General features: G+C 66.7%; 52 protein-coding genes and 3 tRNA genes (2 of these 55 running past the window's edge). 20 read left to right on the plus strand and 35 right to left on the minus strand.

All coding sequences use genetic code 11. The annotated features are described in order from the left end of the window. The 3 genes from DJ029_RS17645 to DJ029_RS17655 all read right to left on the minus strand — a co-directional run. On the minus strand, positions 1 to 463 hold the 5' portion of the coding sequence (locus DJ029_RS17645; RefSeq protein ID WP_157966429.1) for a hypothetical protein. Its footprint begins 353 nt before the window's first position; the window shows 463 of its 816 coding nt (coding positions 1-463); its start codon is at positions 461 to 463; the stop codon falls past the left edge of the window. A gap of 88 nt (positions 464 to 551) precedes the next feature. Next, a tRNA-Asn gene (locus DJ029_RS17650) sits at positions 552 to 626 on the minus strand. 85 nt (positions 627 to 711) lie between these two features. Beyond that, positions 712 to 1,599, minus strand: a complete 888-nt coding sequence (locus tag DJ029_RS17655) for an MBL fold metallo-hydrolase (protein WP_112323819.1) — start codon at positions 1,597 to 1,599, stop codon at positions 712 to 714. 50 nt (positions 1,600 to 1,649) lie between these two features. Between DJ029_RS17655 and DJ029_RS17660 the strand changes: the two genes are divergently transcribed. After that, complete coding sequence (locus tag DJ029_RS17660) at positions 1,650 to 2,981, plus strand: ATP-binding protein (RefSeq protein ID WP_112323820.1); 1,332 nt, start codon at positions 1,650 to 1,652, stop codon at positions 2,979 to 2,981. On the opposite strand, the gene DJ029_RS17665 is transcribed toward DJ029_RS17660, so the two are convergent. The 10 genes from DJ029_RS17665 to DJ029_RS17710 all read right to left on the minus strand — a co-directional run bounded on the left by DJ029_RS17665 (position 2,965) and on the right by DJ029_RS17710 (position 13,907). Next, on the minus strand, positions 2,965 to 4,005 hold the full coding sequence (locus DJ029_RS17665) for a phosphotransferase family protein (RefSeq protein WP_112323821.1): 1,041 nt from the start codon (positions 4,003 to 4,005) through the stop codon (positions 2,965 to 2,967). The genes DJ029_RS17660 and DJ029_RS17665 overlap by 17 nt on opposite strands. A gap of 6 nt (positions 4,006 to 4,011) precedes the next feature. Continuing rightward, on the minus strand, positions 4,012 to 5,235 hold the full coding sequence (locus tag DJ029_RS17670; RefSeq protein ID WP_112323884.1) for an acyl-CoA dehydrogenase family protein: 1,224 nt from the start codon (positions 5,233 to 5,235) through the stop codon (positions 4,012 to 4,014). Then, on the minus strand, positions 5,235 to 7,859 hold the full coding sequence (locus tag DJ029_RS17675; RefSeq protein ID WP_112323822.1) for a TRAP transporter permease: 2,625 nt from the start codon (positions 7,857 to 7,859) through the stop codon (positions 5,235 to 5,237). The genes DJ029_RS17670 and DJ029_RS17675 overlap by 1 nt, the downstream gene beginning before the upstream one ends. A 24-nt stretch (positions 7,860 to 7,883) precedes the next feature. After that, a complete protein-coding gene (locus DJ029_RS17680) occupies positions 7,884 to 8,648 on the minus strand; it encodes a CE1 family esterase (protein WP_232823128.1) in 765 nt (254 codons plus the stop codon). A gap of 163 nt (positions 8,649 to 8,811) precedes the next feature. Continuing rightward, positions 8,812 to 9,786 carry a TAXI family TRAP transporter solute-binding subunit gene (locus DJ029_RS17685; RefSeq protein ID WP_112323824.1) on the minus strand — a complete coding sequence of 325 codons (975 nt, stop codon included), beginning with the start codon at positions 9,784 to 9,786 and terminating at the stop codon, positions 8,812 to 8,814. 121 nt (positions 9,787 to 9,907) lie between these two features. Continuing rightward, complete coding sequence (locus DJ029_RS17690; RefSeq protein WP_112323825.1) at positions 9,908 to 10,312, minus strand: (R)-mandelonitrile lyase; 405 nt, start codon at positions 10,310 to 10,312, stop codon at positions 9,908 to 9,910. Beyond that, positions 10,263 to 12,251 carry an acyltransferase family protein gene (locus DJ029_RS17695; RefSeq protein ID WP_112323826.1) on the minus strand — a complete coding sequence of 663 codons (1,989 nt, stop codon included), beginning with the start codon at positions 12,249 to 12,251 and terminating at the stop codon, positions 10,263 to 10,265. Before DJ029_RS17695 ends, DJ029_RS17690 begins: the two co-directional genes overlap by 50 nt. Positions 12,252 to 12,358: 107 nt before the next feature. Beyond that, a complete protein-coding gene (gene rpsI / locus DJ029_RS17700; protein ID WP_112323827.1) occupies positions 12,359 to 12,859 on the minus strand; it encodes a 30S ribosomal protein S9 in 501 nt (166 codons plus the stop codon). Between the two features lie 2 nt (positions 12,860 to 12,861). Next, the gene (gene rplM, locus DJ029_RS17705; protein ID WP_112323828.1) at positions 12,862 to 13,326 is read right to left on the minus strand and encodes a 50S ribosomal protein L13; all 465 of its coding nucleotides are present in this window, start codon (positions 13,324 to 13,326) and stop codon (positions 12,862 to 12,864) included. Between the two features lie 161 nt (positions 13,327 to 13,487). Beyond that, a complete protein-coding gene (locus DJ029_RS17710) occupies positions 13,488 to 13,907 on the minus strand; it encodes a PaaI family thioesterase (RefSeq protein WP_112323829.1) in 420 nt (139 codons plus the stop codon). Between the two features lie 62 nt (positions 13,908 to 13,969). On the opposite strand from DJ029_RS17710, the gene DJ029_RS17715 reads away from it, so the two are divergent. After that, positions 13,970 to 14,761 carry an enoyl-CoA hydratase gene (locus DJ029_RS17715; RefSeq protein ID WP_112323830.1) on the plus strand — a complete coding sequence of 264 codons (792 nt, stop codon included), beginning with the start codon at positions 13,970 to 13,972 and terminating at the stop codon, positions 14,759 to 14,761. Positions 14,762 to 14,773: 12 nt separating this feature from the next. Here the strand turns inward: DJ029_RS17715 and ctaA are convergent, their stop codons facing one another. Both ctaA and DJ029_RS17725 read right to left on the minus strand, forming a co-directional pair. Further along, complete coding sequence (gene ctaA, locus DJ029_RS17720) at positions 14,774 to 15,910, minus strand: heme A synthase (protein WP_112323831.1); 1,137 nt, start codon at positions 15,908 to 15,910, stop codon at positions 14,774 to 14,776. 112 nt (positions 15,911 to 16,022) lie between these two features. Beyond that, positions 16,023 to 16,835 (minus strand): RNA methyltransferase, encoded by an 813-nt coding sequence (locus DJ029_RS17725; protein WP_112323832.1) that lies wholly within the window; start codon positions 16,833 to 16,835, stop codon positions 16,023 to 16,025. A gap of 80 nt (positions 16,836 to 16,915) precedes the next feature. Here DJ029_RS17725 and DJ029_RS17730 point away from each other — a divergent pair, with 80 nt between their 5' ends. Together DJ029_RS17730 and DJ029_RS17735 are read left to right on the plus strand one after the other, a co-directional pair. After that, positions 16,916 to 17,257: a TfoX/Sxy family protein gene (locus DJ029_RS17730; protein WP_112323833.1), complete on the plus strand. Its 342-nt coding sequence runs from the start codon at positions 16,916 to 16,918 to the stop codon at positions 17,255 to 17,257. Positions 17,258 to 17,348: 91 nt separating this feature from the next. Continuing rightward, positions 17,349 to 18,563, plus strand: coding sequence for an NADP-dependent isocitrate dehydrogenase (locus tag DJ029_RS17735; RefSeq protein WP_112323834.1), 1,215 nt, complete (start codon positions 17,349 to 17,351; stop codon positions 18,561 to 18,563). A gap of 104 nt (positions 18,564 to 18,667) precedes the next feature. On the opposite strand, the gene DJ029_RS17740 is transcribed toward DJ029_RS17735, so the two are convergent. Further along, on the minus strand, positions 18,668 to 18,874 hold the full coding sequence (locus DJ029_RS17740; protein WP_112323835.1) for a DUF6356 family protein: 207 nt from the start codon (positions 18,872 to 18,874) through the stop codon (positions 18,668 to 18,670). Positions 18,875 to 18,986: 112 nt separating this feature from the next. On the opposite strand from DJ029_RS17740, the gene DJ029_RS17745 reads away from it, so the two are divergent. After that, the gene (locus DJ029_RS17745; RefSeq protein ID WP_112323836.1) at positions 18,987 to 19,445 is read left to right on the plus strand and encodes an Lrp/AsnC family transcriptional regulator; all 459 of its coding nucleotides are present in this window, start codon (positions 18,987 to 18,989) and stop codon (positions 19,443 to 19,445) included. 74 nt (positions 19,446 to 19,519) lie between these two features. After that, positions 19,520 to 20,308 carry a hypothetical protein gene (locus tag DJ029_RS17750; protein WP_112323837.1) on the plus strand — a complete coding sequence of 263 codons (789 nt, stop codon included), beginning with the start codon at positions 19,520 to 19,522 and terminating at the stop codon, positions 20,306 to 20,308. Here DJ029_RS17750 and DJ029_RS17755 read toward each other — a convergent pair whose 3' ends face one another. The 4 genes from DJ029_RS17755 to recA form a co-directional block, all read right to left on the minus strand. Next, positions 20,309 to 20,596: a DUF1330 domain-containing protein gene (locus DJ029_RS17755; protein ID WP_112323838.1), complete on the minus strand. Its 288-nt coding sequence runs from the start codon at positions 20,594 to 20,596 to the stop codon at positions 20,309 to 20,311. Positions 20,597 to 20,648: 52 nt separating this feature from the next. Next, entirely contained in the window at positions 20,649 to 20,933 is a 285-nt protein-coding gene (locus DJ029_RS17760; RefSeq protein WP_112323839.1) for a DUF1330 domain-containing protein, read from the minus strand. Positions 20,934 to 20,936: 3 nt separating this feature from the next. Next, on the minus strand, positions 20,937 to 23,597 hold the full coding sequence (alaS, locus tag DJ029_RS17765; RefSeq protein WP_112323840.1) for an alanine--tRNA ligase: 2,661 nt from the start codon (positions 23,595 to 23,597) through the stop codon (positions 20,937 to 20,939). Positions 23,598 to 23,775: 178 nt separating this feature from the next. Beyond that, entirely contained in the window at positions 23,776 to 24,846 is a 1,071-nt protein-coding gene (gene recA, locus DJ029_RS17770) for a recombinase RecA (protein WP_112323841.1), read from the minus strand. A 171-nt stretch (positions 24,847 to 25,017) separates the two neighbouring features. On the opposite strand from recA, the gene DJ029_RS17775 reads away from it, so the two are divergent. After that, entirely contained in the window at positions 25,018 to 25,629 is a 612-nt protein-coding gene (locus DJ029_RS17775; RefSeq protein ID WP_112323842.1) for a hypothetical protein, read from the plus strand. A gap of 67 nt (positions 25,630 to 25,696) precedes the next feature. Here the strand turns inward: DJ029_RS17775 and DJ029_RS17780 are convergent, their stop codons facing one another. From DJ029_RS17780 to metF, 6 genes are all read right to left on the minus strand, one after another. Then, positions 25,697 to 27,760 (minus strand): hybrid sensor histidine kinase/response regulator, encoded by a 2,064-nt coding sequence (locus DJ029_RS17780; RefSeq protein WP_112323843.1) that lies wholly within the window; start codon positions 27,758 to 27,760, stop codon positions 25,697 to 25,699. An 88-nt stretch (positions 27,761 to 27,848) separates the two neighbouring features. Next, positions 27,849 to 29,039 (minus strand): RsmB/NOP family class I SAM-dependent RNA methyltransferase, encoded by a 1,191-nt coding sequence (locus DJ029_RS17785; RefSeq protein ID WP_112323844.1) that lies wholly within the window; start codon positions 29,037 to 29,039, stop codon positions 27,849 to 27,851. Between the two features lie 72 nt (positions 29,040 to 29,111). Beyond that, positions 29,112 to 30,557 carry an IMP dehydrogenase gene (guaB, locus tag DJ029_RS17790; RefSeq protein WP_112323845.1) on the minus strand — a complete coding sequence of 482 codons (1,446 nt, stop codon included), beginning with the start codon at positions 30,555 to 30,557 and terminating at the stop codon, positions 29,112 to 29,114. A gap of 213 nt (positions 30,558 to 30,770) precedes the next feature. Continuing rightward, positions 30,771 to 31,493 carry an RlmE family RNA methyltransferase gene (locus tag DJ029_RS17795; protein ID WP_112323846.1) on the minus strand — a complete coding sequence of 241 codons (723 nt, stop codon included), beginning with the start codon at positions 31,491 to 31,493 and terminating at the stop codon, positions 30,771 to 30,773. After that, positions 31,483 to 32,628 carry a Ppx/GppA phosphatase family protein gene (locus tag DJ029_RS17800; RefSeq protein ID WP_112323847.1) on the minus strand — a complete coding sequence of 382 codons (1,146 nt, stop codon included), beginning with the start codon at positions 32,626 to 32,628 and terminating at the stop codon, positions 31,483 to 31,485. Before DJ029_RS17800 ends, DJ029_RS17795 begins: the two co-directional genes overlap by 11 nt. A gap of 95 nt (positions 32,629 to 32,723) precedes the next feature. Then, positions 32,724 to 33,623 carry a methylenetetrahydrofolate reductase [NAD(P)H] gene (metF, locus tag DJ029_RS17805; protein ID WP_112323848.1) on the minus strand — a complete coding sequence of 300 codons (900 nt, stop codon included), beginning with the start codon at positions 33,621 to 33,623 and terminating at the stop codon, positions 32,724 to 32,726. A 206-nt stretch (positions 33,624 to 33,829) separates the two neighbouring features. Between metF and DJ029_RS17810 the strand changes: the two genes are divergently transcribed. Genes DJ029_RS17810 through DJ029_RS17820 form a run of 3 tightly spaced genes read left to right on the plus strand, consistent with a single transcriptional unit; the run spans position 33,830 to position 36,188 of the window. Continuing rightward, entirely contained in the window at positions 33,830 to 34,135 is a 306-nt protein-coding gene (locus DJ029_RS17810) for a virulence factor (RefSeq protein WP_112323849.1), read from the plus strand. A gap of 17 nt (positions 34,136 to 34,152) precedes the next feature. Continuing rightward, positions 34,153 to 35,091 carry a methylenetetrahydrofolate reductase gene (locus DJ029_RS17815; protein WP_112323850.1) on the plus strand — a complete coding sequence of 313 codons (939 nt, stop codon included), beginning with the start codon at positions 34,153 to 34,155 and terminating at the stop codon, positions 35,089 to 35,091. 32 nt (positions 35,092 to 35,123) lie between these two features. Beyond that, positions 35,124 to 36,188, plus strand: a complete 1,065-nt coding sequence (locus DJ029_RS17820; RefSeq protein ID WP_112323851.1) for a methyltetrahydrofolate cobalamin methyltransferase — start codon at positions 35,124 to 35,126, stop codon at positions 36,186 to 36,188. Positions 36,189 to 36,284: 96 nt separating this feature from the next. Here the strand turns inward: DJ029_RS17820 and DJ029_RS17825 are convergent, their stop codons facing one another. After that, positions 36,285 to 36,587, minus strand: coding sequence for a DnaJ family domain-containing protein (locus tag DJ029_RS17825; protein ID WP_157966431.1), 303 nt, complete (start codon positions 36,585 to 36,587; stop codon positions 36,285 to 36,287). Positions 36,588 to 36,705: 118 nt separating this feature from the next. Continuing rightward, positions 36,706 to 37,581: a sulfurtransferase gene (locus DJ029_RS17830; protein ID WP_112323853.1), complete on the minus strand. Its 876-nt coding sequence runs from the start codon at positions 37,579 to 37,581 to the stop codon at positions 36,706 to 36,708. A 174-nt stretch (positions 37,582 to 37,755) separates the two neighbouring features. Here DJ029_RS17830 and DJ029_RS17835 point away from each other — a divergent pair, with 174 nt between their 5' ends. Next, entirely contained in the window at positions 37,756 to 39,801 is a 2,046-nt protein-coding gene (locus DJ029_RS17835; RefSeq protein ID WP_112323854.1) for an ASKHA domain-containing protein, read from the plus strand. 168 nt (positions 39,802 to 39,969) lie between these two features. Here the strand turns inward: DJ029_RS17835 and DJ029_RS17840 are convergent, their stop codons facing one another. From DJ029_RS17840 to pdxR, 4 genes are all read right to left on the minus strand, one after another. Continuing rightward, positions 39,970 to 41,499, minus strand: a complete 1,530-nt coding sequence (locus tag DJ029_RS17840) for a glycosyltransferase family 2 protein (protein WP_112323855.1) — start codon at positions 41,497 to 41,499, stop codon at positions 39,970 to 39,972. Between the two features lie 169 nt (positions 41,500 to 41,668). Further along, positions 41,669 to 42,631: a phosphate acetyltransferase gene (gene pta, locus DJ029_RS17845; RefSeq protein ID WP_232823129.1), complete on the minus strand. Its 963-nt coding sequence runs from the start codon at positions 42,629 to 42,631 to the stop codon at positions 41,669 to 41,671. A 53-nt stretch (positions 42,632 to 42,684) separates the two neighbouring features. Continuing rightward, the gene (xsc, locus tag DJ029_RS17850; RefSeq protein ID WP_112323856.1) at positions 42,685 to 44,466 is read right to left on the minus strand and encodes a sulfoacetaldehyde acetyltransferase; all 1,782 of its coding nucleotides are present in this window, start codon (positions 44,464 to 44,466) and stop codon (positions 42,685 to 42,687) included. Between the two features lie 182 nt (positions 44,467 to 44,648). Beyond that, positions 44,649 to 46,133, minus strand: coding sequence for a MocR-like pyridoxine biosynthesis transcription factor PdxR (gene pdxR / locus DJ029_RS17855; protein WP_112323857.1), 1,485 nt, complete (start codon positions 46,131 to 46,133; stop codon positions 44,649 to 44,651). Positions 46,134 to 46,241: 108 nt separating this feature from the next. Here pdxR and aptA point away from each other — a divergent pair, with 108 nt between their 5' ends. The 3 genes from aptA (at position 46,242) to DJ029_RS17870 (ending at position 48,410) form a co-directional block, all read left to right on the plus strand. After that, on the plus strand, positions 46,242 to 47,579 hold the full coding sequence (aptA, locus tag DJ029_RS17860; RefSeq protein ID WP_112323858.1) for an omega-aminotransferase AptA: 1,338 nt from the start codon (positions 46,242 to 46,244) through the stop codon (positions 47,577 to 47,579). Between the two features lie 69 nt (positions 47,580 to 47,648). Continuing rightward, a tRNA-Gly gene (locus DJ029_RS17865) sits at positions 47,649 to 47,723 on the plus strand. A gap of 342 nt (positions 47,724 to 48,065) precedes the next feature. Beyond that, positions 48,066 to 48,410: an ArsR/SmtB family transcription factor gene (locus DJ029_RS17870; protein ID WP_112323859.1), complete on the plus strand. Its 345-nt coding sequence runs from the start codon at positions 48,066 to 48,068 to the stop codon at positions 48,408 to 48,410. A gap of 151 nt (positions 48,411 to 48,561) precedes the next feature. Here DJ029_RS17870 and DJ029_RS17875 read toward each other — a convergent pair whose 3' ends face one another. Together DJ029_RS17875 and DJ029_RS17880 are read right to left on the minus strand one after the other, a co-directional pair. Next, entirely contained in the window at positions 48,562 to 49,116 is a 555-nt protein-coding gene (locus DJ029_RS17875; protein ID WP_198671186.1) for a peroxiredoxin, read from the minus strand. 334 nt (positions 49,117 to 49,450) lie between these two features. Beyond that, a tRNA-Ile gene (locus DJ029_RS17880) sits at positions 49,451 to 49,527 on the minus strand. A 112-nt stretch (positions 49,528 to 49,639) separates the two neighbouring features. Between DJ029_RS17880 and purM the strand changes: the two genes are divergently transcribed. The 3 genes from purM to DJ029_RS17895 are packed head-to-tail and all read left to right on the plus strand — an operon-like array spanning position 49,640 to position 51,602. Beyond that, positions 49,640 to 50,674, plus strand: a complete 1,035-nt coding sequence (gene purM, locus DJ029_RS17885; RefSeq protein WP_112323886.1) for a phosphoribosylformylglycinamidine cyclo-ligase — start codon at positions 49,640 to 49,642, stop codon at positions 50,672 to 50,674. Continuing rightward, positions 50,671 to 51,261 (plus strand): phosphoribosylglycinamide formyltransferase, encoded by a 591-nt coding sequence (purN, locus tag DJ029_RS17890; protein WP_112323861.1) that lies wholly within the window; start codon positions 50,671 to 50,673, stop codon positions 51,259 to 51,261. Before purM ends, purN begins: the two co-directional genes overlap by 4 nt. After that, positions 51,258 to 51,602 carry a TfoX/Sxy family DNA transformation protein gene (locus tag DJ029_RS17895; protein WP_112323862.1) on the plus strand — a complete coding sequence of 115 codons (345 nt, stop codon included), beginning with the start codon at positions 51,258 to 51,260 and terminating at the stop codon, positions 51,600 to 51,602. The genes purN and DJ029_RS17895 overlap by 4 nt, the downstream gene beginning before the upstream one ends. Positions 51,603 to 51,611: 9 nt before the next feature. Here DJ029_RS17895 and ndk read toward each other — a convergent pair whose 3' ends face one another. Next, the gene (ndk, locus tag DJ029_RS17900) at positions 51,612 to 52,034 is read right to left on the minus strand and encodes a nucleoside-diphosphate kinase (RefSeq protein WP_112323863.1); all 423 of its coding nucleotides are present in this window, start codon (positions 52,032 to 52,034) and stop codon (positions 51,612 to 51,614) included. Positions 52,035 to 52,151: 117 nt separating this feature from the next. On the opposite strand from ndk, the gene DJ029_RS17905 reads away from it, so the two are divergent. The 3 genes in view from DJ029_RS17905 to DJ029_RS17915 are tightly spaced (each overlapping or abutting the next) and all read left to right on the plus strand, a layout consistent with a single transcriptional unit that may run on beyond the window. Further along, a complete protein-coding gene (locus tag DJ029_RS17905; protein ID WP_112323864.1) occupies positions 52,152 to 54,032 on the plus strand; it encodes an ABC-F family ATP-binding cassette domain-containing protein in 1,881 nt (626 codons plus the stop codon). Beyond that, complete coding sequence (locus DJ029_RS17910; RefSeq protein WP_112323865.1) at positions 54,029 to 54,670, plus strand: MarC family protein; 642 nt, start codon at positions 54,029 to 54,031, stop codon at positions 54,668 to 54,670. Before DJ029_RS17905 ends, DJ029_RS17910 begins: the two co-directional genes overlap by 4 nt. Continuing rightward, a protein-coding gene (locus DJ029_RS17915) for a retropepsin-like aspartic protease family protein (RefSeq protein ID WP_112323866.1) crosses the window boundary here: on the plus strand, positions 54,667 to 54,814 show its start. It continues 437 nt past the right edge of the window; the window shows 148 of its 585 coding nt (coding positions 1-148); the start codon lies at positions 54,667 to 54,669; its stop codon lies off the right edge, out of view. Before DJ029_RS17910 ends, DJ029_RS17915 begins: the two co-directional genes overlap by 4 nt.

Genomic DNA, 54,814 nt, shown 5'->3' on the forward strand with positions numbered 1-54,814 from the left:
CCGTCGCGCAGACCGGCATCTCGCACAGGAAGTCCACCGCTTCGGGCCGATCGCCGCAGCGCGCGGTATGAACCCGGGTCAGCAGCGCGTTCGGGTCTACCCCTTCCTCGATCCGCGGGGTCATGCCCGCGGCGGCAAGGGCGATGATCGCCCCCATCGAGGTTTCAAGCCGGGCCGCCTGCCGCGCGATCGCGCGACCGGTGCAACTGATACGCCGGGTGTCGGCCCCGTCGCCGTCGGCCAGCCAACCCGCGCGGGCGCGCAGGATGCCGGTGCTGTGCATCAGGTCGGGCAGTGCATCCATCACCAGCGCCCCCGGATCGGCCAGATCCCCGAGGTGCGGGGTGAACAGCGTCGGGGGAACCACCTGGCGCGCGGGCATATCCGCCGCGCGCCGGTCGATCCAGGCAACGGTCCGCGCGGAGCGGGGCTCAAGGCTGTGAATGTCTGGGTTCTGGTCCATGATGCCCAAGGTCTATCGCCCCAGGCGTTAACAGGTGGTTAGCCTGTCGCAAGCAAGTTCGGTGAGGGTTAACACCGTCTTTTACGAGTGGCTCCGGCGGTTGGATTCGAACCAACGACCTGCGGATTAACAGTCCGATGCTCTACCACTGAGCTACGCCGGAACAGCCGTCTCGTCTTGCTGAGAGGGCGTATAGCAAAGCGATTCTGGAGCGTAAAGCACAATATCGCATCCCGCCCGACATCGTTTCAGAGCGCCCTGAAATCCCCCGTGGACAGGTCGTCCGCGGGCATAGCGACACGCCCTGACTGGGCCAGGTCGATCAGGTGCGCCAGCACGTTGCGCGCCGCGGCGCGGTGAAGATGCCGCGGGACATCGCGGTAGATGGCCTCGGTGATCGACTCGAGAGTCGCCTGGCCCTCGCGCAACGCGTCCAGGATCTGCGCGCTGCGCGCCAGGCGATGCGCCTTTTGCGTCGCCGCCAGCGCGGGCCCGTCGTCCACTGCCGCCCCGTGCCCCGGCAGGTAGCGCCGCTCCTCAAGCCCCATCAGGTGGTCGAGCGCGCCGAGAAACGCGCCGACACTGCCATCGGGCGGAGAGATCAGCGTCGTCGACCAGCCCATCACCGTGTCCCCGGTGAACACGATATCGCGCCCCTCCAGCGCGAAGCTGAGGTGGCTGGACAGGTGCCCCGGCGTGTGATGCGCGCGCAGCCGCCAGCCCTGCCCTGCCACCGCGTCGCCGTGGCGCAAGCGCTGGTCGGGGGTGAACCCGGGGTCGATCCCCTCCCCGCCCAGCAGGCCCTTGCGCCCGGCCAGCTCCTGCATCTCGGGGCTGCGCCCCTCGGTCGCGCCGCCGAAGGACAGGATCGGCGCGCCTGTCGCGCGGGCCAGCGCCGGCGCGCCGGCGCTGTGGTCCAGGTGCGCGTGGGTAATCAGGATATGGCTGATCCGCGCCCCCGCGGGCACCGCCGACAGAATCGCCGCGAGATGCGCACGATCGTCCGGCCCCGGGTCGATCACCGCCAGGGATTCGGTGCCGAGAAGATAGGTCTGCGTCCCGTCGCTGGTCATCGGCGAGGGGTTCGGCGCGGTCAGGCGGCGCAGATCGGGGGCCAGGTCATCCGGGGCGCGCATCGGGCTTCTCCTTGCGGGGGGCGGGGCATGGCGGTAACGCTTGGCGGATCATGGCACGTCCCCACCTCAAGTCCTACCTGCCCCGGTCGCTTTTCCTGCGCGCCAGCCTGATTCTGATCGGCCCGCTGATCCTGTTGCAACTGGTGGTCGCCGTGGTCTTCGTGCAGCGCCATTTCGAGGGCGTGACCCGCCAGATGACGCAGAACATCGCGCGCGAGCTTGCCGTGGCGCAGCAGGTGATCGACACCTCTCCCAGCGCGGAAATCGCTCAGTTGCGGTTGCAGAACCTGTCGCGCCCCCTGGCCATCGGCCTGTCGCTGGATCCCGATACCCAGGTCACGGGCGAGAATGCGCGCCTGTGGTACGACCTGTCTGGCCGCGTCCTGACGGAGGAAATGACCGCCCTGCTCGGCCCGTCGCTGCGGGTAGACCTCGCCGGGAATGCCCGCCAGGTGGACGCGCGGTTGCGCACCGACAAGGGCGTGCTGCACGCCGTGATTCCGCGCACTCGGGTAACGGCCTCGAACCCGCACCAGCTGCTGGTGCTGATGATCGCGACCTCGCTGGTGCTCGGGGTCATCGCGATCCTGTTCCTGCGCAACCAGATGCGTCCGATCCTCAACCTCGCGGATGCCGCGGCGGCCTTCGGCAAGGGGCGCTCCGTCCCCTTCCGCCCCGCCGGCGCGGAAGAGGTGCGCCGTGCCGGCCAGGCGTTCCTTGCCATGCGCGCGCGGATCGAGCGCGCGATCGAGCAGCGCACGCTGATGTTGTCGGGCGTCAGCCACGACCTGCGCACGCCGCTGACCCGCATGAAGCTGACCCTGGCGCTGGCCGACGACCTGCCCGAGGCGGCGGAGATGGGGCGCGACGTGGACGAGATGGAGCAGATGCTCGAAGGGTTCCTCGCCTTCGCGCGCGGCGACCAGATGGAGGACACCGAGCAGGTCGACCTGTTCGACATGGTCGCCGACCTCGGCGAGCGGGCGCGCCGCGCCGGGGTCCAGATCAGCGTGGTGACGGAGGCGGAGCCGGGCAGCGACCGCCGCTTCCCCCTGCGCGAGGCGGCGGTGTGCCGCGCGCTGATGAACCTGATCAGCAATGGCGCGCGCTACGGCACGCACGTACGCCTGACCCTGCGGCTGACCGCAAACCGCGCGATTTTCGTGGTCGAGGACGACGGCCCCGGCGTGCCCGCCGACAAGCGCGAGGAGGTGACGCGCCCCTTCACGCGGCTCGACAAGGCGCGCAACCAGGACAAGGGCGGCGGCGTGGGCCTCGGGCTGGCGATCGCGCAGGACGTGGCGCGCTCCCACGGGGGCGCGCTTGAGTTGGGCGACAGCGCGCTCGGCGGGTTGTCGGCGACGATCAGGCTGCCCCGCTGAGCCCCTCCAGCGCCAGCTGCACGATATGGGGCACCAGCGCCCCGAGGTACCGCGCCTTCTCGGGGTTGGAGGCGTTGCCCTGCAAGGCCCGGTGCTTCACCCCCTGCAGGATCGCGGCCATGCGAAAGAAGCTGAAGGCCACCGGAAAGGTCATGTCCGGGATATCGTCCAGTCCCGCCCGGCGGGCATAGCGCGCGACGTAGTCCGCGTCTGTCGGCAGGCCCAGCGCGGCGCGGTCCACCCCGGCAAGGCCCCGCCCCTCGGCGCCCACGGGCAGGCGCCATTGCATCAGCTGCGCGCCAAGGTCCGCCAGGGGGTGGCCAAGGGTGGACAGTTCCCAGTCCAGCACCGCGTTGATCGCGCCGCTCGCCGGATCGAACAGCAGGTTGTCCAGCCGCCAGTCCCCGTGGACCAGCGCGACGCGGCCGTCGTCCTCGGGCATATGCGTGTCCAGCCAGGCGATCAGCGTTTCCATGTCGGGCAGCGGCCCGGTCTCCGTCGCGCGGTACTGGCCTTGCCAGCGGGCAAGCTGGCGGGCGAAATAATTCCCGGGGCGGCCAAAATCACCCAGTCCGACAGCCACCGGATCGACGCTGTGAAGCGCGGCGAGCGTGGCATTCATAGCATCGTACAACGCCCGACGCCGCGCCTTGGCCATGCCGGGGCAGCGTGGATCGTTCTCCGTCTGCCCGGCGACCTGCTCCATCACGAAGAAGGCGGTGCCGAGGACCGCCTCGTCCTCGCACAGCAGATACACGCGCGGAACCGGCACCGGCGTGCCCTGAAGGGCGCGCATCACGCGGAACTCCCGCTCCACCGCGTGGGCCGACTTCAGCAGACGCCCCGGCGGTTTGCGGCGCAACACCAAGGGCCCCGCGTCCGTGTCGAGGAAGAACGTCGGGTTCGACTGGCCCGTGGCGCTTTTCACCACGCCCCGGATTTCCGAGAACCCCGCGATCCGCCCGCGCAGGTAGGCGCTGACCGCCGCTTCGGGCAGCAGCGGGTCACCGTTCGGCGCGGCCATGGCGGCTCAGACCTTGTCGTTGGTGTAGCGGCGCAGTTCGGCGCGCGCCACCTGGCGGCGGTGCACCGCGTCCGGCCCGTCGGCAAGGCGTAGCGTGCGCAGGTGGGTCCAGCTCGCGGCAAGCGGCGTGTCCTGGCTGATCCCCTGCCCGCCGTACATCTGCACCGCCTCGTCCACCACCTTCAGCGCCACGCGGGGTGCAATGACCTTGATCTGGCTGATCCAGGGCGCGGCGGCGCGCGCGTCCCCCTGGTCCATCATCCAGGCGGCCTTCAGGCACAGCAGGCGCGCCTGTTCGATCTCCATCCGGCATTCGGCGATGATGTCGTAATTCGCGCCAAGGGCGGCCAGCGGCTTGCCGAAGGCGGTGCGCTCCAGGCTGCGGCGGCACATCAGTTCCAGCGCCGCCTCGGCGTGGCCGATGGCACGCATGCAGTGGTGGATGCGCCCCGGCCCGAGACGCCCCTGCGCGATCTCGAACCCGCGCCCCTCGCCCAGCAGCATCTGGCCAGCGGGCACGCGCACGTTCGTGAAGCGCACGTGCATGTGCCCGTGGGGCGCGTCGTCATGGCCGTAGACCTGCATCGGGCGCAGCACCTCGATCCCCGGTGTCGCGGGGTCCACCAGGATCATCGAGTGGCGCTTGTGTTTTGGCGCATCCTCGTCCCCGGTGCGCACCATGACGATATAGAGCGCGCACCGCGGGTCGCCCGCCCCACTGGCCCACCATTTCTCGCCATTCAGAACATAGGCGTCCCCGTCCCGCACGCAGGACAGCGCGATGTTGGTCGCGTCCGAACTGGCCACCTGCGGCTCCGTCATCAGGTAGGCGGAGCGGATGCGCCCTTCCATCAGCGGGGTCAGCCAGCGCGCCTGGTGTTCGGGCGTGGCGTAGCGCGCCAGCACGTCCATGTTGCCGGTGTCCGGGGCGGAGCAATTGAACACCTCCGCCGCCAGGCGCACCTTGCCCATCTCCTCGGCCAAATAGGCGTATTCGACCGTCGACAGCCCCGAGGTGTCGGACTTCCAGAAATTCCACAATCCCCGCGCGCGGGCTGTTTCCTTCAGCGTTTCAAGGATTTCGCTCATGCGTGGCGTGTATTCGAAGCGATCCCCGGTCGCCCCGACCAGCGCATGGAACTCCGCGTCCAGCGGTGCGATGTCCTCGCGCACCATGCGCCGCACCGCCGAGACCAGCGGTGCGACCCTTTCCGAAACCCCGAGATCCATCAGAACGGGGCTTGCGTGCGCCGCGGCCACTGCAGCGCGGCAATGCCGAACATCAGCAGCAGGGCGGGCAGGAAGAAGATCTCCTTCGGCAGGCGGTCATTCTCCAACTGGACCTGGCTGACGGTGACCGGCGTGTCGCCGTAGAAGTCGTAGTTGTTGCCGATCTGCTCGAAATAGGGCGTTCCGGGGAACGGCTCCTCCAGCAGCAGGCTGTCGCCCTCTTCCATGATGGTCAGCCCGTAGGGGTCCAGCCGGGCCATGGCGTCGCCGTCCAGTTCGGGAGAGATCTGGATCGTGGTGTCGGCGATCTCTCCGGTGTCGAAGTCCGGCCCCGAGATGGTCAGCCTGAGCGGCGCGCCCGCCGGCGCCTCGCTTATGGCGGTCAGGGCCGCCGGGCCGACCTGCGTGTTATAGGGCTCTTCGATCTTGTCGAGGAAGAAGCCCGGGCGGAACAGCATGAAGGTCACGATCAGAAGGCCCACGGTTTCGTACCAGCGCGATTTCGCGATGAAGTATCCTTGGGTCGCGGCGGCGAACAGAAGCATCGCCACGAGGGACACCACGAAGACGAACACGCCCTTCGCCAGCCCCACGTCGATCAGCAGAAGATCGGTGTTGAAGATGAACAGGAACGGCAGAAGGGCCGTGCGGATATCATAGGAAAAACCCTGGATACCGGTCTTGATCGGGTCCCCCTGGCTGATCGCCGCCGCCGCATAGGCCGCGAGCCCCACGGGTGGCGTGTCATCCGCGAGGATCCCGAAGTAGAAGACGAACATGTGCACCGCGATCAGCGGCACGATCAGCCCGGCCTGCGCACCCACGGTCACGATCACCGGCGCCATGAGGCTGGACACCACGATGTAGTTCGCCGTGGTCGGCAGCCCCATGCCCAGGATCAGGCTCAGCACCGCGACCAGGATCAGCAGGATCATCAGGTTCCCGCCGGAGATCGTCTCGATCACCTCGCCGATGATCTGGTGCGCCCCTGTCAGGCTGATGGTGCCCACGATGATCCCCGCCGCGCCAGTGGCGACCCCGATGGAGATCATGTTGCGCGCCCCCATGATGAGCCCCTCGACGAAATCCACGAAGCCCGCCGACGCCTCGCGCGCGAAGGTGCTTTCACCGCGGAACATCGCCTTCAGCGGACGGTGGGTCAGCGCCACGACGATCATCACCACGGCGGCCCAGAACGCCGACAGCGCGGGCGACAGACGGTCGAGGCTTTCGGTGCGGATCATCAGGTTCCACACCAGCACGAAGATCGGCAAGGCGTAATACGCGCCGCCCAGCAACGTCGGGGTCAGGCGCGGGGCGCTGACCTCCTCGGCGTTGGGATCGTCGGGTTCCACGTCCGGGTAGCGCGACGCCACGTACACCAGCGCCAGATAGGCCAGCGCCAACAGCACAAGGGCCGCGCCGATGGAATCCCCGCCCATCAGTGGGTCCATCAGCCCGCGGAACAGCACCAGAAGGAAGGTGATCCCGGCCATGAACAGGAAGCCGGTGATGAACAGGATCAGGATCATCAAGACGCCGATGCGCCGCCCCGGCTTCTTTAGCCCGGTCAGTCCCATCTTCAGGCTTTCCAGGTGCACGATGTAGAGCAGCGCGATGTAGCTGATCACCGCTGGCAGGAAGGCGTGCTTGACGACCTCGATGTAGGGAATGTTGACGTATTCCACCATCAGGAAGGCCGCCGCCCCCATCACCGGAGGGGTCAGCTGCCCGTTGGTGGAGGACGCCACCTCGACCGCGCCGGCCTTTTCCGCCGGGAAGCCGATCTTGCGCATCAGCGGGATGGTGAAGGTGCCCGTCGTGACAGTGTTGGCGATCGACGAGCCCGAGATCATGCCCGTCATCATCGAACTCAGCACCGAGGCTTTCGCCGGCCCGCCCCGCAGCGCGCCCAGCAGCGCGATGGCGACCTTGATGAACCAGTTGCCGCCCCCGGCCCGGTCCAGGATCGCCCCGAACAGCACGAAGAGGAAGATCATCGTCGTCGACACGCCAAGCGCGACGCCGAACACCCCCTCGGTCTGCATCCAGTAGTGCCCCATCGCCTTGGAAAAGGACGCCCCGCCGAAGTTCGTCAGGTTGCGGATCCATTCCGAGTATCCGCCGAAGAACGCCAGGCTCAGGAACGCACAGGCGATGATCACCAGAGGCAATCCGAGCGAGCGGAACACCGCGATCATCAGCGCGACCATGCCGAGGGCGGACATCACCAGGTCCGTGGTGGACCAAAGGCCGGGGCGCGTGGCGATGTCGAAGCGGAACACGACAAGGTACAGCGTCGCGGCGATGCTGATCGCGACCAGCAGCCAGTCATACCAGGGGATCCTGTTCTTGTCCCCGAACAGCGGGAACGCCAGGTGCGCCAGCGTCAGCGCGAAGGCCAGGTGCACGAAACGCGCCTGCGCCACCACGTTGGCGAAGAACGATACGCCCGTGGCCTGCGCCAGCACGCCGGGAATCTTCGAGGCGATGTAAAGCTGGAACAGCGACCAGACGATACATAACCCGATGATCAGCTTTGCCTGGAACCCGACGACGTTGCGTCCCCCGGTATCGGCCTGCGCCACCATTTCATCGGCGGTAAGTGTTTCCGTCTTGGCCATCTCTTGTCCCCGTTGTTGTTCCGATCACCCGTTCTGGGCCGTTGTTTCAAACCAGTTCAGCACGCGCGTCACCCACCCTTTCGGCAGCCCATGGCCGCCGGGATGCAGTTCAAGCGTCAGGCTGCCTGCAGTACAGTCGGACCAGGTCTTGATCCAGAGCTCCCCTTCCGTGCTCGCCGCTTCGGCCGCCCCCATGCAGCCCCCTTCCCTTCGGAAGGTATCCAGTCCCGTCAGGATGTTGCCCTGGTGAAAGGCCACACCGTTGAAGACCGCCGCGCGCCCCTCGAGCGGGACGACGCGGTCCGAAAACCCGTGAGTGTGGTAAAGCGTGGCGGGCCCCGCGCAGCCTGTCTGCATCGGTTCCCAGAACCCGCCGGACGCCGAGGCAAAGGCGCTGGCGACCCGCGGCGTCGCGCAGGCAAGATCCCACACCATCGAGCCGCCGCGTGAAAACCCGGTGACGAGCACCCGCCCCCGGTCCAGCCCGAACCGCTGGGCGGCGTCGTCGATCACATGGCCGATGAAGGCGATATCGTCGCGCGGCAGCTCGTAGCCGTCATCCACCGCCCAGTCGCGGCGGAATGCGCCGACCGGGTCCATCTGCCCGTCGGGCGCGATCAGGGCATAGCCTCGACCTGTGAAACGCTTGGTCAGGCCGGTGTTCTTGATGACGGATCCGCCGCTGCCGGCGTAGCCATGCAGATACAGCGCCATCGGTGCGCCCTCGACCACTTCTGGCAGGGCCGCGAAATACTGTCCGTTTTCAAGGATGCAGGGGGAGCCTTCCACACCGCACACCTGCGCCGACGCGCCCGGCCAAGCCAGAAACGACGCCGCGCATGCGATGGCTGTCAGATACCTCCTCATGAGGCGCTCACCCCTCCCCCTGCAGAAGTCTCTCCGAGGGGGCCATGCGGCTGGCACGGCCCCGCCCGTTTCTCGTTCCCGGGACTCAGTTGAGCAGGCCGAGTTCCGCGTAGGCTTTCTCGGCACCGGGGTGCAGCGGCGCTGACAGGCCGTCGTTGACCATTTCCGACGCGTCCAGGTCGGCGAATGCCGGGTGCAGGCCGCGGAAATCGTCGAGGTTCGACAGGACCGCCTTGGCGACGACATAGGCCACGTCCTCAGGCACCTCTGCCGAGGTGACGAAGGTCGCGCCAACACCGAAGGTGGTGGTGTCCGTGTCGGTGCCCGCATACATGCCCGCCGGGATCGTGGCGACGCGGTAATAGGGGTTCTCGGCCACCAGCTTGTCGATCGGCTCACCCACGACCGAGACGAGTTTGACGTCGCAGGTCGTCGTGGCTTCCTTGATCGCCGCGGCGGGGTGCCCGATTGTGTAGATCATCGCGTCGATATTGCCGTCGCAGATCTCTTTCGCCATCTCGGAACCCTTGTACTCGGTCGCGAGCGAGAAGTCGTCCATGGTCATGCCGAACGCATCCATCACGACTTCCATCGTGGCGCGCTGGCCCGACCCGGGGTTGCCCACGTTCACGCGCTTGCCGGCCAGTTCCTCGAACGAGGTGATGCCGCTGTCGCCGCGCACCAGCAGGGTGAAGGGTTCGGGATGGACCGAGAACATCGCCCGGATATCGGGGAAAGCCGCGTCGCCCTCGAACTGGGAGGTGCCGTTGTAGGCGTGGTACTGCCAGTCGGACTGGGCCACGCCGAACTCGAGTTCACCGGCCTTGATGGTATTGATGTTGTAGACAGAGCCGCCCGTGGACTCCACCGCACACCGAATGCCGTGGTCCTTGCGGTCACGGTTCACAAGCCGGCAGATCGCGCCGCCCGTGGGATAGTATACACCGGTCACACCACCGGTTCCGATTGAAATGAACGTCTGGTTCTGCGCAACAGCCTGGCCGCCGGTGGCCAGCAGCAGAACAGTTGCAGCACCTGCAAATGCAGATTTGAGAGTCATGTTATTCCTCCTCTGACGGAATTTAATGGCGTGTCTCCCCACGCCTTCCAGTCCTGCCGACGAATCGGCTGACACTCAGGAGTTTATCTGCATTGCCCCGAGGAACCATAGCGCAGCCATGTTATTGCGTGGTTGCCGCTACGTAATCACTGTCAACGACAGGTTCCAACCAGTTGGTTCCACTACCACTTTCACAAGCCTGCATGGCGATATGGGTCATGCCCGTGTCCGGCGCGGCACCGTGCCAATGTTCAAGTCCCGGTGCGATCCAGACGGTATCTCCGGCGGTGATCCGCCGGGGCGGCTGGCCGCGTTCGGCGTAAAGACCCGCGCCGCGGGTGACGTGCAGCGTCTGTCCCCGCTCATGGGTGTGCCAGTGCGTCCGCGCCCCCGGCGCGAAGGTCACGCTGAGCGCAACCAGCCCCGCAGGATCCGCGCCGATGATCGGATCGAGCTGCACGAAACCGGTAAAGGCGTCACCCTCCCCGATCCGGGTTGGCCGCTCTGTGGTGCGAAATATCGTCATGATCGTCCCCTCCTGTCGCGTCGGGGGGAGTGTCGAGCAGCGGCATCAGGCTTGCAACCACAACCTCGGCCCCCGCCAGCGAAAGATGCGAGCCGTCGCGGTAGTAGGGAACCTGCCCCGCCGACATCACCTCGCACATCGTGCCATCCTTGCAGAACAGCGCCTGTGCCTTCAGCCGCGCCGCGCCGCTGCCCTCGGCCAGCGCCGCCAGCGTCGCGAGCGCCGCGCCGTTGCGCACCGCGTAATCCACCGGCAGAAGGCGGTCGGGCAGAACGCCGCTCTGCCAGGCGGCGCGCGCCAGCATGTCGGGCACGATGCCGGGGTACTCGGGCACCGGATCGATCAGCACGAGCCGCAGGTCCCGGCCGCGCAACCGCCCGGCGAGCGCCAGGGCGTGGCGGCGGAACGCGGCGGCGTTGCCCGCGGGGCTGGCGGCATCGGCGTAGCGCACCGCCCTGACCCCGCTGCGCGCGCCGTTGGTGAAATTTCCCCATTGCGCGGCCAGCACGACGGTGGAGATCTCGGGGCTGGCCAACACCCGCGCCCAGGCTGCCTCGATGAACGCGCCGCATTCCGGGCCGCGCCCGGGGGCCTTCGTTGCGAAGCCCGGCACCGGCGCGCACCAGCCGCGCGAAAAGACCAGCGCCGCCGCCCCCCGCCGCGCCAGCGCGGGCCCGAGGGCGGGCGTCAGGTGCCCGGCGTGGCTGTCCCCGATCAGCGCGATGGACGGCACGACGCCGTCGGCCCCGATGACGCAGACGCCGCCCCCGGCGACCTGCTCAGCGTCCAGTACGCCGTGACAGGGCATGTCCCACCGCTGCCAGTCCGCATAGGGCTGGTTGGCCAGCGGGGGCAGACGCCAGGCCGCCCCGCCCGAATGATGCAGGAAAGCGCCAAGCCCGATGGCCGCCGTGCCAAGCGCCGCGATCCCCGCGCCGCGCCAAGCGCCGGGCCGACGAAACGGACGCTCGACCAGGGGCTGCGTTGCCGCCGCCAGCGCAAGGCTGAGCGCCACGACCACCACGTCGCGCAAAGCGCCCTCCGCCCCCGGCCAGAGCACCGCGCCAAAAGCGATCAGCGGGAAGTGCCACAGGTAGATCCCGTAGGAATGCCGCCCCAGCCAGGTCAGCCCGGGATGCGCCAGCACCCGCCCGACCGGCCCCGCGGATTGCAACAGGAACACCGTGGCCAGCACGCTCAGCACCGCGCCGGAACCGGGATGCGGCAACACCGGCGAGGCGGTGGCCAGCGCCGTGACCAGCAGCAAGAGCCCGAGCCAGCCGAACCCCACCCGGGGCCGCGCGGGACTGAGAACCAGCAACGCCCCCGCCGCGAATTCCCAGAACCGGAAGGGAAACAGGAAGAACGCAGCATCCGGCGCGCGATGGGCCGCGACCAGCCCCGCGAGCAGGCTGGCCCCCGCAAGGACACCGATGGCCAATCGCTGGCGCCGCCGGGGCACGACCGCCAGCAGCAGCGGGAACAGAAGGTAGAACTGCGCCTCCACCCCGAGGCTCCACAAGTGCAGCAAGGGCTTGCCGCCCGATTGGGGCGCGAAGTAGCCCGCCTCGCTCCAGAACAGCAGGTTGGTGGCAAAAAACGGCGCGAGTCCAAGGCTTTGCCCGAAATCCTTGAACTGGTATGGCAGCAATAGCAGCCAGCCCACACCCGCGCTGGCCAGCGCCACGACAAGTACCAGCGGCAACAACCGACACAGGCGCCGCAGCAGGAACGGGACAAGCGCAGGGCGCGCCCCGCCCGGCGGGCAGAGCAGGCGCGTGATCAGGTAGCCGCTGATCACGAAGAAGACGTCAACGCCCAGGAATCCCCCCAGCGCCCCGGGCAGGTCGAGGTGATAGGCAAGGACCAGCCCCACCGCCACGGCCCTCAGGCCATCGATATCGGGGCGATACGGCAAGACAGGCGCGTGAATACTCATCCCGCGGTCATAATGCCTAAAGGTTTAACAGAATCCGAACGGACCCGCCGGAAACGCAAAGGGGCGATGCCATCGGCACCGCCCCTTCGAAAAACCTGTGGCTGAAATCAGCGCTTGGAGAACTGGAAGCTCCGGCGTGCCTTGCGGCGGCCGTACTTCTTACGCTCGACCACGCGGCTGTCGCGGGTCAGGAAGCCTGCCGCTTTCAGCGCGGGGCGCAGCGACGGTTCGTACAGCGTCAGCGCCTTGGAGATCCCGTGCTTCACGGCACCCGCCTGGCCCGACAGGCCGCCGCCCTTGACGGTGGCCATCACGTCGAACTCACCCGAAACACCGGCGACGGAGAAGGCCTGGCCGATCACCATCTGCAGCACGGGGCGTGCGAAGTACTCGTTCATCGGCTTGCCGTTGACCACGACATTGCCCTTGCCCGGCTTGATCCAGACACGGGCGACCGCGTCCTTCCGCTTGCCGGTGGCGTAGGAGCGGCCCAGCTCGTCGCGCTGCGGCTCGGCCGGGACATAGGCCTCGGCCTCGGGCGCGGCGGCCAGATCTGCACCGGACACGGCGTCCTTCAGATCGTCGAGGGATTTGATTTCTTCAGCCATGCTCATGCGCTCCGCGTGTTCTTGGGGTTCATGGACGCGACGTCCAGAACTTCCGGGGACTGCGCCTCGTGACCGTGCTCGGTCCCGGCATAGACGCGCAGGTTGGACATCTGCTTACGGCTCAGCGGGCCGCCCGGCAGCATACGCTCGACTGCTTTGATGACGACGCGCTCGGGGAAGCGGCCCTCGAGCAGCTGCTCGGCGGTGCGGTGCTTGATGCCGCCCGGGTACCCGGTGTGCCAGTAGTATTTCTTGTCGGTGCGCTTGTTGCCGGTCATCTGCACCTTGTCGGCGTTGATGATGATGACATTGTCGCCCATATCCATGTGCGGCGTGAAGCTGGCCTTGTGCTTGCCACGCAGGCGCATGGCGACGATCGTGGCGAGGCGGCCCAGAACGATGCCCTCGGCATCGATCAGGATCCACTTCTTCTCGATCTCTGCCGGTTTGGCGGAGTAGGTTTTCATGGTGTCGTCCCGAATGTTTCTTGGATCGGGGCGCTGCCCCGGCTCCGGTGAACGGATGGGCGGGTTTTATAGGATACGCGCGCGCAGTCAATGGGGCTCTGTCGCAAAAACATGATTGAAATCAATGCCTTGCAAAATAGGTACCTATTTACCCCATAAAATCACCGCTCCGGCGGGATCGAATAGGTCAGGCTGGCATGGGCCACCGGCTGATCCAGCCCCTGGCCGAAGACCTCGACGTCGCCGACGGACAGGCTGCGCCCCAGCTTCAGGATGCGCGCCTCGGCCCTGAGCGGGCCCAGCGGGGGCTTGCGCATGAAGTTGATCGTGCAGCCCGTGGTCACGGTCAGCGCCTGGCGCCCGATCATCGCCAGCGTCACCATGTAGAAGGCGCAGTCGGCCGCCGTGAACATGGCCGGGCCGCTGATCGTACCGCCGGGACGCAGGTCGGCCTCGCCGATCGCCATGGTGCAGCTCAGGCGCATCGGCGACAGGGACGTGATCGCGAAACGCTCCGACACCTGGGGAAAGACCTCCCGAAGGTAGTCTTCCACCTCGGGCGCTGTCAGCTTAAGCTCCATGCCGTGACCTCCTTGCAGGAATGTCAGGTGGCACGAACCCGGCCCCGACGCAAGGAGCAGCCATGCCAGACCCCATCCTGCTGAGAGAGGACGACGCCGGCATCGCCCGGCTGACGCTGAACGCCCCCGCTAGCCTGAACGCCCTGTCCGACGCGATGCTCGTCGCACTCCGGGCCGAACTGGCCGCGCTGGAGCAGGACCGAAGCGTGCGTGTCGTGATCCTTTCGGGCGCGGGGCGCGCCTTCTGCGCCGGGCACGACCTGAAGGAAATGACCGCCGGGCGCCAGGCAGAGGACGGCGGCGCCGCCTACTTCCGGGACCTGTTCCGCCGCTGTTCCGAGGTGATGACCGCCCTGCCCCGCCTGCCCCAGCCGGTGATCGCCGAGGTCCACGGCCTCGCCACCGCCGCCGGGTGTCAGCTGGTGGCCCATTGCGACCTGGTGGTCGCGGCAGAGACGGCGCGCTTTGGCGTCAACGGCGTGAACATCGGGCTGTTCTGCTCAACGCCCATGGTTGCACTCAGCCGGGCGATTCCGCCGAAACATGCTTTCGAGATGCTGACGACCGGGCAATTCATCGACGCCGCGCGGGCGGCGGACCTGGGCCTCGTGAACCGCGTGGTGCCGGAAACCGGGCTTCGGGCGGAAAGCGCTGCGCTGGCCGAACAGATCGCCGGCAAGCTCGGGCGCGCGGTGGCGCTGGGCAAGCAGGCCTTCTATCGCCAGTTGGAAATGCCGCTGGACGACGCCTACGCCTTCACCGGGGATGTCATGGCGGCGAACATGGCCTATGAGGAAACCGCCGAGGGGATCGCCGCCTTCCTGGAAAAGCGCGATCCCCGCTGGACGCAGTAAGCGCGCCCGCGATCAGGCGCGCGCGATCTTCTGCTCGGGCGGGTACAGCGCCAGGTGGCGTGCGCGCAGGGCAAGGGTGAACACCACCACCGCGCCAAGCTGGTGGACGATGGCGATGTGCCAGGGCGCACCGTAAAGCACCGTCCCGATCCCGATGACAACCTGTGCGAACAGCGCAACCGCCAGCCAGTCGAAGCCCCGGCGCAGCGCCGTCACGCTCAGACGGCGGCTGCGCGCCCAGGTGATCAGCACCAGCGCCAGCAGCGCGTAGCCCCAGACCCGGTGGATGAACTGGACGAGACCCGCGTTCTCGAAGAAGTTGCGCCACAGCGGCTCAAGGCTCAGCGCGCCGCTGGGCACGAAGCTGCCGTCCATGAGCGGCCAGGTGACATAGGTGCGCCCCGCGTCGATCCCCGCCACCAGCGCGCCGAGCAGGATCTGCCCGAAGATCAGCACCACCAGCACACCGGCAGCCACGCCGCCCCCCTCACGCCGCCGACGCGCCTGGATCAGCGCCATCTGCGGCTGGCCGAGGTCGCGGATATACCAAGCCAACAGCCCGAGGATCGCGAAGGCCAGCCCAAGATGCGTCGCCAGCCGGTAGGAGGCGACGTCCAGCATCGTGCCCGTCAGCCCGGAGGACACCATCCACCAGCCGATCGCCCCCTGGAACCCGCCGAGCAGGCCAAGGCCCAGAAGCCGGCGCGTCCACCCCACGGGGATTTGGCGGCGCGCCAGGAACCACAGGAAGCCGACGGCCCAGACCAGGCCGATGACGCGGCCAAGCTGGCGGTGGCCCCATTCCCACCAATAGATGAACTGGAACTCCGACAGGCTCATCCCCGCGTTCTGCAACCGGTACTCCGGGATCTCGCGGTACTTGTCGAATTCGACCTGCCAGGCGGCCTCGGACAGGGGCGGCAGCGCGCCCGAGACGGGGGCCCACTCGGTGATCGACAAGCCGCTGTCGGTCAGCCGGGTCAGTCCGCCCACGGCGATCATCACGACGACGAGCGCGAAAAGCACCCGCAGCCAGGTCGCGATGGCCGCGCGCGCCCCCTCACGCGGGTCGCGCCGTTTCGGGGCCGGGGTCGCGGCGGGCTTTGCGGTGCTGTCCACCTCTTCGAAGATGCTGCGGGTCTTGCTCATGGTGCTCTCCATCCTTGCGCCCTGATGTAGCGCCGGGCCAGCGCGCTCACAAGGCGCATGGCCTGCGTCGCTTTGGCCCTCGGCCGCCCGGGCGCGCCATCGCCCGAAGGGCTCAGGGGTCTTGCGCCGCAGGCGCTCCGCTGGATTGGTCACGGCCCGATTGATCGCGGGGGGTACGCTCCGCCAGGGTGCGGAACACGCCGTAAAGCGTGCGCACATCCGCATCCGTCAGCGGCAGGCGGTTCATCAGGTTGTCCAGGTTTTCCCGCAGGCTGTCCGCTTTGTCCGGCGGCCAGAAGAAGTTGCCGGGCTCCAGGCGGGCGGCCAGCGCCTCGGTCATCCGCGCCACCTCGTCCCGTGTCGCGGTGCGCGTCTTCTCTTTGCCGGTCTTTTGCGGCAGTGCCACCTCCCGCCCCCATTCATAGGCGGTCAGCAGCGCGCATTGCGCCAAGTTGAGCGAGGCGAAGGCCGGGTTCACCGGCACCGTGATCACCGTGTTGGCCAGCACCACGTCCGCATTCTCAAGCCCCGCGCGCTCCGGGCCGAACAGCACGCCCACCTTTTCGCCCCGCCCGACACGCGCGCGCGCGTCCTGCATCGCCTGCTCCGGCGTCATCACCTCTTTCGTCAGGTCGCGCGGGCGCGCAGTCGTCGCGTAGACGTGGTTCAAGTCGGCCACCGCCCCGGCGGTCGTGTCGTCCACGCGCACCTGGTCCAGCACCCGCGCCGCGCCCGAGGCCATGGCCACCGCCGCCGGGTTCGGCCAGCCGTCGCGCGGCGCGACGAGGCGCATATGCTCCAGCCCGAAGTTCCACATCGCGCGCGCCGCCGCGCCGATGTTCTCGCCCATCTGCGGGCGGACCAGGATGAACACGGGCTGCGGGCCTTGCCACTCGCCCCCCGCGGAATGATTTGTGCCTGACATGACGGTTCCCGAATTATCGCCCAGATCGCGGCTTGCGTGATACGCTGGGCGCAACGGGGATGCAATCGAAGGGGGCGCAGATGGCCTTTGACGAGGAACAAGCGGAACGGCTGCGCGATCGCCTGGCCGGACACATCGGCATCACCGAGAAGAAGATGTTCGGCGGCTTGTGCTTCCTTCTGAACGGCAACATGCTGGCGGGCATCCACGGCGCAAAGATGGGTGGCGGCGCGATGTTCCGCGTCGGCCCCGAGCGGGAGGCGGCCGCCCTCGCCCTGCCCGGCACCGCGCCGATGACCATGACGGGCCGGCGGATGCGCGGCTTCGTGGACGCACCGGCCGACCTGCTGGAGGATGAGGCGCAGCTTGCCGCGATCCTGGCCCTCGCCATGGAATACGTCAGCGCCATGCCCGCGAAATAGCCTGTCGTATACCGACGTATACCGGGCTTTCCAAAGCCGGCCCGATCCCGTATAGACGGGCGCAAATCACCGCACTTGAAAGAGGACACCCATGACCAAGATCAAGGTAGACAACCCGGTCGTCGAGCTCGACGGCGACGAGATGACCCGGATCATCTGGCAGTTCATCAAGGACAAGCTGATCCTGCCGTACCTCGACATCGACCTGCTCTACTACGACCTGGGCATGGAGGAGCGTGACCGCACCGACGACCAGATCACCATCGACGCGGCCAACAAGATCAAGGAAATCGGCGTCGGCGTGAAATGCGCCACGATCACCCCCGATGAAGCCCGGGTCGAGGAATTCGGCCTCAAGAAGATGTGGCGCAGCCCCAACGGCACGATCCGCAACATCCTGGGCGGCGTCGTGTTCCGCGCCCCGATCATCTGCAAGAACGTGCCGCGCCTCGTTCCCGGCTGGACCCAGCCCATCGTGATCGGCCGTCACGCCTTCGGCGACCAGTACCGCGCCACGGACTTCCGCTTCCCCGGAAAGGGCAAGCTGACGATGAAATTCGTGGGCGAAGATGGCCAGGTCATCGAGCACGAAGTCTTCGACGCGCCCTCCTCCGGGATCGCGATGGGGATGTACAACCTCGACCAGTCGATCATCGATTTCGCGCGCGCGTCGATGAACTACGGTCTGAACCTCGGCTGGCCGGTGTACCTGTCCACCAAGAACACCATCCTGAAAGCCTATGACGGGCGCTTCAAGGACCTGTTCCAGCAGGTGTTCGACGAGGAATTCGCCGACAAGTTCAAGGCCGCCGGGATCACCTATGAGCACCGCCTGATCGACGACATGGTCGCCGCGGCGATGAAATGGTCCGGCGGGTTCGTCTGGGCCTGCAAGAACTACGACGGCGACGTGCAGTCCGACACCGTGGCCCAGGGCTTCGGCAGCCTCGGCCTGATGACCTCGCAGCTGATGACCCCCGATGGCAAGATCGTCGAGGCAGAAGCCGCCCACGGTACCGTCACCCGCCACTTCCGCCAGCACCAGCGCGGCGAGGCGACCTCGACCAACTCCATCGCGTCGATCTATGCCTGGACCGGCGGTCTTAAGCACCGCGCCAAGCTGGACGACAACGCAAAGCTGATGGAATTCGCAGAAACCCTGGAAAAGGTCGTCGTGGATACGGTCGAGTCCGGCTTCATGACCAAAGACCTTGCCCTGCTGGTCGGCCCGGATCAGAAGTGGCTGACCACCGAAGGCTTCCTCGAGAAGGTGGACGAGAACCTGAACAAGGCCCTCGTCGGGTAAGTCAGCCGCACACGACACGAAAAGGCCCCGGGAAAGCAGCCGCTTTTCCGGGGCTTTTTCTTGCGCGATGGGCCGAAAGCGATCCGGCCGCTTGCGCTAGCGGGTCACTGCCCGCGGTTATGCGTCTTGGCGTAAAGGGCGGCGACCTTGCGGCTGGCGGTGCGTTCGCACATGCAGGGGATCACCGCGTGGATCAGCGCCGCCCCGGCGGCCACGAACAGCGTTGCGCTGAACTTCAGCGCGAACAGGAAATGCTCGCCGTATGTCTCATCGACCTTCGCGGGGTGGTCCAGGAAAATCTGCTTGATCATCTCAATCTCCTCAAGGGTTGTGGGAAATTACCACCGGGGATCTGGATATTTTCTCAAATAATCACTAGAATCGAGGTATGATTGTGATTTCTTCCAACACAAGGGCAGATGAATGAGCCTTGATCCCACGGACCGGCGAATCCTGCACCACCTGCAACGCGAGGGCGACGTCTCGCTCGACGTGCTGGCAGAGGAAATTAACCTGTCGCGCAACGCCACCTGGCGGCGGATCAAGCAGATGGAGAAAGCCGGCATCATCGCGCAGCGCGTCGCCCTGCTGGACCCCGAGAAGCTGGGCCTGCGCCTGACGGTGTTCATCCTGATCCGCACCGACCAGCACACCAAGGCCTGGGGCGAGGCGTTTGCCCGCGCCACCCGCGGCATGGACGAGATCCAGGGCGTCTATCGCATGACAGGCGACCTCGACTACCTGGTCCGCGCCCAGGTCGAGGATGTCCGCGCCTATGACCGCCTCTACCAGCGCCTGATCGCGGAGGTGGCGATCTCGGATGTCTCGGCCAGCTTCGTGATGGAGCGTATCAAGGAAACGACGGCCCTGCCCGTGCTCTGATCCGCCCCCGGTCCGCCCTGCGGCTGGACAAGCCCCGCGGTGGCACGCGACACTCTGCAGGAGGAGGAGAGCACATGATCCGCGCGATTGCCCTGCTGTTGCTCGTCGCCTCTGCCTCCGTCGCCTTGTCGCTGATCTTCGGGGCCGAGGTGCTGGCCGCGCTGGGCCTAATGCTGACGCAGGCCAAGGTCGTGCTGGGCAAGGTCGCCGCGCTCAGCGGGGCCACGCTGGTCAACTGGCTGAAGGCGCAGGGCATCAACTTCGCGCGGGTGGAGCTTGGCAAACGCTGGTTCATGCGCTCCCTCCTGCCGATGGTGATCGGCGCGGCCACCCAGCGCCGGATCGCCGCCTTCGTGAAAACCTACATGGCGCATGTGAAGCTGCGCTACGCCCTGATGATGGACTGGTACCGCAGCCGGCCGCGCGCGATGCGCATCGTCCTGATCCTGATCGCGATGTTCGCCACCCTGGCGCTTGCCGTCACCTCGATGAGCCTGTGGCTGCTGCTGTTCTCGGTCCAGCTGCCGATCTGGATCATCGCCGGGGTCAGCGCCTTCGGGGCGATGATCTGGCAAACCCTGCAGAAGATGTTGTTCCGCACGCTGGCCTTCATGCAGCTTTACAGCCTGTGGGGCTTCCTGCGGCGCCGGGTGCCAAGGGCCTACCTGCAGCGGGTGCGGCGGTTCAACTTCCGCATCGCGCGTATCGTGGTGCGCCGCCGCCGCATGACGGTGGCCCAGCTTCACGCGCAGAAGGACAGCCTTGCAATGCGCTGGGAACTGGCCCGCGAATACTTCCGCCACCGCCGCCCCGACCAACCCTCGGCGGAGGAATTCCGCTCCATGCGCGAACGGCGGGACTGATCAGGAGTCGGTCTCGAGGATCACCAGCGAACGCTCGGACGCGCCCTTCGCGATATCCACGACCGACTGGTATTCCGGCGAGTTGTAGCAGGCCAGCGCCGCTTCCATGGTCGGGAAACGCGCCACCACGTTGCGCGGAAAGGCCCGGCCTTCCATCTGTTCCGCACGCCCGCCGCGGGCGATGAACACGCCGCCATGAGCGGGAATGGAGCCACTCGCCACCTCGGCGTATTTCGCATAGGCGTCCGGGTCGGTCACTTCGACATGGGCAATCCACAGTGCTGGCATCGTCAGGCTCCTTCAGTGTCGCGCAGGTTCAAATGCAGGGTCAAATGCAGGGTCAGAAACCGTCCAGCAGCAACAGCTCCCCTACGGAGCTGTTCAGCCGCAGCGGCTCGATCTTCTTGTAGCTGTCGCTGGCATACCAGCGCCGGGCCGTGGCCATGTCGGGGAATTCGATGATCACGTTCCGCAGGTGGCGGCCACCTTCCAGCCATTCGCAATCCCCGCCCTTGGCCAGGAAGCGCCCGCCAAACTCGGCAACATTATCAGCCGTCTGCGCGGCATAACTCAGGTAGACGTCACGATCCGTCACCGTGAAATGACCGATGACATAGGCGCTCATCCCTCAGCCCTTCGCGATGGCGGCGCGCACCGCGTCCAGCGCGGCATCGGCGCGTGTCACGTCGGGACCGCCGCCCTGGGCCATGTCGGGGCGGCCGCCGCCGCCCTTGCCGCCCATGGCCTCTGCCGCTGTGCGCACAAGGTCCACGGCCGAAACACGGTCCGTCAGGTCATCGGTCACGCCGGCCGCGATGGCCGCCTTGCCGCCGGTGTCTGCAATCAGCACCACCGCGCCGGATTTCAGGCGCGCCTTCTGCTCATCGATCAGCCCGCGCAGGTCCTTGCCCGACACGCCGTTCAGCACCTGGCCGAGGAAGGCGACACCGGCAAGGTCCTCGGTGGCGGCCTCGGCCCCGCCGCCGCCGCCCATGGCGAGTTGCTTGCGCAACTCGGCCACTTCGGCCTGCAACTGGCGGCGCTCGTCCAGCAGCGCCTTGATCCGCTCCACCACCTCGCTCCGCTGGGCCTTCAGGGTGCCCGCGACCTGAGACAGGGTCGCTTCCTGCTCGGCCAGGTAGGCTTGCGCCGCGGGGCCGGTCAGCGCCTCGATCCGGCGCACGCCGGAGGCGGAGGCACTTTCGCCGAGGGTCACGAACACGCCGATATCGCCGGTCTGGCGCACATGGGTGCCGCCGCAAAGCTCGATCGAGTAGGTATCGCCCGTGGCCCCCTTGCCCGACTTCGCCTGCGTGCCCATGGAGACGACGCGCACCTCGTCCCCGTATTTCTCACCGAACAGCGCCTGCGCCCCGAGGGCGCGCGCATCGTCCGGCGTCATGATCCGCGTCTCGACCGGGGCGTTCTGGCGGATGTAGGCGTTCACCTCGGTCTGCACGCGGGACAGCTCCTCGGCCGTCATCGCCTTGTTGTGGCTGAAGTCGAAGCGCAGACGGTCCGCCGCGTTGAGCGAGCCGCGCTGCGCCACGTGATCGCCAAGCGCATGGCGCAGCGCCTCGTGCAGCAGGTGCGTGGCGGAATGGTTCGCCCGGATCGCGGTCCGACGGGTGTGATCGACCTCCAGCTCAGCCGGGGTGCCACGGGCGATGACGCCCTCGCGCACGGTGCCGATATGGCGATAGACGCCGGCGGTCTTGCGACAGTCGGTAATCTCGACAACGCCGGTTTCGGTACGCAGCATGCCGGTGTCGCCCACCTGGCCACCAGCTTCTGCGTAGAACGGCGTCTGGTTCAGGACCACCTCCACCGGCGCGCCGGCTTCGACGCGCTCAAGCTCCGCGCCGTTGCTGACCAGCGCGACGATCTGCCCTTCGGCGGCTTCGGTATCGTAGCCCAGGAACTCGGTCGAGCCGGCCCGCTCGGCGATATCGAACCAGACCGAGTCATCGGCCTGCTCGCCAGATCCGGCCCAGGCCGCGCGGGCCTTGGCCTTCTGCTCGGCCATCGCGGCATCGAAACCGGCGGTGTCCACGTCCCGGCCCCGCTCGCGCAGGGCGTCCTGCGTCAGGTCCAGCGGGAAGCCGTAGGTGTCATACAGCTTGAAAGCGGCGGCGCCGGGCAGCGGCTCGCCCTCTTCCAGGGCCTCGACCTCGGCGTCCAGCAGGCTGAGGCCACGGTCCAGCGTCTGCTTGAAACGGGTTTCCTCGGCCAGCAGGGTTTCCTCGACCATGCGCTGCGCCTGCGTCAGCTCGGGGTAGGCCTGGCCCATCTGGCGCACCAGCGTCGGCACAAGGCGGTGCATCACCGGGTCCTGCGCGCCCAGCAGGTGCGCATGGCGCATGGCGCGCCGCATGATCCGGCGCAGCACGTAGCCCCGCCCCTCGTTCGAGGGCAGCACCCCGTCCGCGATCAGGAAGGAGGTAGAGCGCAAATGGTCCGCGATCACCCGGTGATGGACGTTCTGATCACCATAAGGGTCCACGCCCGTCGCATGGGCCGAGGCTTCGATCAGGTCACGGAACACGTCCGTGGAATAGTTGTCATGGCTGCCGCCAAGGGTCGCGCCGATCCGCTCCAGCCCCATGCCGGTATCGATCGAGGGTTTGGGCAGCGGCTTGCGGCTTTCATCCTCGAACTGCTCGTACTGCATGAAGACGAGGTTCCAGATCTCGATGAAGCGGTCGCCGTCTTCCTCGGGGCTGCCCGGGGGGCCGCCCCAGATCTCGGGGCCGTGGTCGTAGAAGATCTCCGAACTCGGGCCACAGGGGCCGGTGGGGCCCATCATCCAGAAGTTGTCATTGGTGGCGATGCGGATGATCCGCTCATCCGGCAGGCCGGCCACCTTCTTCCACAGGTCCGCCGCCTCGTCATCGGTGTGATAGACGGTGACGTAGAGCTTGTCCTTGGGCAGGCCGAATTCCTTGGTGATCAGGTTCCAGGCCAGCGGGATCGCGTTTTCCTTGAAGTAGTCGCCGAAGCTGAAGTTGCCCAGCATCTCGAAAAACGTGTGATGGCGCGCGGTGTAGCCGACGTTGTCCAGGTCGTTGTGCTTGCCCCCGGCGCGCACGCATTTCTGGCAAGACGCGGCACGGGTGTAATCGCGCGTCTCCACCCCGGTGAACAGGTTCTTGAACGGCACCATGCCGGAGTTCACGAACATCAACGTCGGGTCGTTGCGCGGCACAAGTGGCGCGCTTTTCACGACCTCGTGGTCCTTCTCCCCGAAATAATCGAGGAAGGTGCTGCGGATGTCGTTAAGGCTGGTCATGTGTCACCGGCTAGAATTGAAACGTCAGGCGAAATCGGAAGTAGCTGAAGGACCGGCGACTGTCCACAAGGACATGGGCTTGCACGGCATGCGGGTGCCCGGAATGCAGGAAGGGCCGCCCTATCAGGCGACCCTACCCCGGTATTCCTTCCGTCACCGCCCGCGGAGCGCGCGGAAATCAGTCCTCCAGCAGGACGTCGTCCCGGTCACCCGGCCCCATGTCGAAGTCGAGCCCGTGTGCGGCGCGGATCTTGTCCTCGATCGTCAGGGCGATGTCGGGGTTTTCCTTCAGGAAGGTTTTCGCATTCTCGCGGCCCTGGCCGATGCGCTCGTCCCCGAACGAGTACCAGGACCCGGATTTTTCCACGATGCCGGCCTTCACGCCAAGGTCGACCAATTCGCCCATCTTGGAGATGCCGGCACCGTACATGATGTCGAATTCGACCTGCTTGAAGGGCGGAGCGACCTTGTTCTTGACCACCTTGACGCGGGTCTGGTTGCCCACGACCTCATCCCGGTCCTTGATGGAGGAGATGCGCCGGATATCCAGCCGCACAGAGGCGTAGAACTTCAGCGCGTTCCCGCCCGAGGTGGTTTCTGGGCTGCCGAACATCACGCCGATCTTCATACGGATCTGGTTGATGAAGATCACCATGCAGTTCGAGCGGCTGATCGCGCCGGTCAGCTTGCGCATCGCCTGGCTCATCAGGCGGGCCTGTGCGCCGACCTGGTGGTCGCCCATGTCGCCCTCGAGCTCGGACTTCGGGGTCAGCGCGGCGACCGAATCGACCACGACGCAGCTGACTGCGCCCGAGCGCACCAGCGTCTCGGTGATTTCCAGCGCCTGCTCGCCCGCGTCGGGCTGGCTGATCAGCAGCTCGTCTAGGTCGACGCCCAGTTTCTTGGCGTACTGCGGGTCGAGCGCGTGTTCGGCGTCGACGAAGGCGCAGACGCCGCCCTTCTTCTGCTCTTCCGCGATCACATGCAGCGCGAGCGTCGTCTTGCCCGAGCTTTCGGGGCCGTAAACCTCGATGATCCGGCCCTTCGGCAGACCCCCGATACCAAGGGCGATATCCAGCCCCAACGACCCGGTGGAGGTCGCTTCGATCTCCATCACCGCGCCCCCCTGGCCGAGTCTCATGATCGAGCCCTTGCCGAAGCTGCGCTCGATCTGACTCAGCGCTGATTCCAGCGCTTTCTGCTTGTCCGTGCTACGTTTGTCAGTCATGTCCAGGAGGGGGGTTGCCATGTTTCCAGTCCTCTTATTTCATGTCTTGCCAGTGGGGGCAATCGCTGCTCTGTTCGCCTCTTGTTCTCATCTGTATGAGATCAAAACCAGAACATTGCAACTATAATCTTACCGATCCCATCCTTCACGAGTTTGGTTTAATGATCGGTAAACACCGGGCAGGAGCGTTGAATGCTGCTACATATCGAGGGGCGTTTCGCCTATCTCGCCATGACGAAAACGGGCTCCACATCCGTGGAAAACGCGATCCGGCGGCACTGTCACGTGCTGTTCACCCGGCATCACCGGGTCACCCACATGCCCGCGCATCATTTCGAGAGATTCATCCGCCCCTACTTGGCCGAAAGCGGGATCGAGGGCATCGAAACCGTCTGCCAGCTGCGCCACCCGGTTGACTGGCTGGAAAGCTGGTGGCGCTACCGCTCCAAACCCCAGGAATGGGAGCAGGAGGTGGACACCAGCGGCATCACCTTCGACCAGTTCGCGCAGGAGTATATCGACGGCGCGGATCGCCCCTACCTGGGGATGCACCGCCCGCAGGCGTTCCTCTGCGACAGTGACGGCGCGCTGATCGTCGACCAAGTGTTCCGTTTCGAGGATATGCCCCTGCTCGCGCGATTCCTGTCCGAACGGCTCGGGCGCAAAATCACGATCGAGCGTCACAACGTCTCGCCCCGGCGGCGGCTTCAGCGGCGACTGTCGAAGGCGGTGCAGGGAAGGGTCGAAAGCTATTTCGCGCCCGAGCTCGATATCTGGGAGAATCGGACCCGCAAGTCCCTTTAGGGGCGCGCGCAGGTTGCCCGAGCACGGCCTTGGGGCGCCCCGGGAATCGTCCGGCCATGCGCCGGGATCAGCGCCCTTCCCCCTCCGGGCGGACATGCACGTAACGCTCCATGTGATCGCGCACCCGCTCCACTAGGTCGTTGAGCGTGAACGGCTTGGCAAGGTAGCTTGAGCGCGGCACCGCCGCCGAGCCATCGATCACCATGTCCTCCGAGTAGCCCGAGACGAAGACAGTCGAGGCATCGGGGCGCTTCTCGTAAGCCTTCCGGACCCAGGACGGCCCGTCGAGCCCCGGCATCACCACGTCCGAAACGAACAGGTCCACGCCAAGCGTCTCATCCTCGAGCACATCCAGCGCCGCCTCGCCGCAATCGGCCTCGATCACGGTGTAGCCGCGCAGTTGCAGCGCCCGCGCGGCGAAGGCGCGCACCGGGGCCTCGTCCTCGACCAAGAGGACGACGCCGTTGCCCGTGGGGTCGCGGAAGCGCGGCGGTTCGACCGGGTCCTGACGCCCTGGCGGTTCCGTGGCGGCGATCTCGGTATGGGCCGGCAGGTAGATGCGAAAGATCGTGCCCTGGTCCACGACGCTGTCCACGAAGATGAAGCCTTCCATCTGCTTGATGATTCCGTAAGCCGTGGAAAGGCCGAGCCCGGTCCCTTCGCCCACCTTTTTCGTGGTGAAGAACGGCTCGAAGATCTTGTCGATCTTGTCCGGCGGGATCCCGCTGCCGGTGTCGGCCACCTCGATCACGGCGTAATTGCCGGGCGCGACGATGGCGCGGTCCCGCTCCATCGGTTCGTCCAGCGTCACCTTGCGCGTCCGCAGCGAGACGACACCCCCCTCCTGCATCGCGTCGCGCGCGTTCACTACGAGGTTGACGATCACCTGCTCGAGTTGGCGTTCATCCACGCGGACGGGCCAGATATCCTCGGCGTTCTCGATCGTCAGCTCGACCTTCTCACCAAGCAGGCGGTTGAGCAGGTTGGCGAGTTCGGCGAGCGAATCGTAGAGGTGCAGCACCTGCGGGCGCAGCGTCTGCTTGCGTGAGAACGCCAGCAGCTGGCGCACCAGCGCCGCCGCCCTGTTCGCGTTCTGGCGGATCTGGATCAGGTCGGAATGGTCGGTGTCATGTTGCCGGTGGCGCAGCAGAAGCAGGTCGCAATGGCCGTTGATGGCCGTCAGCAGGTTGTTGAAATCATGGGCGATTCCACCGGCAAGCTGGCCGACCGCCTGCATCTTCTGGCTCTGGACGAATTGAGCTTCCAGGGTCTTCAGCTCGGTCGCGTCGCTGAGGACGACGATGATCGTCGTCCCCTCTTCGGCGATCATGCGGGTCATGGTCACCTGAAGGAAACCGTCCGCGTCCTCCGCCTTGCGCCGCGCCACCTCGGAGCGACCCTCGGCGCGCCCTCCGATGGTTTCGCGGATACGGTCTGGCATCGGCTTGCCCAGCCCTTCGAGCAGGTCGGGAAGGCAGGCACCGGGCTTGGCCGCCGCGCCCAGCAGGCGGCGGGCCACCTTGTTGCAGAACTCGATCCGCCCCTCGGCATCGAGGCGGGCGATCGCGACGGGCAACACCTCCAAGTCGTTGTCCTTGCCGCTCAGCTGCGGCGGCGCGGGCGCGGGCGGTGTGCCCGCCCCGGGACGGACTTCCCAGAGCTGGTTGCCGTTGTCCATCCGCGTGGCCTGCAGGCGATGCGCGGTTCCGCCGATGTCCAGCATCACCTCGGCCCAGCCAGCGGAGTCGGCCTGTCGCCCGAGCCGGAACAGGGCCGATGCGCCGTCTTCCGCACAGGTAGCCAGAAGCCGTTCCGCGCTGCCGCATCCGCGCTTCACCCAGGTGCGGGCGACGCGGTTCGCCGGGCTGAGGCCGCGGCGCGGTTCCATCACGAACCGCGCGCCCCCGCCCGCGTCCGGGTGATACCCACGCCGGGCCGACAGGAAGCAGCACAGCGCCAGGCCGAAGACCGGCAGCCAGAGCAGCGACACGACGATGAAGGGCAGATCGAACACAACCGCCGCCCCAAGGACGACGAGGCCGCCGAGCATGGCGGCAGCGGTTCCGGGGCCAGCCGACAGGCCGGTCAGAAGCGCGGGATATGGATCGGTAGGGTCTTCGGCGGTTGACATCGGGCCATTCTGTTTACTCTCCGCAACCGGAATGCCCGGTGGAAGTTAATAAAAGCTGAATGTCCGTGACATGCAAGTCAGGGTTGCGTCATGCGATATCAAACGCGCAGAAATAGAATCCGTCCCCCGGCGCGCCGGGCAAAAGGCGGCCGGACTCGCGGATTTCGATCCCCGGGCGGCGCTTTTGCAGCGCAACGATCTGGTCGCCGTTTTCCGGGGTCAGAAGCGAACAGGTCGCGTAAAGCACCCGCCCGCCCGGGCGGACGAGGCGACAGGCGCGGTCAAGGATGCCGCGCTGCACCTCGACCAGCTTTTCCACGTCCTGCGGCGTGAGCCGCCACTTGTGATCCGGCATACGCCGCCAGGACCCGGTGCCGCTGCAAGGCGCATCCACCATCACCCGGTCGAAACGCCCGGTCATCGCCTCAAGATCGGCGTCGTCCAGCAGGCTGACCTGCCCCCCGGCGCGGCGTGCGCGCTCGGGCAGATCGCGCATGCGCCGGGGATTGACGTCATAGGCATGAATCGTCTGATCCCCGCCCAGCAGTGCCGCCAGCGCCAGGGTCTTGCCCCCGCCCCCGGCGCAGAGGTCGAGCACCCGCTTGCCCGGGCGCGGGGCCAACGCGGCGACGACGGACTGGCTGGCCGCGTCCTGCAACTCCACCAGGCCGTCGCAATAGGCGCGCGAGGTGTTGATGCGGCGCGGGTTCGTCAGCACGCGCAGCGCGTCTGGCACGCCGGGCACCGGGGCGGTTTCGATCCCCTCGCCCGCCAGCGCCTGCCGTGCGGACGCAAGATCCGCCTTCAGACGATTGACGCGCAGATCCACCGGCGCGCGATGCCGCAACTCCTGCATGACCGGCACAAGGTCCGCCCCGAGGGAGTCGCGCAGCAGCCCCTCCATCGGCGCGGGGATATCGAGGCGCACCGCCTCGGGCGCGGCGGCCAGATCGGGGCGAAGCGCCGCCTGCTCGTCGGGCGACAGGGGCGGCGGGGCATGGCCCTGCCCGTCGAACAGCGCCAGGGACTCGGGCGTCTCCTGCGCGCATTGGCCGATCACCAGCGCGCGCCCGGATTCGACCGCCGCACCGGAGGCCCAGAGGCTGCTGCGGCGCTGGCGCAGGATGTCGAAGACGATATCGCGCACCGCCGCCCGGTCCTTGGAGCCGGCGAACCGGCTGACCCGCGCCCAGCGGGTCAGCACCCGCTCGGCGACCTCGCCCGCGAGGATGTCGTCAAGACAGGCGATCGCGGCCGCGAGCCGCGCCCCGGGCGTCATGACCGGGACTCCGCTTCGCGGCACGGGCCAGGACCGCCCGCGGAAGCGGGGCCAGGTCCGGGCGAAAAGGCGTCAGCCGGCGCGATAGTTCGGACTTTCGCGGGTGATCTGGACATCATGCACATGGCTCTCGGTCAGCCCGGCCCCGGTGATCTTGACGAAGGTGCAATCCTGGCGCATCGCCTCGATCGTGGCGCAGCCGGTGTAGCCCATGGCGGCGCGCAGGCCGCCCACGAGCTGGTGTACCACCGCGCTGGCGCTGCCCTTGTAGGGCACCTGCCCTTCGATCCCCTCGGGGACCAGCTTGTCCCCGGAGGCCTGTTCCTGGAAATACCGATCCGCGGACCCGCGCGCCATGGCCCCGACCGAGCCCATGCCGCGGTAAGCCTTGAAGCTGCGGCCCTGGTAGAGGATCATCTCGCCCGGCGCCTCGTCCGTACCGGCCAGCATGGAGCCGACCATGGCGCAGCTCGCCCCGGCGGCGATGGCTTTCGCGAAATCGCCCGAGAACTTGATACCGCCATCGGCGATCACCGGCACGTCGCCCGCCACAGCCGCGCAATCAGCGATCGCGGTGAGTTGCGGCACGCCGACGCCGGCGACGATACGCGTGGTGCAGATGGAGCCGGGGCCGATGCCGACCTTGATCGCATCCGCGCCCGCGTCGATCAGCGCGCGCGTCGCCTCGGCCGTGGCGACGTTTCCGGCGACCACCTGCACGTCGTTGGACAGGTGCTTCACCCGGCGCACCGCCTCGGCCACGGAAGCGGAATGGCCGTGGGCGGTGTCGATCACGATCACGTCCACGCCTGCATCGACCAACTGCTCGGAGCGCGCGAATCCCTTGTCGCCCACCGTGGTGGCCGCCGCGACACGCAACCGCCCGAGCCGGTCCTTGCAGGCCTGCGGGTTCAGCACCGCCTGCTCGATATCCTTGATGGTCAGCAGCCCGGTCAGGCGCTTTTCCGCGTCGACCACGAGCAACTTCTCGATCCGGCGCGCATGCATCAGGCTTTTCGCCTCGGCCAGGTCGGCGGGCTCGTGCAGCATGGCGAGGTTTTCGTTCGTCATCATCGCGCGCACAGGGGTTGCGTCATCTTCCACGAAGCGCATGTCGCGGTTGGTGAGGATGCCGACGACCCGCCCTTCATCCACCACCGGGAAGCCGGTGATACGGTAACGCTCGGCCAGGGCCTTGGCGTCGGCGAGGGTCTGTTCGGGCGAGAGCGTGATAGGGTTGTAGACGACGCCGCTTTCGAAGCGCTTGACGCGGCGCACCTGCGCGGCCTGTTCGTCGGGTTCGAGATTGCGGTGCAGCACGCCGATGCCGCCGGCCTGGGCCATGGCGATGGCCATGCGCGCCTCGGTCACGGTGTCCATGGCCGAGCTGACCAGTGGCATGTTGAGCCGGACGCTGCGGGTGAATCGGGTGCGGATGTCCGCGTCGGCGGGAAGGGTGCTCGACGCGCCGGGGACCAGCAGCACGTCGTCGAAAGTCAGGGCCTCACGAATGTCCATGACGGGTTCCTTGATGGGTTCGCTGTTGGCACGTCCCTATCTCATGGGTGCGGGGAAAAGGAAAGGGGCGTCGGACGGGCCGGGCCCGCCAGGGGGGCGATGCCGTTCCAGGGGGCGCCGGGGCACGCAGGACAGCCCCGGCCACGGCCCGGACCGGCCCGCGCGCGGGCCGGTGCCTGCGGCGCGGATATTTTAAGACTTTGGAGAGGGGGATCAGTCCGTATCGTCGCCGCGAAAGCCCATGGCGACAACGAATTTTTCCGAGCTGTCCGCGCGGCTGGCGGGCGGTTTCATGTGACGCACGGAGGTGAAGTCCTTCTTCAGGCGGGTCAGCAGATCCCCCTCGGCCCCGCCGGCGAGGACCTTGGCGACGAAGGTGCCCCCCGGGGCCAGCACGTCATGGGCCAGCGCCGCCGCCGCCTCGCACAGGGCGATGATGCGCAGGTGGTCGGTCTGCTTGTGGCCCGAGGATGCCGCCGCCATGTCGGACATCACCACGTCCGCCTTGCCGCCGAGCCAGGCCTTGACCTGATCGTCCGCGCCTTCCTCGAGAAAGTCGAGCACGTGGAGTTCCGCGCCCGGGATCGGATCCACTTCCTGCAGGTCGAGGCCGATGACGCGGCCCTGGTCCTTCGAGGCGCGCCGGCCGAGCGCGTTGACACGTTCCACGGCGATCTGGGTCCAGCCGCCTGGCGCGCAGCCGAGATCGACCACCCGCGCGCCGGGGACGAGGAAGCGGAACTTGTCGTCAAGCTCGGCGATCTTGTAGGCGGCGCGGCCGCGAAACCCCTCGCGCTTGGCCTTCTGCACGTAGGGGTCGTTCAGCTGGCGTTGCAGCCAGAGCGTGGAGCTCAGCCTGCGGCCCTTGGCCGATTTCACGCGGACCTTCAGGTCCCGCTCGCCCCTGCCCGAGGATCGTCTTGGTCTATCCGCCATGGGTTCCCCCCTTTGCCGCCAGAAGCGCACCTTCACGGCTCATCATCGACAACAGCATCCCTTCGCGCAGCCCGCGATCCGCGACACCGAGTTTATCCGTCGGCCAGATCCGCAGCAATGTCTGCAGGATCGCCGCGCCGGACACGATCAGCTCCGCCCGGTCGCGCCCGATGGACGGATCCGCGCGCCGCCCTTCCGGCCCCTGGGCGATCAGGCGGGTGATCACCGCCTCGATCTGGGTGTCCGTCAGGCTGATGCCATCCACCTTGCGCCGGTCATAGCGGCGCAGGCCCAGGTGGGCCGCCGCGACGGTCGTCACCGTGCCCGAGGTGCCGATCATCTGGAAGTCGGCGACCCCGTTCAGCACGTCGATATCCTGGTATGGCGTGAATTTTGAAAGCTGTTCCTCGAAGAACCAGGACATCAGCGCGAACCGCGCGCTTTCGTCCTCAACATCCTCGAACCGCTCATGCAGGGTCGCCACGCCAAGCGGGACCGAGATGAAATCAACGATGCGCGCATGCCCGGCGCGCAGCCCGTCGCGCCGTTGCCCACGAATGTCGAGCTGCATCACCGCGTCCACGCGCGCATGCACCGGCACGTCGGTCAGGTCGATCCAGACCAGTTCGGTCGAGCCGCCGCCGATATCGAACACCAGCACCTGGGCGCTGGTGGGATTGACCAGCGGCGCGCAGCTGATGACGGCGAGGCGGGCCTCCTCCTCGGGGTGGATCAGTTCCAGTTCGAGCCCGGTGCGGCGGCGCACCTGGGACAGGAACGACGCACCGTTGGAGGCGCGCCGGCACGCCTCCGTCGCGACAAGGCGATGGTGGCGCACATCCAGCTTGCGCAGCTTCGAGGCACAGACCTGCAACGCGCGGATCGTGCGCTCGATCGAGGGCCTCGAGAGGGCGCCTGTGCGCTCGAGGTCAGCCCCGAGTCGCACTGATTTGGCAAACGCATCGACGATGCGAAACTGGGCGCCGTTGGGCGCCGCGATCAACATGCGGCACGAGTTCGTGCCTAGGTCCAGCGCAGCATAAAGCTCGCCGGGCGCCTGCGCAGGGGCGCGCGCGCCCCTGGAACGGGCGCGCTTACTTCTTTCCTGCGCAGAAACACCTGTTTTCTGCGCCATGATATACCGTCAAATCGGGGTCGCGGCCCATCGCCTGCGACCGTTTGACCCAACGCTACAGCATGGGCGCGGGGAAGCGCAAGCGATCTGGGACGTCACGCGGCGCCGTTGCCGGCCGCCATTTCGAAACGGGCGGGCTGGCACCCCAGCGCACGGGCGATATCGTAGGTCAGATCGGGCTTGTTGAGCGTGTAGAAATGCAGGTGCTCGGCCCCGGCGCGGATCAGCGTGTCGCACATCTCGGTCGCAATGGCGGTGGCGAGCAGCGTCGCCTCTTCCTCGGTATCGGCGTTGCCGAAGGCGGCGTGCATCCAGTCAGGGACGTTCGCGCCGCAACTCGCGGCGAACTTCGACATGCGGGCGAAATTCTCGATCGGCAGGATGCCGGGGATCAGCGGCACGTTGATGCCTGCCGCCACGGCCCTGTCCCGGAAGCGCAGGAAACAGTCGCTTTCGAAGAAGAACTGCGTGATCGCGCGCGTCGCGCCGGCGTCCACCTTGCGCTTCAGCGCGTCGATATCCGATTGCAGGGTCGCCGCCTCGGGGTGCTTTTCGGGATAGGCGCCCACGGTCACGTCAAAGCCTTCGTCGGCCAGCGCGCGCACCAGGTCCTCGGAGCAGGCGAAACCGCCGGGATGCGGCTTGAAGCCACCGCTGTCCCTGGGGGGATCGCCGCGCAGCGCGACGATTCGGTTCACGCCCATCTGGCGGTACGCCTCGGCCACACCGAGGGTTTCCTCTTTCGTGGCGCCAACGCAGGTCAGATGCCCCGCGACGTTCAGGCGGGCGCGTTCCTGGATCGTACGGATCGCGGCCATCGTGCGGGCACGGGTCGTGCCCCCTGCCCCGTATGTGACCGAGACGAACTGCGGTCCGAGCGGCGCAAGCCGCTCGACCGAACGCCAGAGGCGCAGGGTCGCTTCTGTCGTCTGGGGCGGGAAAAATTCAAAGGATAGCGTGGCGGGTGATCCGCCATCGGCATGTGCAAGTGTCATTACGTCGGTTCCTACCGTCAAAGCATGTTGCTGCGCTTATTCTTATAGCATGAATTCGACGCATTGAAGTTGAAAAGCGTCGCAGGTAGGGAAAATGCCACCGACCCCGGCCGCGCATGTCGCAGGGGGGCCGGCGCAAGTCGCAAACTGGCAAGGCCGGGCTGCGGACAAGGGCCAGGAAGGCCCACGGTTGAAGGAGCATCGAGATGCCACAGGTGGTGATCGTCTACTGGCGGGACATTCCCGCGCAAGTCATTGTCGGCAAAGGGCGCCGCGCGGTGAAAATCCAACTCCCCGAGCGTTTCGAACAGGCGATCGACCGCTGCGCGATGAAGGTTGGCGCGCGGGACGCGGATGCTTACCTGGCGGACTGGCGCAAGGCGGATCCGGTCGAGGTCGAAGGCGACGCGCAAGAGGTCGCATCTGCCGAAGCGGCACGCTTGGAAGGCACATATGACAGGGACATGATCAAGACGCTGATCGCGAACGACGGCCGGGCCCCGGCCGGGTGAGCCGCTGGAGGACTTTGATGGCCAGGATTCTTCCCTTTTCCCGCAAGACGCCCCCGGCGGCGCAGTCGTCTGCGCCGCGCGCGGACCTGTCGGCCTTCCTTCAGGGCTTCTCCATCGAGGTCATGCCGCGCACCGCGCTGAAGGTGGCGGATTTCCGCGCCATCCTGCCCCAGGGGACACGTGTCTACGTCGCCCAGCTCGACGGCACCCCGATCGACGAGATGGTCGCCACCGCCGCCCGGCTGGTGGACGAGGGTTTCACCCCGATGCCCCACTTCCCCGCGCGCAGCATTCCCGACCGCGCGACGCTGGAGGACTGGATCACGCGCTATCGCGACGTGGGCGTCCACCAGGGCCTGCTGCTGGCGGGGGGCGTCAGCACGCCCGCGGGGATCTATGACAACTCCATGCAGCTGCTGGAATCGGGCCTGTTCGACGCCCATGGCTTTGATCGGCTGCACGTCGGCGGCCACCCCGAGGGCAACCGCGACATCGACCCCGACGGGTCCGACCGCGCGGTGATGGAGGCGCTGCGCTGGAAGAACGCCTTCCAGGCGCGCACCGACGCCAAGATGGCCATCGCCACGCAGTTCTGCTTCGAAGCCGCGCCCGTCATCGCCTGGGCCGACCGCCTGAAGGCCGAGGGGATCACCCTGCCGATCCATATCGGCGTCGCGGGTCCGGCCAAGCTGCAAACGCTGATCAAATTCGCCATGGCCTGCGGCGTCGGGCCCTCCCTGCGGGTCTTGCAGCGCCGCGCCACAGACCTTACCAAGCTGATGCTGCCCTTCACACCAGAGCAGATTCTGTCGGACTTGGCCGCCCACAAGGCGGCGCACCCCGACTTCAACATCGAGGCCGTCCACGTCTTCCCACTGGGCGGCATTACCAAATCCGCTGAATTCATGGATGAATTCGGCCGCCCCGCCGGAAGTACGGCCGCGGCGCAGGCCTGACGAACAGGCCGTAACCAGACAGGCACAAGCAGATGACCCGCACCATCGTCGAATCCAAGACCAAGACTGCCATTATCGGCTTTGACCAGCCATTCTGCGTGATCGGAGAGCGGATCAACCCCACCGGCCGCAAGAAACTGGCGGCGGAACTCGAGGCGGGCGACTTCTCGACCGTGGAAAAGGACGCGCTCGCACAGGTCGCCGCAGGGGCGACCATGCTCGATGTGAACGCGGGCGTCGTCTACAACTCCAACCCCAACCCGAACGAGACCGAACCGCCGCTCATGACCAAGATGATCGAGCTGGTTCAAGGACTTGTGGACGTTCCCTTGTGCATCGACTCAAGCGTGCCCGGCGCGTTGGAGGCCGGTCTGGCCGCCGCCGGGGGCCGCCCGCTGCTGAACTCCGTCACTGGCGAGGAAGAGCGCCTGGAACTGGTCCTGCCGCTGGTCAAGAAGTACAACGTGCCGGTGGTGGCGATCTCCAACGACGACACCGGCATTTCCGAGGATCCGGACGTGCGCTTCGCGGTGGCCAAGAAGATCGTCGAGCGGGCCGCGGATTTCGGCATTCCCGCCCATGACATCGTGGTCGACCCGCTGGTGATGCCCATCGGCGCGATGGCGACCGCGGGGCTTCAGGTCTTCGCGCTGGTGCGCCGCCTGCGGGACGAGCTGGGCGTGAACACCACTTGCGGGGCCTCCAACATCTCGTTCGGGCTGCCCAACCGGCACGGCATCAACAACGCGTTCCTGCCGATGGCGATCGCTGCGGGCATGACCAGCGCCATCATGAACCCCTGCGCGCTGCCCACCCCGGCCTCGAAGATCGCCGCGAAACGCGCCGAGGTGGAGGCCGCCGGAATCGCGCTGCCCGAGGGCATGGACGACGAGACGTTCTGCCAGATGTTCGGCCTCGGCTCGACCAAGCACCGCCCGGGCGGAGAGATGGAGGCGATCCGCGCCGCCAACTTCCTGTCCAACAACGACCCCCATGGGGCGGAATGGATCAGATCGAACAAGGCCCCGCTTGCCGCTGGGGCAAGCGAACCGGGCGCGCGCGGCAATCGCGAAGGCCGCCGCCGCCGTCGCGCGTAAGGCAGCGGGGACAGCCCCGACTATCCCGAAAGCAGAAGGGGCGCGCCAGATGGCACGCCCCTTTTTCTCATGCGCAACAACACGTTGTGCGCGCGCTTACTTGTAACGATTGAAGGTTTCCATCTCGATCGCCTTGCGGGTTTCGAGCGTTGAAATCTCTGCCTGGATGTCGCGGCGCTGCGTGGGGTCCGTTGCCCCGGCCAGGCGGGTCCTGGCGTCGTCAATCTCGCCCTGGAGCTGCGCAAAGGGCGACATCACGCCACTTTCGCTGAACACATGGGCGAACGGGTCAGCGGTCAGCTTACTCGGGTCGAGCGGCTTGCCCTGCCCCGGCAGATTATCGAGCACCCCGTCATCCAGGGCGCGCTTGAACGCGCGATCGAGCATCGTTTCAAACATGTCGCCAACCTCTCCAAACACCGGCCCAATCGAAAGATGGGACCCCGGCCTGCCAGATTGAAGGCCCGAAAGCTGCGACATTCGGGCCTTCACCACCTCTGCGCTGCGCTTCAGCGGATCATTGACCGCCTACGACGACCTCGTTGCCGAGCAGTGTCCAGCCGACCATGCTTTCGGGGTACAGCTTAACCCCCTCGATCCCGGCAAGCTCGGAGGCGGCGAACCAGTTCGTCGCGGCCCAATGCCCGGTGTTGCAGAAGCTGACCAGCGGCGCGTCGGCATTCTCGGCTGCAAGCGCGCGGACCCGCGCAAGCATATCCTCGGGCGCATCCACGATGGGACCATCGCCCCCGAACCAGGTGGAATGCACGATGTTGAGCGCACCTTTCAGCGTACCCGCCTCGGCGGCCGCGCCGTGCTTTGCTTCGCCCTTGAAGAATTCCAGCGGACGCGCATCGATCAGGACCGCCTCGCTTCTGCCATTTACCACGGCTTGCACATCGTCGGCGCCCATCATCCATTCATAGGACCAGCTGAGCGTGATGTCGGACGGCTCGGGCGTCACGGGACCCGTCTCGCCTTTGTTTCCAGCCGCTTCCCAGGCCGTGTAGCCGCCGTTCAGCACCGCGAGATCCCCGAACCCCGCCGACTTCAGCGTCCAGTACACCCGGGCCGCTGCGCCGAAATCGGTCGCGTTCCTGCCCTCGTGCACCACCAGGACCTCACGCCCGTAGTCCGCACCCGCCGCGCGCAGCACCTCTTGCAGCTTTCTGAGCACCGGCACACGGCCAGGGTTGTCCTGCGGGCCACGGTACAGCCCGTAGGGCGTGTTGACAGCGCCGGGAATATGCCCCGCCTCGAACGCCTCGGGCGCGCGGATATCGATCACGATGGCCCCGTCGTAGGACGCGGCGGGCTCTTCCAGCGGGCCCCATGCCAGCGCCGTGTTGGCGAGCAGAAGCAAGGCAGCAGTGAATTGTATCAGGTATCTCATCGGATCCTCCTCTTGAGCGGGCGTAACGTACCAGACGCCTTCCAATTGGCCCATACAGCGCGGATCACAAGCGCTTCAACCCCTATGCAGCCCAGATACGCCCCCCGTAGCATTGCGCTTATGACGTAGCACGTTAAACAGGCGGCAGAACGTATCGTGGAAGGCCAGTCAATCATGCGCAACAGCGACCCCCTGGTGATCTTCACCCCCTCCGGCAAGCGCGGGCACTTCCCCGTGGGCACGCCGATCCTGACGGCGGCGCGCCGGCTTGGCGTGGACCTGGACAGCGTCTGCGGCGGGCGTGGCATCTGCTCCAAGTGCCAGGTGCAGCCGGCCTATGGCTCTTTCTCCAAGCACGGGGTCACGGTCGCGCCCGACGCACTCAGCCCCTGGAACAGCGTCGAGGAGCGCTACAAGTCCAAGCGCGGCATGATCGACGGGCGGCGCCTTGGCTGCCAGGCGACGGTGCAGGGCGACGTGGTGATCGACGTGCCCCCCGAAAGCCAGGTGCACAAGCAGGTCGTGCGCAAACGCGCCGAGGCGCGCGAAATCGTCATGGACCCCTGCACCCGGCTTTACTACGTCGAGGTGGACGAGCCGGACATGCACGACCCCTCGGGGGATCTCGAGCGGCTGGAAAAAGCGCTGACCGACCAGTGGGGCCTGGCCCATGTGGAGGGGGACCTGCGCACCCTCCAAATGCTGCAACCCGCGCTGCGCAAGGGCGACTGGAAGGTGACCTGCGCGGTCTATCACGGCAACGGCCTTGGACCGGGGCGCATCATGCACGTCTGGCCCGGCTATTACGAGGGCGGCATCTACGGGCTGGCGGTGGACCTCGGCTCGACCACCATCGCGGGGCACCTGTGTGACCTGCAATCGGGCGAGGTGCTGGCCTCCACCGGGTTGATGAACCCCCAGATCCGCTTCGGAGAGGACCTGATGAGCCGGGTCTCCTACGCCATGATGAACCCTGGCGGCGAGAAGGAGATGTGCGCGGCGGTGCGCGGCGCGATGAACACGCTGGTCGAGCAGATCGCCGCCGAGGCGGAGATCCCGCGTGAGTTGATCTTCGAGGCGGTGTTCGTGGCGAACCCGGTGATGCACCACCTGCTGCTCGGGATCGACCCGGTGGAGCTGGGCCAGGCGCCCTTCGCGTTGGCCACCTCGGGGGCGATGACGCTCTGGGCGAATGAACTGGACGTACAGATGCACCCGGATGCGCGGATCTACATCCTGCCGTGTATCGCGGGCCATGTGGGCGCGGACGCCGCCGCCGTGGCGCTCAGTGAAGCGCCCAATAAGTCCGAGGAGCTGGTGCTGATCGTCGATGTCGGCACCAATGCCGAGATCCTGCTCGGCAACCGCGACAAGGTGCTGGCCTGTTCCTCGCCCACCGGCCCCGCGTTCGAGGGGGCGCAGATCTCCTCCGGGCAGCGGGCAGCGCCGGGCGCTATCGAGCGGGTGGAGATCGACCCGGTGACGAAGGAGCCGCGCTTCCGCGTCATCGGCTGCGAGACCTGGTCCGACGAGCCCGGCTTCGCCGAGGCGACCGCGGGCACCGGCATCACCGGCATCTGCGGCTCGGGCATCATCGAGGCGATTGCCGAAATGCGCATGGCCGGTCTGGTCGATCCCGGCGGGCTGATCGGTTCCGCCGCGCAGACGGGCACCGAGCGCTGCGTCGCCGAAGGGCGGACCCACGCCTACCTGCTGCATGACGCCAGCGCCGCGGGCGGCTCGCGCATCCTTGTGACGCAGGGGGATGTGCGCGCGATCCAGCTTGCGAAATCGGCCCTTTACGCGGGCGCGCGGCTGCTGATGGACCAGCTCGGCGTGGACGAGGTGGACCGCGTCGTGCTGGCCGGTGCCTTCGGCGCGCACATCAGCCCCAAGCACGCGATGGTGCTGGGGATGATCCCCGACTGCGCGATCGAAAAGGTGACCTCGGCCGGGAACGCCGCGGGAACCGGCGCGCGGATCGCGCTGCTGAACTCCGCCGCCCGGCGCGAGATCGAGACCGTCGTCGGCCTGATCCAGAAGGTGGAGACCGCCGTGGAGCCGCGCTTCCAGGAGCATTTCGTCGCGGCCAACAACATCCCCCACGCCACCGCCCCCTTCCCGCTGCTGAACAGCGTCGTGCATCTGCCCGACGTGTCGTTCAACACCGGCGGCCGCGAAGGCGCCGAGGGTGGCCGCAGACGTCGCCGCAGGGGGTAGGCAGAAGGTGCAGTCGCAAGGGTGGCCCCCTCCGGGCGCGCAGCATTGTTGCGCCCCGGCCGTTACCGGCCCCGTCAGCGGCGGGCCATTCCGGTCAGGAAAGGCGTCTGCTTTCGCGTCGACGCCCCCTTTCCGCAACCAATGCCGGGCAAAAGGTTCTCCGCCCGATCAGAACACGTTCCAGAACCGCTCCGGGATACGAACCAGCGCCCGCCCCTGCACGGGGCCCTTCACGGTATAACGACCTGAATTCGATAGGGAAATCCGGGACAGGTGCGATTTGAGATCCTCCTCGTAGTCGAACCCGTCGCTGACCTTCAGCTTGCAGACCGTGTCGAAAGACTTTTGCAACTCTTCGTCCGACAGCCGGTGGTGCTTGCCGCCGCCTTCCCTTTCGAACTTAACCTCGCGCGTCGTCTCCATCCGTTCCTGCGCCCAGTTCCGATCCGCCTTGCGCAGGCGGAACAGGTACAGGTCGTCGAAGACGGGGGCATGCTCGCAACTGTGGAACCCGCCGCCCCTGGACACCGGCCTGCGGATCACCAGCGGCTTGCACATCGCGCTGACGAATTGCGCGAGTGGGCGTTGCGCAAGGATCGGCCGGTCCATGGTCAGGGGCGGCTGCGTCACCGGGTCATGGCGCAGGTTGAAGCCGATGGCATGGGCCACCTGGCGCTTCAGCTTGCGCACGTAGTCGAGGAGCGACCCGTAGCGGTACGGATCCGCCACCAGCATCTCGTCGCAGTCGGTGTAGATCACCGCGTCATAGAAGTTCAGCAGGTTGTTGGCCGTCTGGTTGATCAGCGCCATCCTATGGCGTTCATTGTAGTACGGCCTGCGGGGCAGCATCATCGAGCCCGCGCCCCCGAGGTCATCGGTCGAGCCGTCGTCGCTGCCGTGATCCAGCACGATGCAATTCCTGATCCCGATCTGCCGCCCGTAGTGGCCCAGCCAGATCGGCAGGTTGCGCTTTTCGTTGTAGACGTTGGTGATCACCGCCACCTGGAACGTCACGCGAAGGGCCGGGGCCGCCAGGGTTTCCTGCGCCCCTGCCCCGGGATTCGTGCGGCGCAGCGCGCGGAGCGATTGTTCGATCCGGTCGCGCAGGCTGGCCTGCATGCCGACGTTGCGCGTCACCTTGAGCGCGCGTTCGTAGTGGCTGAGCGCCGTCGCCCAGTCCCGCCGGTCCCGCGCGAGATCGCCTATGTAGGCGTTGAGCCCCGGAAACTCCGGGTATCGCGCGATAAACCGCTCCCCAAGCGTGGCCAGGTCGACCTTCTGGCCCGGCGCAAGCCCGCCCACCTTGCCTAGGCCGCGCAGCGCCTGGGTGATGAAGGTCTCGTCACCGGGGTTCAGCTCCAGCCCGTCGCAAACTTCCGCAAGCGCGGCAAGGGCGGCGTCCACACGCCCGGACTGGCCGAAGATCCGGATCCGCCGCAAAGCCAGGGCCCGATTGTCCGGGAACATGTCCAGCCCTTCCTCCGTCCGCGCGAGGCCGTCGTCGAACGCCTGAAGCGAGGTCTGGATATCGGCGTATTCCGCGTATTGGCGCAGCCCGACAACATCGGGGTCCCGCAGCGCCAGCGCCCGCTCCAGCACTGCGAGGGCGGCGTCGTTCCGCCGCTCGCGCCGGTAGGCGCGCGCGAGCAGCAGGGCGCCCTCGGCGAAGTCCGCGCGATCCTTGCAGGCGTCAACCATCGACTGGGCCTAGCTGAGGTCCCCCTTGTGCAGGGCGGCGCGAAGCTCGGCGAGCGCATGTGTCATGACAATATCCATGCGAGTCACGATAGGAACGCGTGGTTAAGCATGGGTGAACACCACGGGGGATTTTTTGCCCTGGGCCACGCCCCGCGCGGCGGGGTCCGGCTCAGCCCTCGGACTGCAGAGCGGTGATGGCGATCAGGTCATAGATGTCCTGAGTCGTGCAGCCGCGGCTCAGGTCGTTCGCGGGGGCCGCCAGCCCCTGGAAAATCGGGCCGATCGCGGTCGCCCCGCCTATGCGCTGGGCGATCTTGTAGCCGATGTTTCCCGCGTCAAGCGTCGGGAAAACAAGCACATTCGCCCGCCCCGCCACGTCCGAGCCGGGAAATTTCGCCGCCGCGATATCGGGAACGAAAGCTGCATCGAACTGCATCTCTCCGTCCACGGCAAGGTCCGGGGCCTGCCCCCGTAGCAGGTCGATCGCCTCGCGCACCTTGGAGACATGCCCGTGGCTAGCCGAGCCATCAGTCGAGAAGGACAGCATCGCGACGCGCGGCGATTCGCCGGTGAGGCGGTGGCCGCTCTGGGCCGCGGCGCGCGCGATCTCGGCCAGCTGTTCGGAGGTCGGGTCCACGACCATCGCGCAGTCGGAAAAGATCACCGGGCGCGCCGGGCCGTGGGCGGTTTCGGGCAGGATCATAAGGAAAAAGCTGGACACCGTACGCACGCCCGGTGCCGCGCCGATGCCGCGCAGGGCCGCGCGGACCACGTTGGGCGTGGGATTGAGCGCCCCGGCGATGGTGCCATGGGCCCGGCCCGCGCGCACCATCAGCGCCGCGAACAGCAGCGGGTCGCGCACGGCCCTGCGGGCCTCGGCGTCGCTGATGGGCTTGTGTTTGCGCAGGTTCTGCAACACCTGCGCGAGTTCCTCGCCGAGCGGTTCGTTGGCGGGGTCCAGCGCCTCGAACCCTCGCGGCGCATCGGGGCCGACGAAGACGATCTCGCCCAGGCCATCGGCCTTGGCGCGGGCCGCTGCCTCGCGGATTCGGGGGTCCGACACCTCGGGCAGGACGATCCGGGCGCGAAGGTCGCGCGCCCGGTCGTAGAAGCTGTGAAGGATCTCCGACACGCGGCGGCCCTACGCCCGGCCCGTCTCGGAGTAGTCCCCGGCGGCCGCCATCATCACGCGCCCGACTGCGGACGCATGTCGTCCTTGCTGACACCGGCCACGCGCACCGGCTTCTTCATCGCGTCGCGCCGGAACGGGTCGCCCAGTTCCTGGTTGATCATCGCCTCGATCAGCGTGGTGGTGCCGTTTTCCATCTGGTCCTTGATGGCGGTGTTCAGCGCGTCGGTCAGCTCGTCCATGGTGCGCGCGACCACGCCCTTCAGGCCGCAGGCCTTGGCGATGCCGGCGTAGCTGACCTGCTCGTCCAGCTCGGTGCCGACGAAGTTGTCGTCGAACCAGAGCGTCGAGTTCCGCTTTTCCGCGCCCCACTGGTAGTTGCGGAAGACGATCTGCGTGATCGGCGGCCAGTCGCCGCGCCCGATGGCCGTCAGCTCGTTCACCGCGATGCCGAAGGCGCCGTCCCCGGCAAAGCCCACGACCGGCACGTCCGGGCAGCCGATCTTGGCGCCCACGATGGCCGGAAGGCCGTAGCCGCAGGGGCCGAACAGGCCGGGGGCGAGGTATTTGCGGCCCGCCTCGAACGCCGGGTAGGCATTGCCGATGGCGCAGTTGTTGCCGATGTCCGAGGAAATGATCGCGTCCTTGGGCAGCGCGGACTGGATTGCGCGCCAGGCCATGCGGGGACTCATCCAGTCGGGCTTGGCCGCGCGGGCACGCTCGTTCCAGGTGGTGCCGGGATCGTCCTCCTCATGATCCATGGACGAAAGCTGTTGCGCCCAGGTGGACTTCGTCTGCGCGATGGTGGCCTTGCGCGCCTCGCGGCCCGCGTCACCGGCACCGTCGGTCAGCCCGTCGAGGATGCCTTTCGCCACCTTGGCCGCATCGCCCACGATCCCGACGGTGACCTTCTTGGTCAGCCCGATGCGGTCGGGGTTGATGTCCACCTGGATGATCTTCGCATCGGCGGGCCAGTATTCCATGCCATAGCCCGGCAGGGTGGAGAACGGGTTCAGCCGAGTACCGAGGCAGAGCACCACGTCGGCCTGCTTGATCAGCTCCATCCCCGCTTTCGAGCCGTTGTAGCCCAGCGGCCCCGCGAACAGCGGGTGGGAGCCGGGGAAAGCATCGTTGTGCTGGTAGCCGACGCAGACCGGGGCATCCAGACGCTCGGCCAGCGCCTTGGAGGCGTCGATCCCGCCGGCGGACAGCACGACGCCCGCGCCGTTCAGGATCACGGGGAATTTCGCCTCGGACAGCAGCGCGGCGGCTTGCGCCACGGAATTCTCGCCGCCCGAGGACTGCTCGAAGGCGATCGGCTCGGGGATCTCGATATCAACGACCTGGGTCCAGAAATCGCGCGGGATGTTCAGCTGCGCGGGGCCGGACAGGCGTTTCGCCTTGGAAATGACCCGGGTCAGAACCTCGGCCACGCGGGTGGGGTCGCGCACTTCTTCCTGGTAGGCGACCATGTCCTCGAACAGTTTCATCTGCTCGACTTCCTGGAAGCCCCCCTGCCCGATGGTCTTGTTCGCGGCCTGCGGCGTGACCAGCAGCAGCGGCGTGTGGTTCCAGTAGGCGGTTTTCACGGCCGTCACGAAGTTGGTGATGCCCGGACCGTTCTGGGCGATCATCATGGACATCTTGCCGGTGGCGCGGGTGTAGCCATCGGACATCATGCCCGCGCTGCCTTCATGGGCGCAGTCCCAGAACTTGATCCCGGCTTCGGGAAACAGGTCCGAGATCGGCATCATGGCGGAGCCGATGATCCCGAAGGCATGTTCGATGCCATGCTTCTGCAATACCTTGATGAAGGCTTCTTCGGTCGTCATTTTCATGTGCGCAGCTCCCAGACTCGAGTTCACCGGCGGGCTACGCCGGGGTTCGTCCGATTGATGCAGCCATGGGGCGTGAAGTCTTAGGGCCAGACGATTGATGTCTTAGGACCAGCCGGGCGCCAGCCGTGGGGAATCGCGCGCGCCCCACCGCCGTGGCGGGGGCCCGCAACGATCAGCGGGCCTTAACCAAACCCCATCGCGCGCAGGCGGCGCGCCACCCGTGCGACGCCTTCGGGTATCGCGCGCTCGGGGATCGAAGAATAGGCCATGCGATAGAAATTCTGCGGCGGATTCTCGGCAGCGTAGAAGACCGAGCCATGCTCGATCAGCACGCCGTCCGCACGCAGGTCTTCCGCGAGTTGTTCGGTATTCAGCCCCTTCGGCCCCTCGATCCAGAAGCCCGCGCCGCCGTGATCCGAACCGCCGACGCCGGTGATCCCTTCATCCTCGAAAGCCTTGAGCATGATGCTGCGCCGCTTGCGAAACGCGTTGCGCAGGCGGTTCACATGGGCGTTGTAATGACCCTGCGCCAGGAAATGCGCGGTGGTGCGCTGCGGCCCGCCCGGCGGGTGGCGCATCACCAGGATGCGCAGGCCCCGCGCTTCCGCGATGAAGGGCGCGGGCGCGGCCAGGTAGCCAAGGCGCAGCCCTGGAAACAACGGCTTGGAGAAGCTGCCGATGTGGATGACGCGCCCTTCCGTATCCTCGGCCTTCAGGGCGGGGCTGGCGGGTTTGAGGAAGCTCATCTCGAAGTCGTAGTCGTCTTCGAGCACCAGGAAGTTCCGCTCACTGGCCAGTTGCAGCAGGCGGCGGCGGCGCTCCATCGGCATGGTGGCGCAGGTCGGCGCCTGGTGGCTGGGGGTGACGCAGACCAGGTCCAGCCCCTCTGGCAGGGCGTCGGGGTCGAGGCCCTTTTCGTCCACGGGGATCGGCACCATGTCGCACCCCGTGAGGCGCAGCACCTCGCGCAGGTAGGAGTAGCCCGGTTCCTCCATCGCGACGCGCAGGCCCGGCGTCGCCTTGCTGAGCAGCTCGATCACCGTCCAGAGCGCGTTCTGCGCGCCAAGGGTGACCAGCACCTCGTCCGGCTGGCTGAGCACACCCCGCGAAGGCAGGCTGTGGGACAGGATATAGTCGACCAGCTTGGGATCGTCGGCGTTGAAACTGTCGCCCGAGACCTGGTCGAACTCGCGTTTGCCAAGGCCACGGCGCGCGCAGTCGCGCCAGTCGTCATGGGGAAACAACTCCGGGTCGAGCTGGCCGTAGATGAACGGATAGGGATAGGCGCGCCAGTCCAGCGGCTTGGCCAGCCCCCGCATGGTCTGGTAGCGCCGCCCGAGGCGTTGCTCCCAGCCCACCACGTCGGGTTTCTGCGCCTCCGGCACGCGGGCTGGCGCGGTCATCAGCCCGGGCGGATCCTCGGCCACGAAGAACCCGCTGCGGGCGGCGGATTCAAGGTAACCATCGGCCACAAGATCCTGATACACAAGGGAAACCGTGATCCGGGCAATGCCAAGATGGTTGGCAAGGCCTCGGCTGGAGGGCAGCTTCTGCCCCGGCATGAAACGCCGCGCCAGGATCGCCGCGGCGATACGCTCGCGCAGCTGTGCCTGAAGGCTGATGCCACTGTCACGATCGACGAAGAACTGACTTTCCGAGATACGCATCCCAAGATCTTATCTGGACTTAAGGAAGGGAGCAACTGGGGTTAATGCCGGACCCGGCAAAACCGGACACTGCATCCAGGAAAAAACAACCGATCACAGGAGTGGACGATGGGTTATCGCGGCAATTCGCTGGAACAGCACTGGATGCCATTCACGCCGAACCGGGCCTTCAAGAAGAAGCCGCGGTTGGTGAAACGGGCCGAGGGCACGTATCTCTACGACCAGAACGACGGCAAGATCATTGACGGATCTTCCGGGCTGTTCTGCTCGCCCGCCGGGCACTGCCACCCCAAGATCATCGAGGCGGTGCACGCCCAGATGCAGAAGAATACCTATACCCCGCCCTTCGGCCTGGGCCACGACGGCAGCTTCGCCCTGGCCGAGCGGGTGGCGCGCCTGACCCCGGACGAGATCAACCACGTGTTCTTCGTCAACTCCGGCTCGGAAGCGGTCGATACGGCGCTGAAGATCGCCATGGCCTACAACAACGCAAGGGGCGAGGCGCACCGCAACCGCTTCGTCAGCCGTGAGCGTGCGTATCACGGCGTGAACATCGGCGGCGTGTCGCTGTCGGGCATGGTGAAGAACCGCGAGACCTTCCCGCTGGTGATGCCCAACGTCGTTATGATGCGCCACACCTTCACGGGCGAGGCGCTGAACCACCCCGGCCAGCCGCTGAAGGGCGCGGAACTGGCCGAGGACCTGCAGCGCATCTGCGACACCTACGGCGGTGGCCAGATCGCGGCCTGCATCGTGGAGCCGGTCGCCGGCTCCACCGGGGTGCTGGTGCCGCCCGTGGGCTACCTCAAGCGCCTGCGGGAAATTTGCGACACCCACGGCATCATCCTGATCTTCGACGAGGTGATCACCGGCTTCGGGCGCATGGGCCACAACTTCGGCGCGCAGACCTTCGAGGTGACGCCGGACATCATGACCATGGCCAAGGCGCTGACCAACGGCAGTATACCCATGGGCGCGGTCGCCGTGCGGGACGAGATCTACGACACCGTGGTGGACGCCTCTCCCGCCGGGGCGATAGAGTTCTTCCACGGCTATACCTACTCCGGCCACCCCGCCGCCTGCGCCGCGGGCCTGGCCGCGCTGGAGATCTACGAGAAAGAGGGCCTGTTCCAGCGCTCGTTCGATCTGCACGACTATTTCCGCGACGCGGTGCACAGCCTGGCGGACCATCCGCTGGTGCGCGACGTGCGCTCCATCGGGTTGATCGCGGGGGTCGAGGTTTTCGCCCACCCCACCCCCGGCGCGCGCGGTGCGAAGATGCAGGAAGACATGTTCTGGAACGGCCTGCACGTGAAGTTCACCGGCGACAGCGCGATCCTGGCGCCGCAGTTCATCGCCGAGCGTCACCACGTCGATGAGATGATCGAGAAGTTCCGCGCCGTCCTGGACGCCCATCACGCCGAAGCGCCCGTCGCGGCCGAGTAGGCGGCAATCCAACGATCCCCCCGGGCGGCCATTGACCCGCCCGGGGGAACGATGTAACTCAATCCGGACGCGGGCGTAGTTCAGTGGTAGAACGTCAGCTTCCCAAGCTGAATGTCGTCGGTTCGATCCCGATCGCCCGCTCCATTTCCCCTCATTGCACGCTCGCCGCGCAGCGCGCGGGTCCCTGATTCCGGCACACGGGGGGGATTCGGGCAGGCGCGCCATGTTCCCCCCGCAAGAGTGGGCCTTGAGTTGGGCCGATCGCGGGGCGTTATCCGTTGCGCCTAAGGTTAACGTCACGGCGCAAATATTTGATATCCCATATATACAGGTCTGAAATACTTGTCGGGCAAGGTCAAAAAATGGACCAGGCGGACAAAACCATCTTTTCGCCACGGTTACTGAGGATAACGAAAGGACGGGGGCAACAACGTTCTGGAAACAGGCGAAATCAATGCAATTTTGCCCCCAGCTGTGGTATCGAGAATGAAATCAGTACATCAATCCATTCAGCCGAAGCCAGATGCTCCGGCAGGTCCGCAGCGGCTCAATCGAAAGTTCGATAGTGACCTTGCAGTCAACTTCCTGAAGGCCTCGGGCCATCCGGGCCGACTGGCGATCCTGCGTTACCTGTCCACCGGCGAAAAGTCGGTGGGGATGCTGGAAACGCTGATGGAAACGCGCCAGGCCGCCGTGTCCCAACAGCTTGCCCGCCTGCGGCAGGAAGGCCTTGTGACGAACCGGCGCGACGGCAAGACGATCTATTACCGTCTGACCGACAGCCAGGTCGAACGCTTCGTACAGCTGCTGGAAACGGTTTTCCGGGCCTGAGTTCATCCCGCGCACAAGACGCGAATTGCGCTATGGTCGGCGCGACGGGACCCCGTGTTGCCGGCGCCCTTGATCGCGCGCCGGCAGATCCTTTGCCAACCTGTCCCGGCACGGGCCTGAGCCGCGCGCCGGGGTCTTTGGGCAAGCCCGATCAGGCGTCCGCCTTGAAAGGGTTCTTCACCTTCAGATGCTCGAGGATGTTCTCGGGGCTGCTTTCGCCATAGGGGTCGGAGCCGCAGTTGTCCTCGAAACCCGGCTCTTCGAACCAGGCGACGATCTTGCCGTCGTCCACGATGGCCGCGTAGCGCCAGCTGCGCAGACCGAAGCCCAGGTTGTCCTTGCGCACCAGCATGCCCATTTTCCGCGAAAATTCGCCGGAGCCGTCGGGGATGACCTTCACGTTGTTCAGGCCCTGGTCGGCGGCCCACTTGTTCATCACGAAGCTGTCGTTCACCGACAGGCAGTAGATGTCCTGCACGCCCTGCTCGGCGAATTCGCCGGCCAGCTTCTCGAATCCCGGCAGCTGGTAGGTGGAGCAGGTCGGCGTGAACGCGCCGGGCAACGAGAACAGGATGACGCGCTTGCCCGCGAACAGGTCCTCGGTGGTCACGTCCTTCCAGGTGAAGGGGTTCGGCCCCTCGATGCTGTCATCGCGCACGCGGGTGTGGAAGGTGACAGTGGGCAGTTTCATACCGATACGAGACATCGTTATCCTCCGATTTCATCTCTGACTACTTCGATAGGTGAATTGCGCGCCGCCCCGTGATCCGACTGACAGCTCCCGGAGACGCGGCCGCGCCGGGGAATCGCCCGGTCTTGGCCGGACGGCGGTGTGGATTGATATGTCGGGGGATCATCGGGTGGGCGGGCAATCATTTTGTCGGTTATTGAACCGCTTGCTTATCCGTTTTGCCTGCGGGTGCAAGGGCATCCCCCGGGTTTGGCGCGCAAGCGCCCCCGGCGTTTCGCCGCAGGCTGGCCCGCGCCCCGGAAAGCAGGACAGCCACGGTTGATTTCCAAGCGAAAATTCGGGAGGGCGGTGGTAGGCCCGGAGGGACTCGAACCCCCAACCAAAGCGTTATGAGCGCTCTGCTCTAACCAATTGAGCTACAGGCCCGCCTAGCATTCGCCTATCGCACGGCGTCGATCTGGGCAAGCGGTGTGTTTCCTTCTTCGCGATGATCGGCTATGTGCCGGGCCATATCTGCCACCGCCTTGAGGAGTGCGACATGGCCAAGCTTACCTATGCCGGGGCTGGCGTCGATATCGATGCCGGAAACGCCCTTGTGGATCGCATCAAACCCGCGGCGAAGGCGACGGCGCGCCCCGGCGTCATGGCGTCGCTGGGCGGCTTCGGCGCGTTCTTCGACCCGCGCGCGGCGGGCTTCACGGACCCGATCCTGGTGGCCGCGACCGATGGAGTCGGCACCAAGCTTCGCATCGCGATCGACACCGGCAAGGTGGACACCGTGGGCATCGACCTGGTCGCGATGTGCGTGAACGACCTGCTGTGCCAGGGGGCGGAGCCGTTGTTCTTCCTCGATTATTTCGCCACCGGCAAGCTGGAGACGGAGGCCGCCGCCGCCGTGATCGAAGGCATCGCCAAGGGGTGTGCAGAAGCCAACTGTGCCCTGATCGGGGGCGAGACGGCGGAAATGCCGGGCATGTACCCTGCCGGTGATTTCGACCTGGCCGGGTTCACCGTCGGCGCGGTGGAGCGGGACCAGACCCTGCCCGCCGACGTGGCCGAGGGGGACGTGCTGCTCGGGCTTGCCTCGGACGGGGTGCATTCCAACGGCTACTCGCTGGTGCGCCGCACGGTGGAGCAGGCCGGTCTGACCTGGCAGGACGCGGCCCCCTTCGGGAAGGCAAGCGTGGCCGAGGAGCTGCTGCGCCCCACCCGCATCTACGTGGCCCCGGTGCTGAAGGCGATCCGCGCGGGCGGCGTGCACGCGGCGGCCCATATCACCGGCGGCGGGTTGAGCGAGAACCTGCCCCGCGTCCTGCCCGAAGGGCTTGGCGCGACGGTCGATCTTGACGCCTGGACACTGCCCGACGTGTTCCGCTGGCTGGTGGCAGAGGCCGAGCTGGACGAAGCCGAAGCGCTGAAAACCTACAACTGCGGCATCGGCATGGTGCTGGCCGTCGCGCCCGAGCGGGCCGAGGCGCTGGCCGAACTGCTGCGAGCCGAGGGGGAGACGGTGTTCACCCTTGGCAAGGTCGCCCCCGGCAGCGGCGTCAGCTACACCGGCACGCTTACATGAGCCGCACGCGCGTTGCGATCCTGATCTCGGGCTCCGGCTCGAACATGGTGACGCTGGCCAAAGACATGGCCAGCCCCGACCACCCTGGTGAGGTCGCTCTGGTCGCCGCGAACAAGGACGCGCCGGGCCTGGCCAAGGCCGAGGCGATGGGCCTGAAAACCACGCTGATCCCCCACAAGGGCCGCCCCAAGGCGGAGTTCGAGGCGGCCCTCGACGAAGCGCTGCGCTATGCGGGTGCCGAAGTGATCTGCCTTGCGGGCTTCATGCGCGTCCTCAGCCCGGAGTTCGTGGCGCGCTGGGAGGGGCGGATCTTGAACATCCACCCCTCGCTGCTGCCCCTGTTCAAGGGGCTGGATACGCATGCGCGCGCGCTCGACAGCGGGATGGCGGTGCATGGCTGCACGGTGCACGGGGTGACGGCGGCGCTGGACGACGGGCCTATCTATGGCCAGGCGGTGGTGCCGGTGCACCCCGGCGACACGCCCGACACCCTGGCCGAACGTCTGCTGCCGCGCGAGCATGAGCTTTACCCGGCGGTGCTGCGCCGCTTTCTTGCAGGGAACACCGCCCCCCTGCCCCTGTTGTGACCTCTCCGGTCGACAGCATCCGCAACATCGGCCCGAAATCGCGGGAAGGCTTCGCCCGCGCCGGGCTGCACAGTGCCGAAGCCGTGCGCGCACTCGGGGCCGACGCCGCCTATACAGCGCTGATCCGCGCCGGGACGCGGCCCCATTTCATCGGCTATTACGCGCTGGTCCTTGGCCTTCAGGGACGGCCCTGGAACGACCTGCAGCCAGAGGAAAAGCTGGAAATGCGCGCCCGCTTCGATGCCCTTGTCGCGGCGGCCGGGCCCACGAAAAAGGGCCGCTCCGAACTGGAAGCGGCCCTTGATGCCCTGGGTGTGCGCGACGTGGACACGCCGCGCTGAACGTCAGCTTCAGCCGACCAGTTCGAGACCCGAGAAGAAGTAGGCGATTTCCACAGCGGCCGTTTCCGGTGCGTCCGACCCGTGGACGGAGTTTTCGCCGATGGACAGGGCGAATTCCTTGCGGATGGTGCCGTCAGCGGCGTCGGCGGGGTTGGTGGCGCCCATGACTTCGCGGTTCTTGGCGATGGCGTCTTCACCTTCCAGCACCTGCGCGACGATCGGCTCGGAGCACATGAACTCGACCAGCTCGCCGAAGAAGGGGCGGTCCTTGTGGACGGCGTAGAATTCGCCAGCCTGGGCCGGGGTCAGCTGGATGCGCTTCTGGGCGATGATGCGCAGGCCGGCTTCCTCGAACTTGGCGTTGATCTTGCCGGTCAGGTTACGCTTGGTCGCGTCGGGCTTGATGATGGAAAACGTGCGTTGGATCGCCATGGATCGGTTCCTTTGTAAGCGGGGTTTGGCGCGGGGCGTAGCACGCGCCGCGCGCGGGGAAAAGGGGCAAAACCGCACGCCGTTGACAGCGGCATGGCAAAGGTCCAAAGGGTTCCGATGCTTCGTATATCAGACATTTCCTTCGCCATGGCGGGCCGCCCGCTGTTCGAGCAGGCCAGCGCGGTCATCCCCACCGGACACAAGGTGGGCCTTGTCGGGCGTAACGGCACCGGCAAGACCACGCTGTTCAAGCTGATCCGGGGCGAGCTGGCCCTTGAGGGCGGCAGCATCGAAGTGCCCCGCGGATCCCGCATCGGCGGCGTCGCGCAGGAGGTGCCCGCGGGCCCGACGACCCTGCTGGACACGGTACTGGCCGCCGACACCGAGCGCGCTGCCCTGCTGGCGGAGGCGGAAGAGGCGCAGGACCCCACCCGCATCGCCGAAATCCAGACCCGGCTGGCCGATATCGAGGCGCACACGGCCGAGGCACGCGCTGCCTCGATCCTGAACGGCCTTGGTTTTGACACCGCCCAGCAGGCGCGTGCGTGCGCCGATTTCTCGGGCGGGTGGCGGATGCGGGTCGCTCTGGCGGCGGTGCTGTTTTCCGAACCCGACGTGCTGCTGTTGGACGAGCCGACGAACTACCTGGATCTTGAGGGCACGCTGTGGCTGGAAACCTACCTGGCGAAATACCCCCACACGGTGTTGGTGATCAGCCATGACCGCCAGCTTCTGAACCGCTCGGTCGGGGCGATCCTGCACCTCGATCAACGCAAGCTGGAGCTTTACACAGGCTCTTACGACACTTTTGCGCGGACCCGCGCCGCAAAGCTTGAGCAGCAGCAGGCCCAGGCCCGCAAGCAGGCCGAAACACGCGCCCATTACCAAAGCTTCATCGATCGCTTCCGCTACAAGGCGTCGAAAGCCAAGCAGGCGCAGTCCCGCATCAAGGCGTTGGAGCGGATGGAGCAGGTCAGCGTCACCATCGACGGCGCAGTGGCGAGTTTCGCCTTCCCCCAGCCCGAGCAGCTTTCCCCGCCCATCGTGCGGCTGGAGGATGTCTCCGTCGGGTATGGCGGGCCGCCGGTGCTGCGCAAGCTGAACCTGCGCATCGACCAGGACGACCGGATCGCGCTGCTTGGCGCGAACGGTCAGGGAAAGTCGACGCTTTCAAAGCTGATCGCGGACCGGCTGAACCCGTCCGAGGGGGCGATCCACCGCTCCTCCAAGCTGAGGATCGGCTATTTCGCGCAGCACCAGGTGGACGAGTTGCACCTGGACGAAACGCCGTTGCAGCACATCGCGCGGGAACGCAAAGGCGTGGCCCCGGCGCGGCTGCGCGCGCAGCTGGCCGCGGGCGGGATCGGCGCGGATATCGTGGAAACCCCGGTGGCGAAGCTGTCCGGCGGGCAGAAGGCGCGGCTGTCGCTGCTGCTGGCCACCCTGGACGCGCCGCACCTGATCATCCTGGACGAACCGACGAACCACCTGGACATCGAAAGCCGCGAGGCGCTGGTTCAGGCCCTGTCCGCCTATTCCGGCGCGGTGATCCTGGTCAGCCACGACCCGCACCTGGTGAACCTGGTGGCGGATGTCTTGTGGCTGGTGAAGGACGGCGTCGTGCGCCCCTTCGAGGAGGACCTGGACGCCTACAGCCGGATGCTGCTGTCGGGCAGCACCGCGCCGAAGAAGGCGCCGAAACCCAAGTCCGAAGCGAAAGCGAAGAAGCCGGAGAAGCGCACCCCCGCGTCCCGCGCTCGCCAGAACGAGCTGCGCGCCGAAGCGCGGCGCTGCGAGGTGCGCGTCAAGAAGATCGAGGAAATCCGCGACAAGCTGGACGCGCGGCTTGCCGACCCGTCGCTTTATGAAACCAGCGGCGCGGACATGATCGAGAAGCTGCGCCGGAAACGCGCCGAGGTGCAGGACGGCCTGGACAAGGCCGAGGCGCTTTGGCTGGAAGCGCTTGAAAACCTCGAATACGCGGAGGTCGGCGCATGATCGAGCTGGCAATCACGACCTTCGTGACGCTGTTCGTCATCATCGACCCCATCGGGTTGGCACCGATCTTCATCGCCCTCACCCAGGGCCATCCCCCGCCCGAGCGGCGCAAGATCGCGCTGCGCGCCTGCCTGATCGGGGCGGCTGTGCTCGCCCTGTTCGGCATCGCGGGGGAAAAGGTGCTGGGCCTCGTCGGCATCGGCCTGCCGGCGTTCCGCATCGCGGGCGGACTTTTGTTGTTCATCATCGCCGTGGAAATGCTGTTCGAACGCCGCACCGAGCGGCGCGAGAAGACCGCCGACCAGGACATTTCCAATCCCACGCCGCATGACCCGTCGGTCTTTCCGCTGGCCACGCCGCTGCTGGCCGGGCCCGGCGCATTGGCCACCATGATCCTGATCATGGGCAACCATAGCGGTGATTTCTCTACCCAGGCGCTGCTGATCGGGGTTATGCTCTGCGTGGTGGCGACGGCGTATGTCCTGTTTCTGTTGAGCGGCGGGCTTGAGCGCATTCTGGGCCAGGTGGGGATTACCGTCGTGACACGCCTTCTGGGCATGCTGCTTGCCGCGCTGGCCGTGCAATTCGTGCTGGACGGCATGGCGGACAGCGGGCTTCTGGCGAACGGGGCTGAATGAGCGAAAACGAAGTTGCGCGACTGATTTACCTGCTGCTTCTGCTCGCCTTCATCGGCGGGGCGCTCTGGGCATCGGGAAAGCTGGCGCTGCGCAAACACCTTCGTGACATCCTGGCCTGGGTCGCGATCTTTTCCGTGATCCTGG

Origin of the sequence: Oceanibium sediminis (assembly GCF_003265325.1) — a bacterium.
GTDB classification, from domain to species: domain Bacteria; phylum Pseudomonadota; class Alphaproteobacteria; order Rhodobacterales; family Rhodobacteraceae; genus Halovulum; species Halovulum sediminis.

What these genes read in the sequence shown, in the direction of transcription:
- guaB (WP_112323845.1), bottom strand. Translation starts at nt 30,557, where the DNA reads ATGGACATTCGTGAGGCCCTGACTTTCGACGACGTGCTGCTGGTCCCC.
- purN (WP_112323861.1), top strand. Translation starts at nt 50,671, where the DNA reads ATGAGCCGCACGCGCGTTGCGATCCTGATCTCGGGCTCCGGCTCGAAC.
- DJ029_RS17830 (WP_112323853.1), bottom strand. Translation starts at nt 37,581, where the DNA reads ATGAGATACCTGATACAATTCACTGCTGCCTTGCTTCTGCTCGCCAAC.
- aptA (WP_112323858.1), top strand. Translation starts at nt 46,242, where the DNA reads ATGGGTTATCGCGGCAATTCGCTGGAACAGCACTGGATGCCATTCACG.
- DJ029_RS17870 (WP_112323859.1), top strand. Translation starts at nt 48,066, where the DNA reads ATGAAATCAGTACATCAATCCATTCAGCCGAAGCCAGATGCTCCGGCA.
- DJ029_RS17690 (WP_112323825.1), bottom strand. Translation starts at nt 10,312, where the DNA reads ATGACGATATTTCGCACCACAGAGCGGCCAACCCGGATCGGGGAGGGT.
- DJ029_RS17755 (WP_112323838.1), bottom strand. Translation starts at nt 20,596, where the DNA reads ATGCCAGCACTGTGGATTGCCCATGTCGAAGTGACCGACCCGGACGCC.
- rpsI (WP_112323827.1), bottom strand. Translation starts at nt 12,859, where the DNA reads ATGGCTGAAGAAATCAAATCCCTCGACGATCTGAAGGACGCCGTGTCC.
- DJ029_RS17695 (WP_112323826.1), bottom strand. Translation starts at nt 12,251, where the DNA reads ATGAGTATTCACGCGCCTGTCTTGCCGTATCGCCCCGATATCGATGGC.
- recA (WP_112323841.1), bottom strand. Translation starts at nt 24,846, where the DNA reads ATGGCAACCCCCCTCCTGGACATGACTGACAAACGTAGCACGGACAAG.
- metF (WP_112323848.1), bottom strand. Translation starts at nt 33,623, where the DNA reads ATGACACTTGCACATGCCGATGGCGGATCACCCGCCACGCTATCCTTT.
- pdxR (WP_112323857.1), bottom strand. Translation starts at nt 46,133, where the DNA reads ATGCGTATCTCGGAAAGTCAGTTCTTCGTCGATCGTGACAGTGGCATC.
- DJ029_RS17840 (WP_112323855.1), bottom strand. Translation starts at nt 41,499, where the DNA reads ATGGTTGACGCCTGCAAGGATCGCGCGGACTTCGCCGAGGGCGCCCTG.
- alaS (WP_112323840.1), bottom strand. Translation starts at nt 23,597, where the DNA reads ATGACCAGCCTTAACGACATCCGCAGCACCTTCCTCGATTATTTCGGG.
- DJ029_RS17670 (WP_112323884.1), bottom strand. Translation starts at nt 5,235, where the DNA reads ATGGATCTCGGGGTTTCGGAAAGGGTCGCACCGCTGGTCTCGGCGGTG.
- DJ029_RS17905 (WP_112323864.1), top strand. Translation starts at nt 52,152, where the DNA reads ATGCTTCGTATATCAGACATTTCCTTCGCCATGGCGGGCCGCCCGCTG.
- DJ029_RS17735 (WP_112323834.1), top strand. Translation starts at nt 17,349, where the DNA reads ATGACCAAGATCAAGGTAGACAACCCGGTCGTCGAGCTCGACGGCGAC.
- ctaA (WP_112323831.1), bottom strand. Translation starts at nt 15,910, where the DNA reads ATGAGCAAGACCCGCAGCATCTTCGAAGAGGTGGACAGCACCGCAAAG.
- DJ029_RS17665 (WP_112323821.1), bottom strand. Translation starts at nt 4,005, where the DNA reads ATGGCCGCGCCGAACGGTGACCCGCTGCTGCCCGAAGCGGCGGTCAGC.
- DJ029_RS17800 (WP_112323847.1), bottom strand. Translation starts at nt 32,628, where the DNA reads ATGGCGCAGAAAACAGGTGTTTCTGCGCAGGAAAGAAGTAAGCGCGCC.
- DJ029_RS17775 (WP_112323842.1), top strand. Translation starts at nt 25,018, where the DNA reads ATGCTGCTACATATCGAGGGGCGTTTCGCCTATCTCGCCATGACGAAA.
- DJ029_RS17725 (WP_112323832.1), bottom strand. Translation starts at nt 16,835, where the DNA reads ATGTCAGGCACAAATCATTCCGCGGGGGGCGAGTGGCAAGGCCCGCAG.
- DJ029_RS17820 (WP_112323851.1), top strand. Translation starts at nt 35,124, where the DNA reads ATGACCCGCACCATCGTCGAATCCAAGACCAAGACTGCCATTATCGGC.
- DJ029_RS17710 (WP_112323829.1), bottom strand. Translation starts at nt 13,907, where the DNA reads ATGGAGCTTAAGCTGACAGCGCCCGAGGTGGAAGACTACCTTCGGGAG.
- DJ029_RS17675 (WP_112323822.1), bottom strand. Translation starts at nt 7,859, where the DNA reads ATGGCCAAGACGGAAACACTTACCGCCGATGAAATGGTGGCGCAGGCC.
- DJ029_RS17760 (WP_112323839.1), bottom strand. Translation starts at nt 20,933, where the DNA reads ATGAGCGCCTATGTCATCGGTCATTTCACGGTGACGGATCGTGACGTC.
- DJ029_RS17795 (WP_112323846.1), bottom strand. Translation starts at nt 31,493, where the DNA reads ATGGCGGATAGACCAAGACGATCCTCGGGCAGGGGCGAGCGGGACCTG.
- DJ029_RS17875 (WP_198671186.1), bottom strand. Translation starts at nt 49,116, where the DNA reads ATGTCTCGTATCGGTATGAAACTGCCCACTGTCACCTTCCACACCCGC.
- DJ029_RS17730 (WP_112323833.1), top strand. Translation starts at nt 16,916, where the DNA reads ATGGCCTTTGACGAGGAACAAGCGGAACGGCTGCGCGATCGCCTGGCC.
- DJ029_RS17785 (WP_112323844.1), bottom strand. Translation starts at nt 29,039, where the DNA reads ATGACGCCCGGGGCGCGGCTCGCGGCCGCGATCGCCTGTCTTGACGAC.
- DJ029_RS17780 (WP_112323843.1), bottom strand. Translation starts at nt 27,760, where the DNA reads ATGTCAACCGCCGAAGACCCTACCGATCCATATCCCGCGCTTCTGACC.
- DJ029_RS17815 (WP_112323850.1), top strand. Translation starts at nt 34,153, where the DNA reads ATGGCCAGGATTCTTCCCTTTTCCCGCAAGACGCCCCCGGCGGCGCAG.
- purM (WP_112323886.1), top strand. Translation starts at nt 49,640, where the DNA reads ATGGCCAAGCTTACCTATGCCGGGGCTGGCGTCGATATCGATGCCGGA.
- DJ029_RS17715 (WP_112323830.1), top strand. Translation starts at nt 13,970, where the DNA reads ATGCCAGACCCCATCCTGCTGAGAGAGGACGACGCCGGCATCGCCCGG.
- DJ029_RS17685 (WP_112323824.1), bottom strand. Translation starts at nt 9,786, where the DNA reads ATGACTCTCAAATCTGCATTTGCAGGTGCTGCAACTGTTCTGCTGCTG.
- DJ029_RS17910 (WP_112323865.1), top strand. Translation starts at nt 54,029, where the DNA reads ATGATCGAGCTGGCAATCACGACCTTCGTGACGCTGTTCGTCATCATC.
- DJ029_RS17745 (WP_112323836.1), top strand. Translation starts at nt 18,987, where the DNA reads ATGAGCCTTGATCCCACGGACCGGCGAATCCTGCACCACCTGCAACGC.
- ndk (WP_112323863.1), bottom strand. Translation starts at nt 52,034, where the DNA reads ATGGCGATCCAACGCACGTTTTCCATCATCAAGCCCGACGCGACCAAG.
- rplM (WP_112323828.1), bottom strand. Translation starts at nt 13,326, where the DNA reads ATGAAAACCTACTCCGCCAAACCGGCAGAGATCGAGAAGAAGTGGATC.
- DJ029_RS17750 (WP_112323837.1), top strand. Translation starts at nt 19,520, where the DNA reads ATGATCCGCGCGATTGCCCTGCTGTTGCTCGTCGCCTCTGCCTCCGTC.
- DJ029_RS17740 (WP_112323835.1), bottom strand. Translation starts at nt 18,874, where the DNA reads ATGATCAAGCAGATTTTCCTGGACCACCCCGCGAAGGTCGATGAGACA.
- DJ029_RS17825 (WP_157966431.1), bottom strand. Translation starts at nt 36,587, where the DNA reads ATGTTTGAAACGATGCTCGATCGCGCGTTCAAGCGCGCCCTGGATGAC.
- DJ029_RS17835 (WP_112323854.1), top strand. Translation starts at nt 37,756, where the DNA reads ATGCGCAACAGCGACCCCCTGGTGATCTTCACCCCCTCCGGCAAGCGC.
- DJ029_RS17810 (WP_112323849.1), top strand. Translation starts at nt 33,830, where the DNA reads ATGCCACAGGTGGTGATCGTCTACTGGCGGGACATTCCCGCGCAAGTC.
- DJ029_RS17655 (WP_112323819.1), bottom strand. Translation starts at nt 1,599, where the DNA reads ATGCGCGCCCCGGATGACCTGGCCCCCGATCTGCGCCGCCTGACCGCG.
- xsc (WP_112323856.1), bottom strand. Translation starts at nt 44,466, where the DNA reads ATGAAAATGACGACCGAAGAAGCCTTCATCAAGGTATTGCAGAAGCAT.
- DJ029_RS17660 (WP_112323820.1), top strand. Translation starts at nt 1,650, where the DNA reads ATGGCACGTCCCCACCTCAAGTCCTACCTGCCCCGGTCGCTTTTCCTG.